Annotated in this window: 50 protein-coding genes, 1 tRNA gene and 1 pseudogene (2 of these 52 running past the window's edge); 15 read left to right on the forward strand and 37 right to left on the reverse strand. The window is 69.5% G+C overall.

The window, feature by feature from the left end:
- The 14 genes and pseudogenes from ACZ60M_RS02035 to ACZ60M_RS02100 form a co-directional block, all read right to left on the reverse strand.
- Positions 1-201, reverse strand: partial view of an NADH-quinone oxidoreductase subunit M gene (locus ACZ60M_RS02035; protein ID WP_465413763.1) — the beginning only. It extends 1,344 nt beyond the left edge of the window; only the first 201 of its 1,545 coding nucleotides appear in the window; it begins with the start codon at positions 199-201; its stop codon lies beyond the left edge, outside the window.
- Positions 198-2,099, reverse strand: a complete 1,902-nt coding sequence (gene nuoL, locus ACZ60M_RS02040) for an NADH-quinone oxidoreductase subunit L (protein WP_465413765.1) — start codon at positions 2,097-2,099, stop codon at positions 198-200. The genes ACZ60M_RS02035 and nuoL overlap by 4 nt, the downstream gene beginning before the upstream one ends.
- A 10-nt stretch (positions 2,100-2,109) precedes the next feature.
- Positions 2,110-2,409 (reverse strand): NADH-quinone oxidoreductase subunit NuoK, encoded by a 300-nt coding sequence (gene nuoK, locus ACZ60M_RS02045; protein ID WP_392967589.1) that lies wholly within the window; start codon positions 2,407-2,409, stop codon positions 2,110-2,112.
- Entirely contained in the window at positions 2,409-3,185 is a 777-nt protein-coding gene (locus tag ACZ60M_RS02050) for an NADH-quinone oxidoreductase subunit J (RefSeq protein WP_465413767.1), read from the reverse strand. The genes nuoK and ACZ60M_RS02050 overlap by 1 nt, the downstream gene beginning before the upstream one ends.
- Complete coding sequence (nuoI, locus tag ACZ60M_RS02055) at positions 3,182-3,748, reverse strand: NADH-quinone oxidoreductase subunit NuoI (protein WP_465413769.1); 567 nt, start codon at positions 3,746-3,748, stop codon at positions 3,182-3,184. Before nuoI ends, ACZ60M_RS02050 begins: the two co-directional genes overlap by 4 nt.
- Positions 3,749-5,038, reverse strand: a complete 1,290-nt coding sequence (gene nuoH, locus ACZ60M_RS02060) for an NADH-quinone oxidoreductase subunit NuoH (protein ID WP_465413771.1) — start codon at positions 5,036-5,038, stop codon at positions 3,749-3,751.
- Positions 5,038-7,482 (reverse strand): NADH-quinone oxidoreductase subunit G, encoded by a 2,445-nt coding sequence (locus tag ACZ60M_RS02065; protein ID WP_465413773.1) that lies wholly within the window; start codon positions 7,480-7,482, stop codon positions 5,038-5,040. The genes nuoH and ACZ60M_RS02065 overlap by 1 nt, the downstream gene beginning before the upstream one ends.
- Positions 7,483-7,484: 2 nt before the next feature.
- On the reverse strand, positions 7,485-8,735 hold the full coding sequence (gene nuoF / locus ACZ60M_RS02070; RefSeq protein ID WP_465413856.1) for an NADH-quinone oxidoreductase subunit NuoF: 1,251 nt from the start codon (positions 8,733-8,735) through the stop codon (positions 7,485-7,487).
- A gap of 98 nt (positions 8,736-8,833) precedes the next feature.
- Positions 8,834-9,511: pseudogene (gene nuoE, locus ACZ60M_RS02075) on the reverse strand (NADH-quinone oxidoreductase subunit NuoE); the annotation flags it as partial.
- Complete coding sequence (locus tag ACZ60M_RS02080; protein ID WP_465413858.1) at positions 9,508-10,869, reverse strand: NADH-quinone oxidoreductase subunit D; 1,362 nt, start codon at positions 10,867-10,869, stop codon at positions 9,508-9,510. The gene ACZ60M_RS02080 and the pseudogene nuoE, both read right to left, overlap by 4 nt.
- A 5-nt stretch (positions 10,870-10,874) precedes the next feature.
- Positions 10,875-11,516, reverse strand: a complete 642-nt coding sequence (locus ACZ60M_RS02085) for an NADH-quinone oxidoreductase subunit C (RefSeq protein ID WP_465413775.1) — start codon at positions 11,514-11,516, stop codon at positions 10,875-10,877.
- Positions 11,513-12,148 carry a NuoB/complex I 20 kDa subunit family protein gene (locus ACZ60M_RS02090; RefSeq protein WP_392967573.1) on the reverse strand — a complete coding sequence of 212 codons (636 nt, stop codon included), beginning with the start codon at positions 12,146-12,148 and terminating at the stop codon, positions 11,513-11,515. The genes ACZ60M_RS02085 and ACZ60M_RS02090 overlap by 4 nt, the downstream gene beginning before the upstream one ends.
- A 9-nt stretch (positions 12,149-12,157) precedes the next feature.
- Entirely contained in the window at positions 12,158-12,517 is a 360-nt protein-coding gene (locus ACZ60M_RS02095; protein ID WP_465413860.1) for an NADH-quinone oxidoreductase subunit A, read from the reverse strand.
- A 5-nt stretch (positions 12,518-12,522) separates the two neighbouring features.
- The gene (locus ACZ60M_RS02100; protein WP_465413777.1) at positions 12,523-13,809 is read right to left on the reverse strand and encodes a geranylgeranyl reductase family protein; all 1,287 of its coding nucleotides are present in this window, start codon (positions 13,807-13,809) and stop codon (positions 12,523-12,525) included.
- Between the two features lie 445 nt (positions 13,810-14,254).
- Here ACZ60M_RS02100 and wrbA point away from each other — a divergent pair, with 445 nt between their 5' ends.
- A complete protein-coding gene (gene wrbA, locus ACZ60M_RS02105; protein WP_465413779.1) occupies positions 14,255-14,872 on the forward strand; it encodes an NAD(P)H:quinone oxidoreductase in 618 nt (205 codons plus the stop codon).
- 70 nt (positions 14,873-14,942) lie between these two features.
- Here the strand turns inward: wrbA and ACZ60M_RS02110 are convergent, their stop codons facing one another.
- From ACZ60M_RS02110 to ACZ60M_RS02135, 6 genes are all read right to left on the reverse strand, one after another.
- On the reverse strand, positions 14,943-15,302 hold the full coding sequence (locus ACZ60M_RS02110) for a hypothetical protein (protein ID WP_465413781.1): 360 nt from the start codon (positions 15,300-15,302) through the stop codon (positions 14,943-14,945).
- A gap of 16 nt (positions 15,303-15,318) precedes the next feature.
- The gene (locus ACZ60M_RS02115) at positions 15,319-15,897 is read right to left on the reverse strand and encodes a hypothetical protein (RefSeq protein ID WP_465413783.1); all 579 of its coding nucleotides are present in this window, start codon (positions 15,895-15,897) and stop codon (positions 15,319-15,321) included.
- Complete coding sequence (locus ACZ60M_RS02120) at positions 15,894-16,547, reverse strand: hypothetical protein (protein ID WP_465413785.1); 654 nt, start codon at positions 16,545-16,547, stop codon at positions 15,894-15,896. Before ACZ60M_RS02120 ends, ACZ60M_RS02115 begins: the two co-directional genes overlap by 4 nt.
- Positions 16,548-16,556: 9 nt before the next feature.
- A complete protein-coding gene (locus tag ACZ60M_RS02125; RefSeq protein WP_465413787.1) occupies positions 16,557-18,344 on the reverse strand; it encodes an alpha/beta hydrolase in 1,788 nt (595 codons plus the stop codon).
- A 5-nt stretch (positions 18,345-18,349) separates the two neighbouring features.
- Positions 18,350-18,721, reverse strand: a complete 372-nt coding sequence (locus ACZ60M_RS02130; protein WP_465413789.1) for a hypothetical protein — start codon at positions 18,719-18,721, stop codon at positions 18,350-18,352.
- 139 nt (positions 18,722-18,860) lie between these two features.
- Entirely contained in the window at positions 18,861-19,319 is a 459-nt protein-coding gene (locus ACZ60M_RS02135; protein WP_465413791.1) for a MarR family winged helix-turn-helix transcriptional regulator, read from the reverse strand.
- 82 nt (positions 19,320-19,401) lie between these two features.
- Here ACZ60M_RS02135 and ACZ60M_RS02140 point away from each other — a divergent pair, with 82 nt between their 5' ends.
- Positions 19,402-20,277 (forward strand): dioxygenase family protein, encoded by an 876-nt coding sequence (locus ACZ60M_RS02140; protein WP_465413793.1) that lies wholly within the window; start codon positions 19,402-19,404, stop codon positions 20,275-20,277.
- 135 nt (positions 20,278-20,412) lie between these two features.
- On the opposite strand, the gene ACZ60M_RS02145 is transcribed toward ACZ60M_RS02140, so the two are convergent.
- The 4 genes from ACZ60M_RS02145 to ACZ60M_RS02160 form a co-directional block, all read right to left on the reverse strand.
- Positions 20,413-21,105, reverse strand: a complete 693-nt coding sequence (locus tag ACZ60M_RS02145) for a class I SAM-dependent methyltransferase (RefSeq protein WP_465413862.1) — start codon at positions 21,103-21,105, stop codon at positions 20,413-20,415.
- A 675-nt stretch (positions 21,106-21,780) separates the two neighbouring features.
- On the reverse strand, positions 21,781-23,019 hold the full coding sequence (locus ACZ60M_RS02150; protein WP_465413795.1) for an amidohydrolase family protein: 1,239 nt from the start codon (positions 23,017-23,019) through the stop codon (positions 21,781-21,783).
- A gap of 10 nt (positions 23,020-23,029) precedes the next feature.
- On the reverse strand, positions 23,030-24,127 hold the full coding sequence (locus ACZ60M_RS02155; protein WP_465413797.1) for an adenosine deaminase: 1,098 nt from the start codon (positions 24,125-24,127) through the stop codon (positions 23,030-23,032).
- Between the two features lie 36 nt (positions 24,128-24,163).
- A complete protein-coding gene (locus ACZ60M_RS02160) occupies positions 24,164-24,784 on the reverse strand; it encodes a DUF4272 domain-containing protein (protein ID WP_465413799.1) in 621 nt (206 codons plus the stop codon).
- A 481-nt stretch (positions 24,785-25,265) separates the two neighbouring features.
- Between ACZ60M_RS02160 and ACZ60M_RS02165 the strand changes: the two genes are divergently transcribed.
- Positions 25,266-26,726, forward strand: coding sequence for a protein kinase domain-containing protein (locus ACZ60M_RS02165; protein ID WP_465413801.1), 1,461 nt, complete (start codon positions 25,266-25,268; stop codon positions 26,724-26,726).
- Positions 26,723-27,424 carry a ComEA family DNA-binding protein gene (locus tag ACZ60M_RS02170; RefSeq protein WP_465413803.1) on the forward strand — a complete coding sequence of 234 codons (702 nt, stop codon included), beginning with the start codon at positions 26,723-26,725 and terminating at the stop codon, positions 27,422-27,424. The genes ACZ60M_RS02165 and ACZ60M_RS02170 overlap by 4 nt, the downstream gene beginning before the upstream one ends.
- A gap of 99 nt (positions 27,425-27,523) precedes the next feature.
- On the opposite strand, the gene ACZ60M_RS02175 is transcribed toward ACZ60M_RS02170, so the two are convergent.
- Complete coding sequence (locus ACZ60M_RS02175) at positions 27,524-28,243, reverse strand: hypothetical protein (RefSeq protein ID WP_465413805.1); 720 nt, start codon at positions 28,241-28,243, stop codon at positions 27,524-27,526.
- A 300-nt stretch (positions 28,244-28,543) separates the two neighbouring features.
- Complete coding sequence (locus ACZ60M_RS02180; protein ID WP_465413807.1) at positions 28,544-29,146, reverse strand: hypothetical protein; 603 nt, start codon at positions 29,144-29,146, stop codon at positions 28,544-28,546.
- Positions 29,147-29,276: 130 nt separating this feature from the next.
- On the opposite strand from ACZ60M_RS02180, the gene ACZ60M_RS02185 reads away from it, so the two are divergent.
- Both ACZ60M_RS02185 and ACZ60M_RS02190 read left to right on the forward strand, forming a co-directional pair.
- A complete protein-coding gene (locus ACZ60M_RS02185; protein WP_465413809.1) occupies positions 29,277-30,980 on the forward strand; it encodes an N-6 DNA methylase in 1,704 nt (567 codons plus the stop codon).
- Between the two features lie 84 nt (positions 30,981-31,064).
- The gene (locus ACZ60M_RS02190) at positions 31,065-31,946 is read left to right on the forward strand and encodes a hypothetical protein (protein ID WP_465413811.1); all 882 of its coding nucleotides are present in this window, start codon (positions 31,065-31,067) and stop codon (positions 31,944-31,946) included.
- Position 31,947: 1 nt separating this feature from the next.
- Here the strand turns inward: ACZ60M_RS02190 and ACZ60M_RS02195 are convergent.
- Positions 31,948-32,024, reverse strand: a tRNA-Thr gene (locus tag ACZ60M_RS02195).
- Between the two features lie 131 nt (positions 32,025-32,155).
- Here ACZ60M_RS02195 and ACZ60M_RS02200 point away from each other — a divergent pair.
- Positions 32,156-32,758, forward strand: a complete 603-nt coding sequence (locus ACZ60M_RS02200) for a hypothetical protein (RefSeq protein WP_465413813.1) — start codon at positions 32,156-32,158, stop codon at positions 32,756-32,758.
- Here the strand turns inward: ACZ60M_RS02200 and ACZ60M_RS02205 are convergent.
- The 3 genes from ACZ60M_RS02205 to cysS all read right to left on the reverse strand — a co-directional run bounded on the left by ACZ60M_RS02205 (position 32,755) and on the right by cysS (position 38,094).
- Positions 32,755-35,331: an Hsp70 family protein gene (locus ACZ60M_RS02205; protein ID WP_465413815.1), complete on the reverse strand. Its 2,577-nt coding sequence runs from the start codon at positions 35,329-35,331 to the stop codon at positions 32,755-32,757. The genes ACZ60M_RS02200 and ACZ60M_RS02205 overlap by 4 nt on opposite strands.
- A 293-nt stretch (positions 35,332-35,624) precedes the next feature.
- Positions 35,625-36,638, reverse strand: coding sequence for a 23S rRNA (guanosine(2251)-2'-O)-methyltransferase RlmB (gene rlmB / locus ACZ60M_RS02210; RefSeq protein ID WP_465413816.1), 1,014 nt, complete (start codon positions 36,636-36,638; stop codon positions 35,625-35,627).
- A gap of 58 nt (positions 36,639-36,696) precedes the next feature.
- Positions 36,697-38,094, reverse strand: a complete 1,398-nt coding sequence (gene cysS / locus ACZ60M_RS02215) for a cysteine--tRNA ligase (RefSeq protein WP_465413817.1) — start codon at positions 38,092-38,094, stop codon at positions 36,697-36,699.
- A gap of 229 nt (positions 38,095-38,323) precedes the next feature.
- Here cysS and ACZ60M_RS02220 point away from each other — a divergent pair, with 229 nt between their 5' ends.
- On the forward strand, positions 38,324-39,283 hold the full coding sequence (locus ACZ60M_RS02220; protein ID WP_465413819.1) for an ATP-binding cassette domain-containing protein: 960 nt from the start codon (positions 38,324-38,326) through the stop codon (positions 39,281-39,283).
- On the forward strand, positions 39,276-40,064 hold the full coding sequence (locus ACZ60M_RS02225; protein WP_465413821.1) for a hypothetical protein: 789 nt from the start codon (positions 39,276-39,278) through the stop codon (positions 40,062-40,064). The genes ACZ60M_RS02220 and ACZ60M_RS02225 overlap by 8 nt, the downstream gene beginning before the upstream one ends.
- Before the next feature lie 53 nt (positions 40,065-40,117).
- On the opposite strand, the gene ACZ60M_RS02230 is transcribed toward ACZ60M_RS02225, so the two are convergent.
- Both ACZ60M_RS02230 and ACZ60M_RS02235 read right to left on the reverse strand, forming a co-directional pair.
- Positions 40,118-41,185, reverse strand: a complete 1,068-nt coding sequence (locus ACZ60M_RS02230) for an aspartate-semialdehyde dehydrogenase (RefSeq protein WP_465413823.1) — start codon at positions 41,183-41,185, stop codon at positions 40,118-40,120.
- A 2-nt stretch (positions 41,186-41,187) separates the two neighbouring features.
- The gene (locus ACZ60M_RS02235; protein WP_465413825.1) at positions 41,188-42,453 is read right to left on the reverse strand and encodes an aspartate kinase; all 1,266 of its coding nucleotides are present in this window, start codon (positions 42,451-42,453) and stop codon (positions 41,188-41,190) included.
- 129 nt (positions 42,454-42,582) lie between these two features.
- Between ACZ60M_RS02235 and ACZ60M_RS02240 the strand changes: the two genes are divergently transcribed.
- The 3 genes from ACZ60M_RS02240 to leuA all read left to right on the forward strand — a co-directional run bounded on the left by ACZ60M_RS02240 (position 42,583) and on the right by leuA (position 45,973).
- Positions 42,583-43,326 (forward strand): hypothetical protein, encoded by a 744-nt coding sequence (locus ACZ60M_RS02240; protein ID WP_465413826.1) that lies wholly within the window; start codon positions 42,583-42,585, stop codon positions 43,324-43,326.
- A 142-nt stretch (positions 43,327-43,468) separates the two neighbouring features.
- Entirely contained in the window at positions 43,469-44,047 is a 579-nt protein-coding gene (locus ACZ60M_RS02245) for a nitroreductase family protein (protein WP_465413828.1), read from the forward strand.
- Between the two features lie 219 nt (positions 44,048-44,266).
- Positions 44,267-45,973, forward strand: a complete 1,707-nt coding sequence (leuA, locus tag ACZ60M_RS02250) for a 2-isopropylmalate synthase (RefSeq protein WP_465413829.1) — start codon at positions 44,267-44,269, stop codon at positions 45,971-45,973.
- A gap of 40 nt (positions 45,974-46,013) precedes the next feature.
- On the opposite strand, the gene ACZ60M_RS02255 is transcribed toward leuA, so the two are convergent.
- Complete coding sequence (locus ACZ60M_RS02255; protein ID WP_465413831.1) at positions 46,014-46,973, reverse strand: hypothetical protein; 960 nt, start codon at positions 46,971-46,973, stop codon at positions 46,014-46,016.
- Between the two features lie 139 nt (positions 46,974-47,112).
- Here ACZ60M_RS02255 and ACZ60M_RS02260 point away from each other — a divergent pair, with 139 nt between their 5' ends.
- Positions 47,113-48,303 (forward strand): pentapeptide repeat-containing protein, encoded by a 1,191-nt coding sequence (locus tag ACZ60M_RS02260; protein ID WP_465413833.1) that lies wholly within the window; start codon positions 47,113-47,115, stop codon positions 48,301-48,303.
- A gap of 32 nt (positions 48,304-48,335) precedes the next feature.
- On the opposite strand, the gene ACZ60M_RS02265 is transcribed toward ACZ60M_RS02260, so the two are convergent.
- The 4 genes from ACZ60M_RS02265 to ACZ60M_RS02280 form a co-directional block, all read right to left on the reverse strand.
- Positions 48,336-49,757, reverse strand: coding sequence for an ATP-binding protein (locus tag ACZ60M_RS02265; protein ID WP_465413835.1), 1,422 nt, complete (start codon positions 49,755-49,757; stop codon positions 48,336-48,338).
- 146 nt (positions 49,758-49,903) lie between these two features.
- A complete protein-coding gene (locus tag ACZ60M_RS02270) occupies positions 49,904-50,992 on the reverse strand; it encodes a hypothetical protein (RefSeq protein ID WP_465413837.1) in 1,089 nt (362 codons plus the stop codon).
- An 86-nt stretch (positions 50,993-51,078) separates the two neighbouring features.
- Positions 51,079-52,872, reverse strand: coding sequence for an ABC transporter ATP-binding protein (locus ACZ60M_RS02275; RefSeq protein WP_465413838.1), 1,794 nt, complete (start codon positions 52,870-52,872; stop codon positions 51,079-51,081).
- 10 nt (positions 52,873-52,882) lie between these two features.
- Complete coding sequence (locus tag ACZ60M_RS02280; RefSeq protein ID WP_465413840.1) at positions 52,883-54,748, reverse strand: ABC transporter ATP-binding protein; 1,866 nt, start codon at positions 54,746-54,748, stop codon at positions 52,883-52,885.
- Between the two features lie 170 nt (positions 54,749-54,918).
- Here ACZ60M_RS02280 and ACZ60M_RS02285 point away from each other — a divergent pair, with 170 nt between their 5' ends.
- Both ACZ60M_RS02285 and ACZ60M_RS02290 read left to right on the forward strand, forming a co-directional pair.
- Positions 54,919-56,703, forward strand: coding sequence for an ABC-F family ATP-binding cassette domain-containing protein (locus tag ACZ60M_RS02285; protein WP_465413842.1), 1,785 nt, complete (start codon positions 54,919-54,921; stop codon positions 56,701-56,703).
- A gap of 290 nt (positions 56,704-56,993) precedes the next feature.
- Positions 56,994-56,995, forward strand: partial view of a S8 family serine peptidase gene (locus tag ACZ60M_RS02290; RefSeq protein WP_465413843.1) — a 2-nt sliver only. It continues 1,564 nt past the right edge of the window; only 2 of the gene's 1,566 nt are visible here; its start codon straddles the right edge of the window (only 2 of its three bases are visible, at positions 56,994-56,995); its stop codon lies beyond the right edge, outside the window.

Genomic DNA, 56,995 nt, shown 5'->3' on the forward strand with positions numbered 1-56,995 from the left:
CTCCGTGAACTGGAGCCACGGCGCGCCCGCCGAGTAGTCGAAGCCGATCGCCACCAGAGCGGTGATGATCGCGACGACACCGGAGACCGCGAGCGCGGTCCAGCGGGCCGCGTCGGCGTTCTCGCGCCGGATCGACGCCACGACCACGGCCCCGATCAGGGGCACCGCGATCAGCGCCGAGAGCAACGGGAGTTCGTTCATTGGACGACCACCACCATGAGCGCGGCCACCACGATGACGGCGCCGGACAGAATGGACAGGGCATAGGTGCGCACGAAACCGGTCTGCACCACGAGCAGGCGGCGCGACGTGCCGCCGATCGCGGCCGACAGGCCGTTCACGGCGCCGTCGACGACCCGGCCGTCCATGGCGACCGAAGCGCTGGCGGCCAGGCGGCTCGGGCGTTCGAAGAGGCCGCGGTTGACGGCCTCGCCGCCGAGGTCGGCGCGGGCGACGCGCACCGGCCAGGCGGCGGCGCGCGGCACTTCGTCGGTGCCGTTGCGGAAGAGCAGCCAGCCGAGGCCGGCGCCCAGGACCACCACGATCGTGGTGGCGATGGTGACCTGCGCGTGGGTCAGGTGGCCGTGGACCTCGTGCGGCTCACCGAAGACCGGCACGAGCCAGTCGGCGACGCCGGTGGCCATGAGGCCGCCCGCGCCGAGCGAGCCGAGGGCCAAGAAGAGCAGCGGAATTGTCATGATCGCCGGGGACTCGTGCGGGTGCACGTCCTCGGTCCAGCGCTTGGGGCCGTGGAAGGTGAGCACGAACAGGCGGGTCATGTAGAACGCGGTGAGCGCGGCGCCCAGGAGCGCGGCGCCGCCGACGGCCCAGCCCTGCCAGCCTTCGCGGGCGAACGCGGAGGCGATGATCGGGTCCTTGGTCCAGAAGCCGGAGAACGGGAACAGGCCGATGATCGCGAGCCAACCGGCGGCGAACGTCGCGTACGTGACCGGCATGACCCGCCATAGGCCCCCGAAGCGGCGGATGTCGGTCTGGTCGTTCATGCCGTGCATGACCGAGCCGGAGCCGAGGAACAGCCCGGCCTTGAAGAAGCCGTGCGCCAGCAGGTGGATGATGCCGAGCGCGAACGCGCCGCCGCCGAGGCCGACCGCGAGGAACATGTACCCGATCTGGGAGACCGTGGACCAGGCGAGGACGCGCTTGATGTCGTCCTTCGCGCACCCGACGACCGCTCCGAAGAGGAGTGTCAGGGCGCCGACGATGACGACGGCGGTCTGGACGTCGGCGTTCAGGCTGAAGATGACGTGCGAGCGGGCGATGAGGTACACGCCCGCGGTGACCATGGTGGCCGCGTGGATGAGCGCCGACACCGGGGTCGGGCCCTCCATGGCGTCCGGGAGCCAGGTCTGGAACGGGAACTGGCCGGACTTGCCGCAGGCGGCCGCGAGGAGCAGCAGCCCGATGGCGAGGCTCGTCCCGGTGGAGAGCGAAGCGGCGCCGTTGAAGACGCCTTCGAAGTCGAGAGTGCCCAGCGCGCCGATCATGGTGAACATGGCGAGCAGGAACCCGACGTCGGCGACACGGTTTGTGAGGAACGCCTTCTTACCGGCGGTCGCGGCGGCGGGTTTCATCTGCCAGAACGCGATGAGGAGGTAGGAGGCGAGGCCCACGCCCTCCCAGCCGATGAAGGTCATGAAGTAGTTGCCGCCGAGCACGAGCACGAGCATCGCGGCGGCGAACAGGTTGAAGTAGGCGAAGAACTTCCGGCGCCCCGGGTCGTGCGACATGTAGCCGACCGCGTAGACGTGGATGAGGAAGCCGACGCCGGTGATGAGCAGGCAGAAGACCGCGCTCAACGGGTCGAACAGGAGGTTCGCCTCGACGTCCAGGCCCCCGACCGAGAGGATCGTGAACAGGTCGAGGTTCGCGCTCTTGTCGTCAAGGCCCGCAAGCGAGGAGAACATCGCGACGGCGAGCGCGAAGGCGCCGCCGATGGTGGCGACGCCGAGCCAGTGGCCCCACTTGTCGGTGCGGCGGCCCCCGAGCAGGAGCACCGCCGCGCCGAACGCGGGCAGGGCGATGAGCAGCCACGCCAGCGAGAGGAGCCCTTCGGCCGGGGCGTACGAGATTTCGTCCACTGTGTCCTCTCTAGGCCTTCAGCAGGTTGGCGTCGTCGACGGAGGCGGAGCGCCGGGACCGGTAGATCGCCATGATGATCGCCAGGCCGACGACGACTTCGGCGGCGGCCACGGCCATCACGAAGAACGCCATCACCTGCCCGTCGATGTTGCCGCTCGTGCGGGCGAACGTGACCAGGGTCAGGTTCCCGGCGTTGAGCATCAGCTCCACGCACATGAACACGACGATCGAGTTGCGGCGCACCAGGACGCCGACCGCGCCGATCGTGAACAGCGCGGCGGCCAGGATCAGGTAGTACTCGGGGCCCATCAGTCCCGCCCTTCCGTGTGCTTCGGGGCCGCCTCGGCGGCCGTGAGCTGGCGCGGCGGGACGTACTCGGACAGCGACGCGGGCTCGATCGAGCCGTCGGGCCGCAGCGCGGGCGTCGCGGTCGAGTCCGAGGTCGCGAACACGCCGGGGCCGGGCTTGGGGCCCGGGTAGTTGCCGGGGGCGAACCGCTCGCGGCTGTGCGCCTTCTGCCCGCGGTAGCCGCCCTTCTTGGCGACGTGCGCGAACATCAGGGCGCCGACGGCGGCGACGGTGAGCACGCCCGAGACGACCTCGAACGGGAACAGGTACGTCGAGAACAGCGCCTCGGCGATCGCTTCGACGTTCGACTGGGCGCCGGTGGCCCAGCGCGGGTCCGCGGCGATCGTCATGCCGGAGACCGCGCGCGCGAGGCCCGAGGCCAGGAGCGCCGCCAGGCCGATGCCGAGGACGACCGCGAAGAGCCGCTGCCCGCGCAGCGTCTCGAACATGGAGTCCTTCGAGTCGCGCCCGAACAGCATGAGCACGAACAGGAACAGCATCATGATCGCGCCCGTGTAGACCATGATCTGCACGAACCCGAGGAACGGGGCGGCCTGCATGATGTAGAAGACCGCCAGGCACATCATGGTGATCGCGAGCATCAGCGCCGCGTGGATCGCCGAGCGCGCCAGCACCAGGCCCATGGCCCCGCCCAGCGCGATCGGGGCGAGAATCCAGAAGAAGACCGATTCGCCGAAGGACGCATCCTGGGCGAGGGACTGCGCGAGGTCGATCACTGCTCACCCCTCCGGTTCTGCGCCAGCATCTCCGTGAGCGAGAACTCCGCGCCCTCGCTCGCGCCCGGGTTGACCGGGCCCGACTCGTAGTACGCCTTCTCGCTGTCGCCCAGGCGCATCGGGTGCGGCGGCTGCTCCATGCCCTCGATGAGCGGGGCGAGCAGCTCCTCCTTGGTGAAGATGAGGTCGCGGCGGTCGTCGCGGGCCAGCTCGTACTCGTTGCTCATCGTGAGCGAGCGCGTCGGGCAGGCCTCGATGCACAGGCCGCAGAAGATGCAGCGCGCGTAGTTGATCTGGTAGGTCTTGGCGTACCGCTCGCCGGGCGAGAACCGCTCGGCCTCGGTGTTCTCCGCGCCCTCGACGTAGATGGCGTCGGCCGGGCAGGCCCACGCGCACAGCTCGCAGCCGATGCACTTCTCCAGCCCGTCAGGGTGGCGGTTGAGCACGTGGCGGCCGTGGTACCTGGGCTGGAGCTTCGAAGGCTCCTCCGGGTAGTCCACAGTGACCTTCGGCTTGAACATGTGCGAGAAGGTGACGCCGAAGCCCTTTGCGAAACCGGACATCTACTCCTCCTCTCCCTTTGCAGCAGTGGTCTTGGCGGGTTCGAGCTCGGTGAGCGAACGCGGGCTCGGCGGGACGACGAGGTCCAGCGGCGGGACGGGGAACCCGCCCAGCCCGGCGTCCGGCTCGGCCGGCTCCTCGTACTGCTTCCGGTTGGGCCAGAAGAAGATCAGGGCCATCACGACGATCGCGGCGCCGCCCGCGAACGCGATCCGCGTGGGCAGCTCGTTCTCGGTGTCCAGGCCGATGTTCATGGCCGCCAGGACCATGAGCCAGACCAGGGAGATCGGGACGAGGACCTTCCAGCCCAGGCGCATGAACTGGTCGTAGCGCAGGCGCGGCAGCGTGCCGCGCAGCCACACATAGAAGAACAGGAACGCCAGGACCTTCCCGAAGAACCAGACGAGCGGCATGAACCCCTCGTTCGCGCCCGGCCACCACGAGTTCGGGAACGGCGCGGCCCAGCCGCCCAGGAAGAGCGTCACGCACAGGGCCGACATCGTGACCATGTTGACGTACTCCGCCAGGAAGAACGACGCGTACTTCAGCGACGAGTACTCGGTCGCGAAGCCCGCCACCAGCTCCGACTCCGCTTCCGGAAGGTCGAACGGGGCGCGGTTGGTCTCGCCGACCATCGCGATCACGAAGATCACGAAGCTCGGCGCGAGGATCAGGAAGTACCAGCCCGGCAGCGTGATCTCCGTGCCGCCGAAGTTCATCGCCAGGCCCTGCGCCTGCGCCTCCACGATGGCGCCCGTGGACATCAGCTGCGACTGGAAGAACACCGTGAGGACCGCCAGGCCCAGCGCGATCTCGTACGAGATGACCTGCGCCGCAGCGCGGAGCGCGCCCAGCAGCGAATAGGTGGAACCGGAGGACCAGCCCGCGAGGACGATGCCGTACACGCCGACCGCCGAGCACGCCAGGATCAGCAGCACGCTCACCTCGAAGTCGGTGAGCTGCAGCTCCGTCTCGATCCCGAAGACGTTCACCTCGGGCCCGAACGGGATCACCGCGAACGCCGTGAACGCGCACGCCACCGCGATGACCGGGGCCGCGATGAACACGACCTTGTCGGCGGTCCGCGGCATCACGTCCTCTTTGAACGCGAGCTTCAGGCCGTCCGCGAGCGACTGCAGGAGCCCGAAGGGCCCGTTGCGGTTCGGCCCCGGCCGCACCTGCATGATCGCCACCACGCGCCGCTCGTACCAGATGGTGAACAGCACCAGCAGCACGAGCACCACGAAGACGAGCACGCCCTTGACGAGCATGAGCCATACGGAATCGTTCATCACTTGACCGCCTCTACAGATTCGGCCTCAGCGGCCGGGCGAGGGACGTTCGGGTAGGCGCGGATCGTGACTACGTCGCCGGAACCGGCGCCCAGGTGGCGGTAGATCCCGCGACCGGGCGCGTTCTGCGGCAGCCAGACCACGCCCTCGGGCATGTCGGTGACCCGCAGCGGCAGGGTGATCCCGCCGATCGAGGTGGCCACGGTGACACCGTTGCCCTCGCTCGCGCCGATCGCCTTCGCCGTGGCGGCGCTCAACCGCACCACCGGGTCGGGCGCGCAGCCCGCGAGGTGCGGGTTGTTCTCCTGGAGGGAGCCGCCGTCGAGCAGCTGGCGCCAGGTCGCGAGGACTGCTTTCCCGTCCTCATGCGCGTGGGCGGGCTTGTCCGAGGCCCAGTCCGGGGCGGGCTGGCGCGTGATCGGGTCCGGGAGGCCCGCGAGTTCCGCACGGACCGTGCGGGTCTCAGCGGTCCCGAGCTCGATGCCCATGGCCGCCGCGAGCGTGTCGAGCACCGCGTGGTCCGACATGAGATCCGAAGGGATCACCGTGTCGAAGGTCCGCAGGCGCCCTTCCCAGTCGAAGTACGCGCCGGGCTTGCCCGTCACCGGGGCGACCGGCAGGATCACGTCCGCCACGCGGGTGACGGCCGAGTGCCGGATCTCAAGGGAGACCACGAAACGGGACGCGTACAGCGCCGCCTCGACGGCCGGGCCGTCAGCGAAGTCGTACGGGTCCACGCCGCCGATGAGCAGCGCGTCGAGCTCGCCGTCAGCGGCGGCCTGCAGGATGTCCCACGCGCCGCGGCCGTCATTGCCCGGCAGGGACTCGACACCCCAGTACGCGGCCAACTGCTCCCGGTCCGCCGCATAGGAGGCGAGACCGCCGCCCGGCAGAAGACCGGGGAGGCAACCGGACTCGACCGCGCCGCGGTCGCCCGCGCGCCGGGGAATCCACGCCAGCCGCGCGCCCGTGGCCTTCGCCAAGCGGACCGCCGCGGAGAACGCGCCCTCCACAGTCGCGAGGCGCTCGCCGAGGAGCACGACCGCGCCCTCTTCGCTGAGCGCGTCGCGCACGAAACCGCCGCGCTTCCAGCCGTCGAGGAGTTCGGCCTCCTCGCCCGGCAGGGCCTCGATCAGGTTCGCGTTCAGCTTCGCCGTGCCGCGCGTCGCGAACGGCGCGACCACGTGCACGCGCTGGCCGTGCTGGCGCACCGCTTTGCGCAGCCGCAGGAACGCGATCGGGCACTCCTCTTCGACCTCGAGGCCGACGGTGACGACCACGGGGGCCTTCTCCAGGTCCTCGTAGGTGACCGCGCCGCTGGAGGGGAAGACCCCGGCCACGGCGTGCGCCAGGAACTCCGACTCCTCAGTGGAGTGCGGGCGGGAGCGGAAGTCGATGTCGTTGGTGCCGAGGGCGACCCGCGCGAACTTCGCGTACGCGTACGAGTCCTCGACGGTGAGCCGCCCGCCCGGGAGGACGCCGACTCGGCCGGTGGCCTCCTTGAGCCCGGCGGCCGCGCGGCGCAGGGCCTCGGGCCAGGACGCCTCGCGCAGCGAGCCGTCCTCGTCGCGGACCAGGGGCTTCGTGATGCGGTCGGCCGCTTCGATATAGGAGGAGGCCCAGCGGCCCTTGTCGCAGTTCCACTCCTCGTTCACCGCCGGGTCCTCGCCCGCGAGGCGGCGCATCACCTTGCCTCGCCGGTGGTCCGAGCGCTGGGAGCATCCGGCCGAGCAGTGCTCGCACACGCTCGGGCTCGACACCAGGTCGAAAGGCCTTGAGCGGAAGCGGTACTGCGTGCCGGTGAGCGCGCCGACCGGGCAGATCTGGACGGTGTTGCCCGAGAAGTACGACTCGAACGGCTCGTCCTCGTACACGCCCACCTGCTCCAGAGCGGAGCGCTCCATGAGCTCGATGAACGGGTCGCCCGCGACCTGGTCGGAGAAGCGGGTGCAGCGCGCGCACAGCACGCAGCGCTCGCGGTCGAGCAGCACCTGCGAGGAGATCGGCAGCGCCTTCTTGTAGCGGCGCTTGTCCTTCGGCTCCATGCGCGTCTCGGTGCGGCCGGTGCTCATGGCCTGGTTCTGGAGCGGGCACTCGCCGCCCTTGTCGCAGACCGGGCAGTCCAGGGGGTGGTTGATCAGGAGGAACTCCATGATCCCCTCCTGGGCCTCCTTCGCGACCTCGCTGGTGTGCTGGGTCTTGACGACCATGCCCTCCATGGCGGTGGTCGTGCACGAGGCGGCGGGCTTGGGCATCCCGCGCCCGTTGCCCATGTCGGGGACGTCCACGAGGCACTGGCGGCAGGCCCCGGCGGGCTCGAGCAGCGGGTGGTCGCAGAAGCGGGGGATCTCGATGCCGAGCTGCTCGGCGGCCCGGATGATCAAGGTGCCCTTGGGGACCGTGACCTCGACGCCGTCGATGGTGAAGGTGACTTGATCGGTCATGTCTAGTGGGCTCCGATCTTCTCGGCATCGAACAGCGGGGTCTTGTGCCCTTCGATGTAGTCGAGGTAGTCCTGCCGGAAGTACTTCAGCGAGGACGTCACGCAGGACGTGGCGCCGTCGCCGAGGCCGCAGAAGGAGCGGCCGAGGAGGTTCTTGCACGCGCTCTCGAGGAGCTTGAGGTCGCCGAGGGAGCCCTGCCCGGAGAGGATGCGCTCGTAGACGCGCACCATCCAGTAGTTGCCCTCGCGGCACGGCGTGCACTTGCCGCAGGATTCGTGCGCGTAGAACTTGATCCAGCGCCAGCAGGCGACGACCGGGTCGTCCTGGTCGGAGAAGATCATGACCGCGGTGGTGCCGAGGATCGAGCCCGCTTTGGCGACGTTGTCGAAGTCGAGCGGGACGTCGATCGAGTCGGCCGAGAGCATCGGGGTCGAGGACCCGCCGGGGGTGAAGAACTTGAGCTCGTGGCCCTCTTCCATGCCCCCGGCGAGCTCGATGAGCTCGCGGAGCGTGGTGCCCATCGAGCACTCGTACTGGCCGGGGCGCTTGACGCGGCCCGACAGCGAGTAGATCATCGTGCCCGCGGCGTTCTCGGAACCGAGATCTTTCCACCACTGCGCGCCGCCGAGCACGATGTGCGGGACGGCGGCGATGGAGCCGACGTTGTTGATGCAGGTCGGCTTGTTGTAGAGCCCGTGCGTGGCGGGGAACGGCGGACGCAGGCGCGGTTGGCCGCGCTTGCCCTCCAACGAGTCCAGGAGCGCGGTCTCTTCGCCGCAGATGTAGGCGCCTGCGCCGGAGTGGATCACGACTTCCAGGTCGAACCCGGAGCCGAGGATGTCCTTGCCGAGGTACCCGGCTTCCTTGGCTTCCCGGACGGCGTTCCGCAGCCTTCGCGCCGCGTGGATCGCTTCCCCTCGCACGTAGACGAACGCGCGCGATGCCTTGATCGCGTAGGAGGCGATGACGATGCCCTCGATGAGCGAGTGCGGGTCGTTCATCATGAGCGGCAGGTCCTTGCAGGTGCCCGGCTCGCCTTCGTCGGCGTTGACGACCAGGTAGTGGTCCTGGCCGTCGTCGGGCACGAACTGCCACTTCATGCCGACGGGGAACCCGGCGCCGCCGCGTCCGCGGTGGCCGGAGTCCTTCATGAAGGAGATCAGGTCGCCCTCGGAGTACCTGAGGGCCTTGCGGAGCGCCTTGTAGCCGTCGAGCTGCTCGTAGACGTCGAGCTTCCACGCGCCCGGGGACATCCAGCGCTTGGTGACGACGGGCTTGAGCTTGTTGAGGGCGTCCTCGCGGGGCCGCCTGGGACCGGGCACGGTTACGCTCACTTCGCTTCCTCAGGTTCTTTGGCCAGCAACGGCGCTGCGGGATCGAACGCGGGAGCCGTGATGCCGGCTTCGGCCGCGAGGCGGGCCCCGGCGAGCGTGGCGTCGCCCTGGGCGGTGCCTTCGAGCCCGGCGGTGCGCTCCTCGTCGAACCCGGCCAGCTGCACCGAGATCTCCCGGAGGGTGCACAGCGGCGCGCCCCGGGTGGGGATCGGGCGGCGGCCTTCCTTGAGCTCGCGCACGAGGTCGAGGGATGCGGCCTCGTCCATCCGATCGAAGAACTCGTAGTTCACCGTCACCACGGGCGCGTAGTCGCAAGCCGCGAGGCACTCGGCGTGCTCCAGCGTGATCTTGCCGTCCACAGTGGTCTCATCGTGGCCGACGTCGAGTTCGTCGCTGAGCGCGTCGAAGACCTTCTGCCCGCCCTTGGCCTGGCACAAGGTGTTGGTGCACACCGAGACGAGCCAGTCGCCGGCCGGTTCGCGCTTGTACATGGTGTAGAAGGTCGAGACCGCCTGCACCTGGGCCTTGGTGAGGTTCAGGATCTCGGCGCAGAACGCGATCCCGTCGTCCGAGACGTAGCCGTCGTGCGACTGCACCAGGTGCAGCAGCGGCAGGAGCGCCGAGCGCTCGCGGCCCTCGGGGTAGCGGACGAGGATGGCCTCGGCCTGCTCGCGGATCTTCTCCGGGTAGTTCACCTGTCGCAACCTCCCATGACCGGGTCGAGCGAGGCCCCGCCCGCGATGACGTCCGCGAGCAGGCCGCCTTCGGCGAGCGCGGGGATCGACTGCAGGTTGATGAAGGAGGGCTCTCGCATGTGGACGCGGAACGGCCTCGTGCCGCCGTCGGAGACGGCGTGGATGCCGAGCTCCCCGCGTGGGGCCTCGATGGCGGTGTACACCTGCCCGGCCGGGACCCGGAAGCCCTCGGTGACGAGCTTGAAGTGGTGGATCAGCGCCTCCATCGACTGGCTCATGATGTGCCGGATGTGGTTGAGGCTGTTGCCCATGCCGTCGCTGCCGAGGGCGAGCTGGGCGGGCCAGGCGATCTTCTTGTCCTCGACCATGACCGGGCCGGGCTCGAGCTTGTCGAGGCCCTGGCTGATGATCTTGAGGCTCTCGCGGATCTCCTCGAGGCGGACCACGTACCGGGCCCAGGCGTCGGCGCCGTTGTGGGTCGGCACCTCGAAGTCGTACTCCTCGTAGCCGCAGTACGGCATGGTCTTGCGCAGGTCCCAGCCGAGCCCGGCGGAGCGGAGCACGGGGCCGGTGACGCCGAGGGCGAGGCAGCCGGAGACGTCGAGGTAGCCGACGCCCTGGGTGCGCTCCTGCCAGATGGCGTTGCCGGTGAGCAGGCCCTCGTAGTCGTCGAGGCCCTGCGGCATGTAGTCGACGAACTCGCGGATCATCTTGACGCCGTCGCGCGGGAGGTCCTGGGCGACGCCGCCGGGGCGGACGTACGCCATGTTCATGCGCAGGCCGCACACGGCCTCGAAGATGTCGAGGATCTTCTCGCGGTCGCGGAAGCCGTAGATCATCATCGAGAGCGCGCCGAGCTCCATGCCGGTGGTCGCGAGGGCCACCAGGTGGGAGCTGATGCGGTTGAGCTCCATCATGATCACGCGGATCACGTCGGCGCGCCTCGGCACGGTGATGCCCAGCAGCTTCTCCACCGCGAGGCAGTACGCGGTCTCGTTGAAGATCGGCGCGAGGTAGTCGGCGCGGGTCACGAAGGTCGTGCCCTGGGTCCAGTTGCGGTACTCGAGGTTCTTCTCGATGCCGGTGTGGAGGTAGCCGACGATGGGCCGCACGGAGCGGACGGTCTCGCCTTCGAGCTCGCAGACCAGGCGGAGCACGCCGTGCGTGGACGGGTGCTGCGGGCCGAGGTTGACGATGAGCCGCTCTTCGCTGACCGGGTCGACCGAGGCGACGAGCTCGTCCCAGTCCCCGCCGGTGACGGTGTAGACGCGACCTTCGGTGGTGTCCCGTTCGGCCGCATAGGCATCGGTGGCCCCCTCGGCGCCCGCTTGCGAAGCCGTAAATCCAGTGGAGTCCATTTTGGTCACTTGTAGGCCCTCCGTTCGTCCGGCGGCGGGATGTGCGCGCCCTTGTATTCGACGGCGATGCCCCCGAGCGGGTAGTCCTTCCGCTGCGGGAAGCCCTCCCAGTCGTCGGGCATGAGGATGCGGGTGAGGTGCGGGTGGCCCTCGAACACGACGCCGAACATGTCGTACGTCTCCCGCTCCTGCCAGTCGGCGGTCGGGTAGACGGCGGTCACCGAGGCCACCGTGGGGTTCTCAAGGCCCACAGCGGTTTCGAGCCGGACCCGGCGCCGGTAGGTCATCGACGTCAGGTGGTAGGTGACGTGGAGCCGGTTGCGCTGGTCCGGGTAGTCCACACCGGACACCGAGTTGCAGAGCTCGAAGCGCAGGCTCTCGTCGTCGCGCATCGTCTGGCAGACGTCGGCGACGCGGTCGGGCGCGACGTGGATGGTGAGTTCGCCCCGGTCGACGATCACCGCGCGGGTGATGGCGTCGCCGAGCGCTTCACGAAGGGCCGTAACGACCTCGTCGAAGTACTCGCCGAGCGGTTCGGGCGTCGAGACGAGCTCCCCCGCGCTCGGCTGGGCCTGCACGAGGCCGCCGAACCCTGAGGTGTCGCCGGTGCCGCTCACGCCGAACAGGCCGTGCTGCTCATCGGTCATCGCTTCGCCACCGCCTTCCGGATGCGCAGCTGCTCTTCCGTCCCGGCTTCCACGGCCTCGGTCCACTCCTTCTTGCGCTGCTTATTGAAGCGGTACGAGGAGGGCATCGCGCCGGGCTTGACCACGGGCTCGGGGAGGTCGGCGAGGGCCTGGCGGCGCTTCTCGCCGAGCGGCTCGGCCTGGACCTTCTCGTGGAGCTTGAGGATCGCGTCGAGCAGCATCTCCGGGCGCGGGGGGCAGCCGGGGAGGTACATGTCGACGGGCACGACGTGGTCGACGCCCTGCACGATCGCGTAGTTGTTGAACATGCCGCCGGAGGTGGCGCACACGCCCATCGAGAGGACCCACTTCGGTTCGGGCATCTGGTCGTAGATCTGGCGCAGGACGGGGGCCATCTTCTGGCTCACGCGTCCGGCCACGATCATCAGGTCCGCCTGGCGCGGGGAGGCCCGGAAGACCTCCATGCCGAAGCGGCCCGTGTCGTAGCGGGCCGCGCCCGTGGCCATCATCTCGATGGCGCAGCAGGCGAGCCCGAACGTGGCGGGCCACATCGAAGCCCTGCGGGTCCAGTTCACCAGGGCCTCAACGGAGGTGAGGATGATGCCCTGCGGGAGTTTCTCTTCTACACCCATTTCGGAACCTCAGTCCCAGTCCAGTCCGCCGCGACGCCATTCGTAGGCGTAGGCGACGAACAGCGCGGCGATGAACATGAGGACGGCCCAGAACCCGAAGATCCCGAGGACGTCGTGGTGGACCGCCCACGGCACGAGGAAGATGATCTCGATGTCGAAGACGATGAACAGCATCGCGGTGAGGTAGAACTTCACCGGGAACTTCGTGGGCCCCGAGGTCGTGGGGGCCGGTTCGATGCCGCATTCGTAAGGGTCGTACTTGGCGCGGTTCTTCCGGTGCGGGCCGGTGATGCGCGAGGCGACCACCGAGACGATGCCGAACCCGGCGCCGATCGCGAACATGATGACGACCGGTACGTAGACTTCCATCCCCATTAGACCCTCCTTCCGAGGCTCGGTGTGACGACGCGCATCCCGTTGACGATCCGGTCGGCGGTGTCGCGCCCGGGTCGGTCGGTGAGGTTCGCCAGCAGTTTCAAAACAACGCGCATGAGCGCGGGACGCTTCAGGCCGTGCTCGGTGCACAGCTTCATGACCGCGGGCTTGCCGATGAGGTGCGAGAAGATGCCGCCCATGCGGTAGTAGGAGCCCCAGAGGTCGTCCATCTTGTCGGCGTAGGTGCGCAGGACGGCTTCGCGGCGCGGCACACTGGGCGCCCGGAACGCCTCGGCGACAACGGCACCGGCGACCTCCCCGGCCTCGATCGCGTACGCGATGCCCTCGCCGTTGAAGGGGTTGACCATGCCGCCGGAGTCGCCGACGAGCATGAGGCCGCGGCTGTAGTGCGGGGTCCGGTTGAAGCCCATGGGAAGCGCGGCGCCGCGCACGGGGCCGTCGGCGTTCGCCTCGTCGGCGAGGCCCCACTCCTCGGGGGTGTTCGCGAGCCAGTCGCGAAGCAGCGCACGGTAGTCGGTCTTGCCGTACCCCTCGGAGGAGTTGAGCACCCCGAGGCCGACGTTGACCCGCCCGTCGCCGAGCCCGAAGATCCAGCCGTAGCCGGGCTGCAGGACATCCGGCTCGGCGGCGGTCCGCAAGGCCAGCCAGGACTCGAGGTAGTCGTCGTCGTGCTTGGTGGGCGACTTGTAGTACTGCCGCACGGCCACGCCCATCGGGCGCTTCTCGTCCCGCTTCAGACCCAGCGCCAGCGCAAGCCGCCCGGAAACGCCATCTGCTGCGATGACCAGGGGCGCACGGTAGGTGACCTGCTCGCCGTCCTTGACCGCGGTGACGCCGCAGACGCGTCCGGCGGGGTCGAAGACCGGCGCGGTGACCTTGACGCCGCACTGGAGCGAGGCCCCGGCGGCGACGGCGCGGTCGGCGAGGATCTGGTCGAAGTCGAGGCGGGTGCGGGTGAGGCCGTAGTCCGGGAAGTCCTGGAGCGCAGGCCAGTCGAGTTCGATGGCGATGTCGTCGGCGACGACGCGGAGGCCGCGGTTGCGAATCCAGCCGGCGGACTCGGAGGTGTCGACGCCCATCTTGAGCAGCTGCGCGACGGCGCGGGGGGTGAGGCCGTCGCCGCAGACCTTCTCGCGGGGGAAGTGCGTCTTCTCCAGGAGGAGCACGTCGAGTCCCCGGGAGGCCAGGTGGTAGGCCGCGGCTGAACCACCGGGTCCCGCGCCGACGACGATGACGTCGGCCTCCGGGGGTGCGTGAGTGGTCACGGGCGTCCTCTCAGGCGAACGGGGCGGTGATCCTTGTAACGACCACCAAGCTTGTGAAGATCTTCACAAGCGTTTGCCGCAAGTCTAGAACTCCGCTATCTACGCCCAGTCACTTAGGTCCGCCTAAGTTGTCATTATTCGAGGTCACGAGGCATACAGGCGTACCTGAACCAGAGTTGCGGGAGCGAGGGGAGCGCCTGGGGTGACACACGAATGGAGAGTGATAAAGCCGACAGTCGAATACCCTTGCAACACGTATCCCCTTGAAACACTCTCGTAACAAGCGCCGTGGACGAGATCGCCGTCCCTATAAGGGTTTTCGGCGGGCGAGGCAACGTGGCCAGCGACACATCGTTCAAATTTGAATCTTCGGCGAGTGAGCCGTATGGTCGATGAGTAATTCAAATCTGAACTACTTAGCTCGCTCTCTGGAAGAGGTAGGAACATGTCCGAGCCTGTCAAGGTCACCGTGGCCTTCTACTCCGCCACCGGCAACGTCACCGGTCTGGCCCGCGCCATCGCTGCTGCCGCCGAGAAGGCCGGCGCCGAAGTGCGCCTGCGCCGTGTGGCCGAGCTGGCCCCGCAGGCCGCGATCGACTCGAACCCGGCCTGGGCCGAGAACGTCAAGAACTCCGCCGACATCGCCGAGGTCACCCCGGACGACGTCGACTGGGCCGACGCGGTCTTCCTCGGCTCCCCCACCCGCTTCGGCAACGTCGCGTCGCAGCTGAAGCAGTTCATCGACACCCTCGGCGGCCTCTGGTTCCAGGGCAAGCTCGCGGGCAAGGTCTACTCCGGCTTCGCCGCGGCCTCCGGCAAGCACGGCGGCAACGAGTCCACGCTGCTCGCGCTGTACAACTCGTTCCACCACTTCGGCGGCATCGTCGTGGCCCCCGGCTACGCCAACGAGACGCTGTTCGCCAACGCCTCGCCTTACGGTGTCTCCCACTGGAACGGCTCGGACATCGACGAGACCACGCTCGCCGCTGCCGCCGCCCAGGCCGAGCGCGTCGTCGAGACCGCCGCGGCCCTCAAGGCCGGCCGCGCCGCCCTCGCCGCCTAACCAGCAAGACCGAAGCGCCCGTCGAGTTCCCTAACGGCATCAGGGAACCCGGCGGGCGCTTCGCCGTGTCTCAGTCGATCCGGCACCACAGCCGTGACTTCGGCAGGAGCAGGAACGGCAGCACCAGCACCGCCGGGACGGCCATACACGTCGCATACGCCCACACGGCCGCCAAGTCGAGAGGCTGGGCGAGGATCAGCACCGGCAGCACGAGGCAGTGCGCGACCAGGTCCACCACCCACATCACGCGCGACCCGAACGAGATCCCAACGGACAGCAGCAGCTCGACGAAGCCGATCACCATGAGCGGCCAGCCCGCGGCGCCCATGTCGCCGAAGTCCTGCACCTCCCCCATCGAAATCAGCATCGCCGCGATGGCGAAGCAGTACAGGGGCGGAATGATCGCCGCGACGACAACCGTCCAAGGCACTCGCGCCGGTCGGCTCTTATCCGTCATATCCGGCTTCCGGGACGCTGTCGTGGTCGGGCGCTACGCCTCCGAGGGGTTCGGGGGCCGTGAAGTCCGGGTCTGCTTCGACGCATTCGGGTCCGCCGCCGAGGGAGGCGTCGATGACGACTTGGCCGAGGACCCGGTAGTAGAGGCCGACGCCGTCGTCGCGGACCGCGCTCACCCTCGAGACCGCGCCGTCGCTGTCGCGGTCGAGCTCGACCTCGTGGCCCTCGGCCTTCCAGAACTCGGCCAGCGCCTCCGGGTAGGCCTCCCGCACGAGCGGTTCCTCCCAGCTCGCTTCGGGGAACACGTACTGGAGGTGGACGGTGTCGTGCCCCTCCATCACCTCGTTGCGGTCCACCCCGTAGCGGCAGTCCTCGAGCGTGACTGACCGCGACTGGAACCCGGGGAAGCCTTCCAGTTCCGCGATCGACTCGGCGAGGAAGCCCTCCATCTCGGCCAGCGCCTCGGTGTCGGTGTAGTCCTCGTTCACGTCCGGGCCGGTGCAGGCCGAAGCGGCGCAGGCGAACGCGAGCACCGCGGCGGCCGACAGGACGCGGTTCGCAAGCCTCACAGCGCGTCCTCGTAGGAGTCGGGCGAGTCGAACGGGTCGACCGCTTCGGGGTCGGCGGGGATGCCGTCGGGGAAGTACTTGCCGACCTTGTCGTACCGGCCGCCGGGCCGCACGCCGCCCGTCGGCGGGACGTACCCGATCTCCTCGTGCGCGCTCGCCGTCGCCGGCCCCGACTGGATGCGCAGCACCGTGTACCCGGAAGCCCAGTACCAGAGGGCGATGCCGTCCGGCCTGACAGCGACGAGGCTGCGGTCGGTGCGGTCGGGCTTCACCTTCTCGGCGTCGCGGGTGATGTTGTAGCCCAGCGAGGTCCAGTGCTCGCGGAGCACGTCGACGTAGGTGTCCCGGACCAGCGGCGTGGCGGAGTCCGGCAGCGAGAACACGTAGGTGATCTCAACGATCGTGAACCCGGGGACGTCGATCCCGTCGTGCGTCGGCGGCAGCTCCGACCAGATGCGCTCCCTGAACCCGGGGAAGTCCGGGAGGGCCGCGACGGCGTCGGCGGCGGCGGCCTCCATCGGCGCGTAGGCCTCGGCCTGCGTGTACTGCGGTTCAGGCGGGTTGTCCATGAATTTCTCCACGATCGAGCGGGCCAGGGCGGCGAGCAGGGCGAGGGTGCGCCGCGAGCCGGGGCGGGACGGGTTCGGCATGCGCCCGGGTCATCGCTGACCGGTGGCGATGTCGGCGAGGGTCTCGCGTCCGGCCATGTTGGTGTCGTCCCAGTAGGTGCTGTGGTTGTTGGCGTTCCACGCGCCGGTGTCGCTGTGGAACGTGTTGCCGCCGAAGTCGTCGCCCGTGGGGTTGGCGCCGTGGAGGAAGTCCGGCGAGAGCTGGATCGGGTCGAGCGAGTTCGTGGTGGCCCAGACGTTGTCCTCGTCGACGCCGAGCGCGCTCGCGGTGTCCGTGCCGACGCCCGGGGAGGCGACGAAGACGATGTTGTCGGCGTCGACCCCGTCCTGGATGGCGGCGTGCCCGATCACGGTGGTGCCGTAAGAGTGTCCGGTGAGCGTGTGGTTGGCGTTCTCCTGCCCGGTGGCGCTCAGGCCCTGGGTGAAGTTCTCGAGGTCCTCGCTCGCGCCGTCGGCCCAGCGCTCCTGCATGGCCTCGGGCACGATCGTGTCGGGGGCGTCGTAGCCGAGCCACATGACCGTCGCGTTCGACGAGCCGGGTGAAGCGAGCTGCGCGTCGCCCTGCATGGTCTCGGCTCGGTTGATGAGGCCGTCGACGTCGGTCAGGTTCGACGTGGTGCCGGGGACCAGGGTGTTGACGTTGTCGGCCGTGTCGGGGTTGCCGACCGAGACGATCGCGCGGCCGCTGTCCTGGGTGCCGAAGCCGAGCAGGTAGTACGGCTGCTTCGGTTCGGGGCCCTCGGCGAGCGCGGGCGTGCCGTCGTCGTTGGTGATGCGGTCCTGGAGGTTCGCGAGGTCGGAGCGGTCGCCTTTGAGGCCGTCCAGTTCCTCTTTCGCTTTCTCATACTCGTCGGACTCGGGGTCCATGCCTTGCAGCGCTTGCTCTTTCGCGGCGATCTGGGTGTCGAGTCCGTCGATGTCGCGGTCCAGGAGGGTGCGGTTGGCGGTGTCTCTGCTCTCGGTCGGGATGCCGTCGACCGGGCCGACCCATTCGGGGTGCTCCTCGACGAGGGCCTGGCGCTCGGATTCGCTGAGGCCCTCCCACCACTGGTTGACCTGCTCGGGCGACATGCCGGAGGTGCCCTCGGCGATCGCCTTGGCCTCGTTGGCGACTTCCTCGGAGACGCTCTCCTTGTAGTCGTCGACGAGGTCGTCGTAGGTCGCGCCGAGATGGGGCGGGAGCTCCGTCGGGTTCTCGGACATCTCCGAAAGAGCAGCGGCCGCTTCGTCGTCGGCGTCGTGGGCGCGGGACATGACGGCGCGGAGCCAGTCCTGGTACTGCCCGGCGAGGCCGATCGCGGTGCCGTAGATGTCGACGGAGTCGAACAGGACCTTGAGGGTGTCCCAGTCCCAGAAGCCGTCCGGTTTCTTGACGCCGCACATGTCGCACAGCCACTGCGGCGGGTCCAGGGAGAGGATCGCCCGGTGGAGGTCCCCGGAGAGGTTGACGTCGTACTCGCTTTGGGGCCCTTCGATCTCGAAGTCGTGCTGCTCGATGAGCGGGACGAGCTCCTTGAGCTCGTTCTGCTCCTTCTCGAACGCGTCGGCGGCCTCGAAGAGGGTGGTGGCGATGCGGGTGCTCGCGTAGTCGGAGAGGTCGTCCTCGTACCGGTCGGCGGTCATACCGATCTGGTCGCGCACCTGCGTGGCGGTGTCGGACTCGTAGTTCTCGATGCTGAGGTGGCCCTCGATGACGTCGGTGCGCAGCCGCTCGGTGTGGGCGAGCTGCTGGTCGACGTAGGTCTTCCAGGAGTCGCCGAGGGAGCGGACGGCGCCGCAGTCGAGGTCGCGGAGGTCTTCCCAGGTCATTTCGCTCATGGGCCCTACCAGTCCGGCCGGGAGGACGCGTTCGCGTTGGCGCGCTCGGGGTAGAGGTCGCCTGCGACGGACGCGAAGGTGCCGGCGTTGTAGTCGTCGACCTCGACGGCTTCCTCGGCGCAGACGGCGAGGTACTCGCCGGTGTTGCCCAGGAGGCTGCAGAAGCCCGCCGCGCGCTGGCCCTGCCACCATTCGCCTGCGGCTTCGAGGGCGGGGCCGAGCGCGGTGGCGGCGTCCTTGAGGGGCCCGGCGGTCTCGGCGTTGGTGGTGGCGATCGCGGAGGCCTGGGTGTCGACCTCTTCTTCGATCTCGAAGAGGATCTCGACGGATTTGCGGACCTCTTCGGGGTCCATGGCGAAGACGTCAGCGCCTGCCATGGGCGGCTTTCGGGTACGGCAGAGTCAGGTGGGGCGCAGGGGGCATGGTTCGAGTCCTCGGAGGTTAGGAACGAATCTTTCGTTCACTATAAGTGGCGAGGACCACTCAGGCCAGATGCAACGGCGAGGGGTTGCCCTGTCAGCCCTGGATGCGGGCGAGGACCCGCTTGGCGAGGTCGCCGAGCTGGCGCATCTCGGCGTCGTCGAGCTCGTCGAAGACGAGGTCGCGGACGCGCCTGACGTGGCCGGGCGCGGCCTGGGCGAGGCGTTCGCGCCCGGCGGGGGTGAGGCGGGCGAGGGTGGAGCGGCCGTCGTCGGGGCAGGCGAAGCGCTCGATGAGGCCTTCGCTCTCGAGGCGGCGGGCGACGTGGGAGAGGCGCGAGAGGGAGCCGTTGCAGAGGAACGCGAGGTCGCTCATGCGCATCTCGCCGGATTCGGCGTGCTCGAGGCCGACGAGGACGCAGTACTCGAAGTGGTTGAGGTCGGCGTCGTGCCGCAGCTGCACTTCGAGGGCTCCGGGGAGCCGCATGACCACGCCGATGAGCGCCAGCCAGGTCGTCATCTCCGCTTCGTCGAGCCAGGGCGCTTCATCACTCATGCAACAAGCTTAACTGGACTACTTGATACATCAAGAATCCCGCGCTAGATTTATTGAAGGTTCAATGAAACGGGAGTTACTGATGACCACGGCGATGAGCGCCGACCGGCCCGGCGCCGCGTTCGACGCCTTCCTGGAGACCACCGCGCCCGCCGCCGCCGACCGCCGCGACTGGACGCCCGAGGACGGCGCGCTGCCCGCGCTGTACCTGAGCCACGGCGCGCCGCCGCTGTTCGACGAGGCCGCATGGATGAAGCAGCTCTTCGGCTGGGCGCAGGGCCTGCCGAAACCCAAGGGCATCCTCATCGTCTCCGCCCACTGGGAATCCGCGCCGCTCATGATCTCCAGCCCGGCCGCCGGGACGCCGCTGGTCTACGACTTCGGGGGCTTCCCCGAGCGGTACTTCAAGATGCGGTACGAGACCCCGGACGCGACCGCGATGGCGCGCCGGATCGCCGCCGCCATGCCGGATACCGAACCGCTGCACCAGCACACGAGCCGCGGGCTCGACCACGGCGCGTGGGTGCCGCTCAAGGTCATGTACCCCGACGCGGACGTCCCGGTGCTGCAGATGTCGATCCCGACGCACGACCCGGAGCGGCTCATGGCGATCGGCGCGCGGCTGCGGCCGCTGCGCGAAGAGGGGTACCTCGTGGTCGGCTCGGGGTTCATGACGCACGGGCTGCCGTTCGTGGACTTCCACCACCCCGAGAACGTCCCCGGCTGGTCGGCCGAGTTCGACGTCTGGGCCTCGGAGGCCTTGGCGCGCGGCGACATCGACGAGCTGGCGCGCTACCGCTCGCAGGCGCCCGGGATGCCGTACGCGCACCCCACTGTGGACCACTACGTGCCGCTGTTCGTGACCTACGGGGCCGCGAGCGAGCAGGAGCAGGCGGCGACCACCGTCATCGACGGGTACTGGTTCGGCCTGTCGAAACGCTCGTTCCAACTGAACTAAGCAGTCTTGAGCCCGGCCACGGGGCGGGCTCGGAAGCCGCGGGCAGGTGATCGTCATAAATCCCCGCCCGCACGCGCCGTCCGCGCCGCCCCCACCCGGCGGCCGGGCGGCGCTCCTTCTTATTTACTGCGCTTCCTACTTAAAACCGCGGTGCATGGCGACGGCGCCGCCGGCGAGGTTGCGCCAGGCGACCTTCCGGAAGCCCGCCTTGACGATGCGGTCGGCGAACTCGGCCTGGTCGGGCCAGGCCATCGTCGACTCCGAGAGGTACTGGTACGCCTCGGGGTCGGAGGCCACGCGGGAGGCGACCTTCGGGAGGACGTGCTTGACGAAGACGCCGTGGGCCTTGCGGTAGGGCTTCCAGACCGGCTTGGAGACCTCGCACAGGACCATGCGGCCGCCGGGGGCCAGGACGCGGCGGATCTCGGTGAGGCACGCGTCGAGGTCGACGACGTTGCGGATGAAGAAGGAGCCGGTGACGGCGTTGAACGCGTCGTCGGCGAACGGCAGGCGCAGCGCGTCGGCGTTCACCAGCGGGACCTGCCGGTCCTGGTGGTGCTTGAGCATCTCGAGCGAGAAGTCGACGCCGAGGACGTCCGCACCGGACTTGGCGAGCTCGGCGGTGGAGACGCCGGTGCCCGCGCCGAGGTCGAGGCAGCGCTCGCCCGGCTGGAGGCTCAGGGCCTCGCGGACGGCCTTGCGCCACCGCTTGTCCTGCCCGGCGACCATCACGGTGTTGGTGCGGTCGTACCCCGGCGCGACCCGATCGAACATCGCGGCGATGCGGCCGGGTTCTTTACGCGGGGTATTCGCTTCGTTCGACTCCATCACGAACACAGCCTTGCACACGGGAAACAGAAAATCCGCCGGAGCCCTGTCGGTGTGGGCCCCGGCGGATCAAGGGGTTATATCGGGCGCGCGCGGGGTAACGCGGCGCGGGCGGCCATGAGGGAGCAGGGTACGGCCGCGCGCTCGCCCGGAAGGGAGTCTGGGGAGTGAACCTGGGGCGCAACGGAAGACGCGGGGCGGTTCGCGGGTGTGCGGTGCATCGTCGCCTCCTCGTCGTCTTCGGTCCGATAGCGCTTCCTCGGTGAGGAGACCGGCTGGGATGACGCTGAGAGATCCCCCGAGTGCGGTCTGCGCTACAGCACCACATTGACGCATGGAAGCTGTGATGTCGATCTATGAAACCGAACCGTTATCCCGTGTAACCCATCCGATAGCAACGGGGTGCCGGTTGTCACAGGGAGCGACGCACTCGTATGCGTTCGTCGGAAAACCGCAGGTTGCACCGGTTTCGGTATCAGTGTCCGAGATAAAAAAATCGGCGGGGCGCGCGTGCGCGCCCCGCCTTCTCCAGGGGATACACAGAGAGGCGGACCTCTCCGGTGCAGAAAGTCGTTCAGCCCGCGTTCAGGCCTCATTCAGCATTGCGGACGCAGCGCCGATCGACAAGCGCCGAGATCGAAGCGTTATTCAGGGTCTTCCGGCCAATGGGACGGGCTACCGCTGAATGAGACGGCCCTTGAGCACCGTCGCGGTGCACTTCCCGGCCGCGCCGTTCACCAGCGCCGCGTACGGGTCGCCCTCGGTGTCGACGTCGAACACGGCCAGGTCGGCGCGGTTGCCCACCTTGATAGCGCCGATGTCGTCTCGCCCGAGCGCCTTCGCGCCGCCTTCAGTCGCGGCGCGGACGAGCCACTCGTTGAGCCCTTCGCCGCCGTCCCCTTGCGCCAGCGCCAGTTTCCGCAGCAGCGGCCACTCGGCGGCGACGTCGAGGTCAGGGCTGGACGCGCGCGAGTCGGTGCCGATCGCGACCGTGTTCCCTTCCGCGCGGTACGCCGCGACGGGCGGCTCACCCGCTTCCAAGCGGGCGTTCGAGCGCGCGCACAACGCGACAGCCGTGCCCAGGGTCCGCAGCAGTTCGCGGTCGGCCTTGTCGAGGTGGACGCCGTGCGCCACATGGGAATCGGCGCCGAGCCAGCCGACCTTCTCCATCTGCGCGGCCGGGGAGTGCCCCGCGCCGCCGTCGGCGATCTCCAGCTCCAGCCCGGCCTTGCGGTTCATGAACGCGAACGGGCCCGAGCCGCGCCGCACGAACATGTCCTCGTGCATGGTCTCGGCCAGGTGCGGGTGGAGGCGGATGTCGAGGGTCCGCGCGAGCTCCGCGAGGCTCTTGCCGACCTCGGTGCCCAGCGTGTACAGCGTGTGCGGGCTGATTCCGACCGCCACGTCAGAGTTGTTCACCGCGCGGGAGTCGGTGACGACCTCGCGCCACGCGGCCCGGCGGGCCTCCCAGCCCGTGCCGTCGATGAAGCAGGCCTCCCAGTACGCGACACCCGCGAGGTCGGAGGCGAACAGCGGCCCGAAACCCGCTGCGGGCGTGACGATGTCGGCCACCGCGGTCACGCCGTGCGCGACCGACTCGTCGATACCGGCCTGCACCGAGGCCTTCCAGGCCTCGTCCGCCGTCGCGGGGTTGCGGCGCGCGAAGTCCTGGATCCACTCGAAGAACTCCTTCTCGTTGCCGTACATGTCGGCGAACGCGGAGTAGCACAAGTGCGTGTGGGCGTTGACGAGCCCGGGGGTGAGCACGCCCTCGAAGGCGGTGGTCGACTCGGCCTCGGGGGCGTCGGCGGCGGGGCCGACGTAGGCGATCCGCCCGTCGTCGACCCCGACCGCGCCCTCGCGGACCGGCTCGTCCGCGATCGGGACGACGACAGGAGCGGTGTAAACGTGCATGCACCCGAGCTTACTCAGCGTCGGCGGACTCCAGCGCGGCGTACGCGGGCCGGATGACCTCCTCGATCACGCGGCGGCGCTCCGGGTGGTGCAGGAACGAGGCCTTCATCGCGTTCTCCGTGCAGCGCTTGACCTCAGCCCAGCCCCAGCCGAACGTCTCGGAGAGGATCTGGAACTCGCGGGAGGTGCTGGTGCGGCTCTGGAGGCGGTTGTCGTTGTTCACCGTGACCCGGAATCCGAGGTCGTACAGGGCCTTGATCGGGTGCGTCTCAATGGATTCGGCGCCCTCGGTCTGCAGGTTCGACGACGGCGCGACCTCGAGCGCGATACGGCGGTCGCGGATGTAGTGCGCCAGGTCCGAGAGCTTCGCCTCGTCGCCGGAGAGGTCGATGTCCTTGATCAGCTGGACGCCGTGGCCGATGCGGTTCGCGCCGCACACCGCGACCGCGCCCCAGATCGACTCGGGGCCGCTGGACTCGCCCGCGTGGATCGTGAACGGCATGTTCTCCCGGCGCAGGTAGTCGAACGCCTCGACGTGACGCTCGGCGGGGTTGCCGATCTCGCCGCCCGCGATGTCGTACCCGACGACGCCCTTGTCGCGGAAGGCGACCGCGAGCTTCGCGATCTCCAGGGTCCGGTCGGCGTGGCGCATCCCGCACAGGAGCGTGCGCACGGTGATCGGGTTCCCGGCCGCGGCGGCGAGGCGCTGGCCCTCCTCGAACCCGGCGAGGGTGGCTTCGACGACCTCTTCGAGGGCGAGCCCTGAGAGGAGCTGCTGCTCGGGGGCGTAGCGGAGTTCGGCGTAGACGACGCCGTCGGCGGCGAGGTCCTGGGCGGCCTCGGAGGCGACGCGGAAGCAGTCGTCGGCGCGCTGCATGACGGCGACGGTGTGCGCGAAGGTCTCGAGGTAGCGCTCGAGGGTGCCGGAGTCGGCGGCGTCGAAGAACCAGTTCTTCAGGGCCTCGGGCTCGTTCGCGGGGAGCGTGTGGCCGATCTCGTCGGCGATCTCGATGATCGTCTGGGGGCGCAGGCCGCCGTCGAGGTGCTCGTGGAGCACGGCCTTGGGGGCCTGGCGGATCGCGTCAATGCTCAGTGGCGTCGAATTCATCCCATGAATATAGTCAGCCGCTTACGCGGGTCTGCCTCACAGCCGCACTTCGTCCCAGTGGACGGGCCGCTCGTCGGCGAAGACCACGGCCCACTCCAGGGCCCAGCGGCGGTGCCACACGAGGTTGTCGTCGACGCCGCGCGGCGGGGCCTGCCCGGCGCGGCGGGCCTGGTCGCAGACCCAGTCGAGGCAGTAGTAGAGGTCGAGCATCTCGGCGATCACGGCCGGGTCGCGCGTCGGGGTGAGCTGGCGGTCCCGCCAGACCCCGAAGGACTCCGGGCGCCGCAGGTCGGGCAGGAGCTCGGGGAGCTCCTCGCTGCACGGCACCGCCGGGTCCAGGTGGTCGACGAGACCCAGCAGCCACGAGACGGTGTAGAGGCTCTCGAGCTGGTCGGCGTAGCGCGCGCGTTCGCCTCGGCCGCAGGCGATGAAGCCCCATTCGTCCGGGGAGAGGTGGTCGAGGACGTGCGCGTCGAGGAGCCAGCGCATCGCCAGTTCCTCGGGCATGTCGAAGACGCGGGCCTGGACGATGTTGAGGATCGCGGCGCGGGCCTCGACGTGGCCGCGGGGCCGCATGCGCGGGAGCTGCCCGGCGGGGAAGGGGAGGGGGAACTGCGCGGGGGGCGCCGGTATGCCGAGCGCGCTGAAACCGTCCACTGTGCGCAGTCGAACGCTTCGCTGGTCTGAGATCGCCGTCGGCATAGGGCTCCCTACCACTTGGGGTTCACCGGAGGGGGTGAGTGCGCGTTCACTAGGAAGGGTGATTGTGAAGAACTGTAGCGTCCACCACAGCTCCGAGTCAACGCGGGCGCAGGAAATCTTTAAGGTTCTATCTACGTGTTACGCAGGTGTTTCACTCCTACCGCGCGTGAGTCGCAAGTGTCCCCGGGGACGAATCGAACCCACCGGTAACCGCGCGCGTTCGACACCCTTCGACAGCGAACGCACCGGCCCGGCATGATCGGGCGAGAGGGCGCCAACTCCGGCCATACCGTGAGTCGGATCACCGAAGCGCCCGGGCAACCGGCGGCCGCGCGGCGGCGTCTCCCCAGCGGTACACCTCGACCCGGAGACCGGACCCTCACCTCCCCGAGGGTCCGGTCTTCGCTTTCCGGGACACGCCGGGCATGCTTGTACCGTGAGCACTCCCCAGGTCTTCGGCGACCGGTACCGGCTCGTCCGGCCCGTCGGCGCCGGCGGCATGGGCCGCGTCTGGCAGGGCCTCGACCTGCACCTCGAACGCGAAGTCGCCGTCAAAGTGGTCAAACCCGACCTCCTTGACAGGCCCCAGAAGCACGAGGCCGCCGCCCGCTTCCGCCGCGAAGCCCGCGTCACCGCCCAGATCCAGCACCCCGGCGTCCCCGCCATCTTCGACGCCGGGCTCGACGACGCCACCGGCGAGCTCTACCTCGTCATGGCCTACCTGCCCGGCCTCAACCTGCGCGACCTCCTCGACGAGACCGGCGCGCTCCCCGGCGACTGGACCCTCGCCATCGGCGCGCAGCTCGCGTCCGTGCTCGCCGCCGCCCACGCCCGGCAGGTCGTACACCGGGACCTCAAGCCCGCCAACATCATCGTCGGCCCCGAAGGCCTCGTCCACGTCGTCGACTTCGGCATCGCCGCCGTCCTCGAACCCGACGCCTCGCGGCTCACCATGACCGGCGACAAGCCCGGGACCCTCAACTACATGGCCCCCGAGCAGATCCGCGCCCAGCCCGCCGGGCCCGCCGCCGACCTCTACGCCCTCGGCGCGCTGCTCTACGAGATGGCCACGGGCGAACGGCTCTTCGCCGACCGCGGCTCCGCCTACGAGGTGCAGACCGCCCACCTCAAGGAGCTCCCCGACCCCGTCCGACGCCGCCGCCCCGACCTCCCTGCCGAACTCGACGGCCTCGTCTCGCGGCTCCTCTCCAAAGAACCGGCCGAACGCGGCTCCGACGCCGCCGCCGTGCACCTGCGCCTCGCCGCGCTCCTCGCCGCCGCGCCCGCCTCCCTTGCGCCCGTGCACGACTGCGGCGACCCGACCTGGCCGTTCCGGGCCCCGCTCGCCCCCGCGCACGTCGCGGCGCTCGCCGCCTCGCAGGGCGCCAACGCGGCCGCGCCGGACCGGCGCGAGCGCATTGCCGAAGCCGACCGGGCCTTCGGCGCGGGCGACTACAACGGCGCTTTGAGCGCGTTCCGGGCGCTCGCCAAGGACTTCGAGAGCCCCGACCCCGCCCTCGCCCTCCACTGCCAGATGCGCGCGGCGCAATGCCTTGCGGCCCTTGGGAACGCCGCGAGCGCCCTCACCGGGCTCACGCGCGTCATCGAACGGCAGCGGCGACTGGAGGGCGAACGGGCCCGCTCCACGCTGCGGTCGCGCCGGGTGGCGGCCGACCTGCTCGCGGTCCTGGGCCGGGTCCCCGACGCGCACCGCGAACTGTCCACTGTGGTTCATGAGATGGCCGCGGCGCTCGGCCCTGCCGATGCCGATACGATCGAAGCCGAACGGCTGCTGCGGACCTGGTCCACCGCGCCTCAGGGCCTTCCGGCCGGGCCCGGGGCGGGTCCCGTGTGGCCCGTGCCGCCCCCCGCCACGCCTGGGAGTCCTCCTCGATGACCGCCCTCGGTCCGTATGCCCCGCCCGCCGCCGACGTCAAGACCCGCCGCCTCGCCCTGATCGGCTCCTACCTCTGGGCGTTCGCGCCCCTGCTCACCTGCGGGTACGCCGCGCCGATCATGTTCGGCCTGGCGCTCGGCAGGCGCCGCGACAACCTGACGCTGTGGGCGCTGGTCACGCACTCGGTGCTGATCCTCCTCAGCTGCTTTGCCGTGTTCGGCTCCCCCGACCCGATCCCGACGTGGGCCCTCACGCTGTTCGGCACGTCGATGGCCTTGTGCACGTTGGGTTCCACTGCGCACTTGCTGGTGATCCGTGCGGCCGTATGGGCGCCGCCCGCGCGACTGCAGGTGCCGGTGGCGCGGCTGTCCAGCATGGAGGTCGTGGACCGGGCGCGGCGCCTGCGCGACCAGGCCCGCCGCACGGCCGAAGCCGATCCCATGCTGGCCAAGCGGCTCGGCATCGGGCGCCCCGACCTGCCGCGCCAGTTCGACGACGGCGGCCTGGTCGACCTGAACCACGCCCCGCTGCGGGTGCTCATGTCCCTGCCCGGCGTCACCGAGCGCAGCGCGCGGCAGATCCAGGACTGGGTCGAGCAGTCGGGGCCGTTCGGCAGCCTCGGCGAGGTGATGCTCGTGATCGAGATCAGCCCGACGTTCGAGCACCACCTGCGCGAGTACTGCGTCTTCATTCCGTAAGCGGAGCAAGCGAAAAGGCCCCGAGACCAGGTCTCGGGGCCTTGCTGCTTCTCGCGCGCTACGAGAGCGCGCTAGTCCCGGCCGGAGCCGGGCGGGGTCCTACTCGAGGCAGAACACCGAAGCGGTGCGGCCGAACTGGTCCTCGGCCGGGTAGTACGAGGAGCCGGTGCACTCCATGGCGAGGGCGTCGACGTCGGCGGTCGTCCACTCGGCCTGCGGGATGTCGATGACGCTGGTGATCGCGGCGTCGCCCGCGGCGCAGTCGATGGTGCCGAAGTTCCACTGCGCGGTGGCGGTCAGGGTGCACTCGCCCGCGTTGGCGGGAACGACCGGGGTGACGCCCTCAGAGCTGGGGATGCCGTTGGCCTCGACGCAGAAGACGTAGTCGACCGCGTACGTGGTCTGGTCGTAGATCATGGACCAGTCGGTCCAGGTCGCGCCCGGGATCTGCGCGCCCACGGTCTCGCCGCACAGGTCGTAGATCGGCTGGGGGTCCTCGACGCCGGTGCCGTCCGCGGTGGCGGTGACGGCCGGGTCGGCCTCGATCGCGGTGATGGTCCAGAACGCGGCCGGGTCGGAGCAGTCGACGGCGAAGACGGACGGGTCGGCGCTGATCATCTCTTCGGGGAGGCAGTCGCCGGCCTTGGCTTCCGCCACAGCGTCGACCTGGTCGGAGCTGACCTCGGTGTCGCTGCCGGAGTCGGAGGCGGCCTCTTCGAGGATGCCGCAGCCGGAGAGGGCGACGCTGCCCGCGAGGGCGACGCCGCCGACGGCGAGGAGTCGACGGATGGGACCGAAGGTCTCGGAGTTGAGGTTCATGAGCTGCTTTCTGTGGGTCACCGCCGATCGGGTGGGGCGGTGCTAGGGAATTCAGCGCGACGATATGGGAGAGACTCAACTACTGAGACGGCAGGGACCGCTACGACGCCGCTCGCCACGCGCTTGACCTGGTATTTCTCGTTGTTCACTCAGTGACCGTCCAGCATCCATGGCGAGGATCACAATGGTTGCAATTGGGTCAAGCCGCAAGGAAACCCAACTGTTTCGTCAGATCCCTTGTGGCGCAAAGGAGGACGCGGGTTCCGCCCAATGGTCGCCGCGCCCTCCGGCCTGCGGGCCTCAGCCGATCTCGACGAAGTACTGGGTGCCGTCGAGGCTGAGGATGTCCTCGAAGTAGAGGAGGTACTGGTCGGCTCCCGCCGGGACCTCGACGCAGGCCGAGCCCGTGGAGGTGCCGCCGCCGGAGACGTCGGGGACGAGGGTGATCTGGTTCTCGACCGTGTTCATGCACTCGATGCTGTCGTAGAAGGTGCCGTCGGCCCAGACGCCGAAGGTCACGTCGAACCACAGCGAGCCGGTCTCGGTGCCGTTGTAGGTGCCGTCGAGGGTGACGAGGCTCTGCTGGAAGCCGTCGGCGGGGGCGGTGTTGTACTCGTCGGCCGCGAGGATCGCGTCGGTCGCGTCGAGGGTGGCCTCGGAGGCGGTGACGGACCAGTCGCCGATCTCCAGAGTGGACCTGGCGGCGAGCGGGGACTCGGGGCTGGTGCCTTCGCCGCCCGCGGGGGCCTCTTCATCGGCCGCCGCGTCGGCCTCAGCGGCGTTGGAGGTGTCACCCGAGCCCGTGTCCTCGGTGCCGCAGGCGGAGAGGGCCGCGAGGGCGATGAGGCCGGCGCCGGAGGCGGCGAGGAGGCGCTTCGAGATCTCGGGGAATTCGATGTTCATGATCAACCTTCTGTGGAGTGGTGTTCGTAGTTCAGATCTTGTGAACTCACTTCACGAGATTAGTAGACTGTGTCGAGCCTCCGCAACGCGGGGTGGGTTACGATTCGATAAATCCAGACAGGGGAGCCCCATGACCACCCGTGACGCCGGTTCCGGCGAGACCATCACGCTGACCGACCTCGCCCGACTCGCGGGCGTCGGCCGCAACGCCGTCAGCAACTGGCGCCGCCGCGAGACCGACTTCCCCGCGCCCGTCGACGAATCGGCCCGGCGCTCGCGGTTCTCGCTGCACGAGCTGGAGCAGTGGGCCGAGCGGCACGGCCGGGCACTGCACGTCACCGGCGCCGACCGGCTCTGGTTCGCCCTCGCCGGGTCCCACCCCACCGCGGAGGCCACGCTCGGCGCGGTCGCGGCCGCCTTCGGCGGCGACGGCGATCCCGCGATCGCCAAGGAGCTCAAGGACTTGCGGCGCGAGACGCCCGCCTCGGCGCTCTTCGAGTTCTTCATCGAACGCGCCCGCGAGGCCGCCGGGACCGGCGTGCCGCCGGGGATCGCACCGCTGGCCGACATCGCCGCCGTCGTCGCCGAGAACATCGCGAACCCCTCGGTCCACGACCCGGCCTGCGACGAAGGCGACCTCCTCGCCGAGACGGCCCGCCGCACCGGCCCGTGCCGAATCCTCAGTGGACAAGACCTGTCCGCACCGCGGGCGGCAATCGCCGGACAGCGCCTGCGCCTCCTCGACGAGCAGGCCGAAGTGACTGCGCGAGTGGGTGACTCGCTCCTCCACCCCGTCCCGGCCGAACGGTACGACCTGGTGGTGTGCGACCCGCCGTTCAACGTCAAGGACGGCGGCGTGAACCAGTACGTCATCGGCGACGACCCGCGCCTGGCGTACGGGACGCCGCCGCGCACTGAGCCCGAGCTCGCGTGGGCCCTGCACTGCGTGGCGCTCCTCGCGCCCGGCGGCCATGCCGTCGTGCGCATGCCCGCGCAGGTCGCGCACCGCCGTACCGGGCGGCGCATCCGCTCGGAACTGCTCCGGTGGGGGGCGCTGCGGGCGGTCGTCGACCACCCGGAGGCCAAGGCGCACATCTGGATTCTCACGCCGCGCGGCGAGACGACGCAGCTGCTGGTCTCGGGCGGCGGGGACTTCGCCGAGGCGTGGCGGTCGTTCACCGCCGTGCCCGACGCGCCGCTCGCGACGGCCGATTCGACCACGGTGCCGCTCATGCGCCTGTGGGACGAGGACGTCGACATCTCCCCCGCCGTGTACCTCGCGAGTGCCGCGGCGGACGCCGCGAGCCTCGCGGAGGCCGTCTCGGGCCTGGGCGGGAGGCTGGACGAGCTCGCGCGGCATCCGTTGCCGCGCTTCGGGACCGGCACGGAGGAGAGCGCCCCGGAGACGAGCCTGGCGGACCTCGAACGGGACGGGCACCTCGTGATCGTCCCAGGGGGTGAAGGCGGCGACGCCCGGTGCGTGATCGTCGACCCGGTAGGGGAACCGCAGGTGCGCCTGGGCTCGCGCAGCGAAGCCACTGAGACACAGTGGACGGTGAGTTGCGAACCCACAGTCGATCTCGGCTGGATCGCCGCCGCGCTGACCGCACGCCTCCCGACCGCGACCAAGCGCACGGCGACCGGAGCGAAGCGCCGCCTGCTCTCGGTGAAGATCCCGCGCCTGACCCTCGCCGACCAGGCCCGCCGCGGCGCGGCCTACACCGCCCTCGAAGACCTCCGGTCGGCCCTGGCCCGGGCCGAAGCGGAAGCGGAAGCCCTCGCGGCCGAGGCCGCGGCGGGCCTGGTCGCGGGCACGGCGACCGTGGAGGACTGACATACGGGCGCTCGTGCGGGTGGTGCTGACGCGCGGGAGGTCCTAACGTCGGAAGTGTCCCCGTCGCCCGTCGAAAGCCGCAGCATGGACCACGCCGAACCGCCCGAACCCGAGCCGTCGGCACCGGCTCCGAAACCCCGCACGCCCGCCACGGTCATGACCGCGATCGTGCTGCTGTGGGCGCTCACCGCCGCAGCCGCCTGGGTCGCCCTCATCGCGGCCGTGGCGACCAGCTTCGAGGTGAGCGTCCGCTACGCAGGCCCTTGGAGCCCACTGGAATTCGTCGAACCGGCCCTCATCGCCGCCATCGCGGTCCTCTGCGGACTCCTCGCGCTCAAACTCCGCAGCGGCCGCGACTGGGCCCGCCGCGTCGTCGTCATCGCGGCCGCGATCGCCCTCGCCGCCGCGATCCTCGCCGGAGCCCCGCTCAACGCCGGAACCGGCGCCGCGGGCACCCTCCTGTTCGCCGCGCTCCTCGTCCTCCTGCTCCTGCGCCCCGCCCGCGACTGGTGCGACTGCGACGCACGCCGCCACAGCCCCAAAGCCGACAGCGCCGCACGGCCACCGCACCAGGTCGTCGCCTCGCTCCTCATCCTCTGGACCGCCGCCGCCACCGCCCTCTACCTCGGCTCAGGAACGGTCCTCGCACTCGCGGGCGACGACGCGGACCTCTCAGCGGAAAGCACGGCGTGGACGGCCGGACTGGTCATCGCCCTCGCGATCGTCCACGCCGCCTTGAACATCGGATTCTCATACCACCGCAACTGGGCCCGCTGGGCCACCCTCGCCCTCGTCGCGGCCTACGCCCTCTGGCTGGTCATCGCCGCAGCCCTCGACCTCATCGAGGACGGCACCGGCCCCTGGCTGGTGCTCGCACTGCTCTGCCTGATCCCGCTCGCCCTAGTCGGCTCGCTGGCGGGCTCGGACGCCCGCGAATGGTGCCGCCCCGAGGCGACCCAGAAGTAAATGGAGCCGGTGACAGGACTCGAACCCGCAACCTGCTGATTACAAATCAGCTGCTCTGCCAATTAAAGCTACACCGGCTGGTCACGCCGCTTCAGCAGCGCGACGGGACGATTCTATCCGACCCTGGCGCGAACGGCGTCGTGGCCCGAAGCGGCCCGGCGGCGCGGGTTTGTAGCGGGATTGTGGCGGAGGGTTGCGAGACTGGGGGTATGGAAGCTGATGCGGTGAGTGCGAGGACGAACGTCGAGCGGTACGGGCCTGCCGCTTCGATCGCGATGTGGGCGGCGGCGCCGGTGGTATGGCTGGTGGCCTTTTTCGTGTGGCTGTTCTCGGAGCCCGTCGAGCCCGGGAGGACGGTGTGGCTGGTCGTGATGCTGGCGGCGCCCGCGCCGTGGCTGCTGTGGGCGTCGTGGCGGATGCCGAGGCCGCGGCTCGACACGTACCTGGCCGAGGGCGGGGCGCTGGTGACCGGGCTGATCTCGCTGTACGTCACGGTGCTCGCGTACATGCTCGGCAACGACGGCCCTGCGCCGGTCGCGTTCATGCTCATCTACTTCGCGGCCGCGGCGGTGTTCGCCGCCGCCGCGTGGCCGCTGCCGGGGCGGCGGATCGCGTACGGGGCGGCCGCGCTCGCCTGCGTGATCCTCGGGATCGGGCTGCGCGTGCTCTACTCCGACACCTCGTACTACCCCGGGATCGACTTCATCACCAAGGACGAGCTGTTCGCCTGGACGTTCCTGGGGCTGCCCGCGCTCGGCGCGCTGCTGCAGGTCCTGTGGTGGCTGCGCCGCCGCAGCGGCTCGGCCGCCTAGGCGTCCCTGAACGAGAAGACCTGCGTGCCTTCGACAGTGAAGCAGGCGAGGCGGGTCTCGGTGGCGTCGCACGCGTAGACCTCGAGGTCGGTGCGCAGCGAGGTGCGGGTGCCGTCGCGGCCGAGGCCGATGACGTTGCCGGTGGCGGTGCTGAAGCCGGACGCGGCGGGCCAGGTGAGGGCGCTGCCGCCGTCGACGGCGGTGAAGTCCTGGTCGTCGACGTCGTTGTCGACCGTGTCGAAGCCCTTGTCGTAGATCTGGGTGCGCACGTTGTCGCCTTCGTAGTGCTCGACCATGAGGCGGTCGCCGAGCGGCTCGATGTGGCGGTACTCGCGGTCGTCGAAGGTGTGGACGATCTTCTTCCTGTCGGCGTCGTAGACCTGCCAGGTGTAGACGTCGGTCGCGGCCTCGACGGGTTCGCGCACGCACACGCGCGCTTCGCCGCAGGCCTTGAGGAGGTCGGGCGCGGGCGTGTCCGAGTCGACGGACTCCTCGTCCACTCGGGACAGTCCGTCGTCCATGTCGTAGACGTTGAGGCCGTAGCCGGTCTCCTTGTCGGCGGCCACGTACAAGAGGTTGTCCCAGCCGAAGTACAGGTCCTCGGCGGTCTCGACCTCCTTCTCGGCCACCAGTCCCCCGGTCTCGAGCTCGTAGACGTGGGCGACGTTGTCGCTCGTGACGGCCCAGACGCGGCCGTTGCCGTTGGCGCGCAGCGCGGGCGATCCGAGGTCGTCGGGGGTGCCGACGAGGTCCCAGGCGGCGAGGGCGGTCCCCTCCTCGACGTTCCCGACCTCCCAGGTCGCGGCCTTCTTGCCGGTGGCGTCGTACACGTCGAAGACGTTGCCGCCGAGCTGGGCGATCACGAGCTGGTCGCCCGAGCGGGCGGCCAGGAGGCCGGGGCTGGTGGCGGTGTTGCGCACTTCCCCTGAGTCCCAGTCGAGGAAGCGGAACTCGAACGCGTCGTCGGCCTCGATCCACTGCGGGAAGGCGATGAGCTCGCCCGAGACGTAGTACTCGTCTTCCCAGCCGTCACCGGGGAAGACCGCGTCATCACTCCACAATGCCTCGCCGGTGGTGTTGTCGACGGCGCGCACGTGGAGTTCCTGGCCCGTGGTGTGGGTCGAGGCGGTGGTGTAGAAGAACACCGTGCGGTCCTCCCAGGAGCGCACCTGGAAGACCCCGTCGTCGGTCTCGGCCGCGTACGGGACGGCGTCGCCGACGGGGGCGAGCTCCTCGTCGAACGGCTGCTGCTTGTACGGGTTGGTGAGCCAGAACCAGCCGATCGGCAGCACGATCGCGAGGACCGCGACGGCGGCCGCGATGGCGATCCACTTCGGAGGGATCTTCCGCTTGGGCTTGTCGGGTTCGCCGCGGCGCAGGGTGATCGTCTCGTCGGTGCCCGGCGTGACCGGCGGCAGGCTGCCCGAACCGGTCAGGTGCGGGGCCGTCGGGTGCTGCGGCGGGGTCGGGGGGATCTGGGCCGGGGGCGTGACGGGCGCGGGGCTCGCGAACGCCAGGGCCGCGCCCTCGCTGACGGGCAGTTCGGGCTGCTCCAGGACCGTGGGCGCGATGCCGAGTCCTTCGTGGAGCATCTTGGACACCATGGGCATCCGGCTGGAGCCGCCCACGAGGAACAGGCCCGCGAGGTGCTCGGGGCGGCGGCCCGTGAGGCCGAAGACGCGCTGGGTCTCGGCGACGGCGCGGGCCAGGAGCGGGCGGGAGATCTGGTCGAGCTCGCCGCGCGTGAGGTGCAGGGACTGGGCCATGTCGGGCACGGTCACGGGCGCGACGGAGGAGCGCGACAGCATCTCCTTGGCGGCGCGCACCTCTTCCCACAGTTCGCGGCGGTTGCGCATTTCCGAAGCGCCGCTGGGGTTCTCGAGGCGCTTCCAGATGTCGGGCTCGCGCTGCTTCACCGTGTCGCCGATGTGGGCGACGAGCGCGGCGTCGAAGTCGAGGCCGCCGAGGTCGGGCAGGCCGCCGTCGGCGAGGACGCCGAAGGAGCCGTCCTGGCGGCGTTCGAGGACGGCGATGTCGAGGGTGCCGCCGCCGAAGTCGAAGACCGCGAGGGCCTGGCCCGGGCGCAGCGGGTGGGACAGGCGCGACGTGTAGTAATGCGCCGCCGCAACGGGTTCGGTGAGGATCTTGACGGGCCGGTACCCGGCTTTCGCGGCCGCGTCGTGCAGCGTGGCGCGGCGCTGCTCGCTCCAGGCGGCCGGGCAGGTGAGGACCGTGTTCGGCAGGTGCCCTACGGATTCGACGGCGGTGCGGGCGACCCGGCCGAGGATCGCGGCGAGCGCGGCGGCGACGGGGACCTCGCGGTCGCCGAGGAGGAGCGTGCCGTCGCCGATGCGCTGCTTGGGGTTCGGCTCGAACCGCTCGGGGGCGGTGAGCGCGAGCCGTTCGGCGTCGCGTCCGGTGTGGATGGTGCCGCCGGGGTCGAGGAACACGGCCGAGGGCATCACCGGGGAGCCGTCGAACAGCAGCGGCCGGGTGCGGCCGTCGGGCCAGACCAGCATCGCCACGGTGTGGGAGGTGCCGAGGTCGACGCTCAGGAGGTATTCAGCCGGCATGTGGTCGCAGCTCCTGGGGGCGGTAGGGGATGCAGGGTCGTTCCAGGTTAGTCCGACGCGGCGAATCGCGCGGTCACGGGATGACCGTTTGTGGTCGGCGGGACCGGTGTCCGGCGGGCACGGCGAACACCGGTCGTCTGGCGGATTTCGAGCCCGGCCTCGGCGAAGCTTGCGAGCCGTAGATTGGCACAGTCAACAACCCTGCATCGGGGGTACGACAATTCCAGGCCGCCGATGCCCGCGCGTGAGGCGGGACACAGGGGCCCTTTCCGGGCGAGGCGTAGCGGCGCTGCCTAGCGGCGCTGGCGCTGGACCTCGGCGAGCGCGATCGAGGCGGCGACGGAGGCGTTGAGCGACTCCACCTCGCCGGAGATCGGGATGCCCGCGCGGTGGTCGCAGGTCTCGGCGACGAGCCGGGAGACGCCCTTGCCTTCGTCGCCGACGACGATGAGCAGCGGGTCGTTCGCGACCGGCAGGTCGAAGACGTCGACATCGCCGCCGCCGTCGAGGGCGACGGTCATGAACCCGGCCTGCTGGCAGGCCTGGATCGTGCGGGTGAGGTTGACGACCTTGGCGACGGGCAGGCGGGCGGCGGCCCCGGCGCTGGTGCGCCAGGCGACGGCCGTCACGGAGGCGGCGCGCTTGGACGGGATGATGAGCCCGTGCCCGCCGAACGCGGCGGCGGAGCGGATGATCGCGCCGAGGTTGCGCGGGTCGGTGACGCCGTCGAGCGCGACCAGGAGCGGCGCGGTGCCCGAGGTCTGGCTGATACGCAGCAGGTCCTCGAACTCCGAGTACTGGTACGGCTCGATCTGGAGGCCGATGCCCTGGTGGAGGGCGTTGTTGGTGCGGCGGTCGAGGTCGCGGCGGGCGAGTTCCTTGATGGGGAGGTCGCGGTTCCCGGCCAGGCGCACGGACTCGGCGACGCGGTCGTCGAGCTCGGTGCCGAACGCCACGTAGAGCGCGGTCGCGGGCACTTTCGCGCGCAGGGCCTCCAGGACGGGGTTGCGGCCGAGGATGAGTTCGGGCTCGTCGTCGCGGCGGCGGGTCTGGGCGCGGTTGGTCGGGCGGGCCTTGCCGATGTTGGTGGTGCGGCCCTCGGAAGCGGCCTTGGCACGCTCCTTGGACTGCTTCCACTGGGTCTTGCGGGGCTTGTCGTCGCCCTGGTACTCCTTGTGCCAGGGGCGGTCCTCGGCCTTGAGGGTGCGGCCGTGCCCGGCCAGGCCCTTCTTGCCGCCGCCGGAGCCGATCTTCGGCCCTGCTTTGGAGGTCTTGCGGCGGTTCGGGTGTCCACCCTTGGTGCTCATCGGTCTCGGTTCCCCAGGTCTCGGTCGTGGTCGGCGGCTTCGCCTCGATGCGGACGCGCTAGTTCACTGTCCACACGGGACCGCGAGGGGTGTCCTTGACGGTGATGCCGGCATCGCTGAGTTCGTCGCGGATGCGGTCGGCAGCCGCGTAGTCCTTGCGGGCCCTGGCCTCGGCGCGCTGTTCGAGCGCGAGCTTCACCAGCGCGTCGACCGCGCCGGTCAGCTTCGCGTCCCCCGGGTCGTCCCAGTGCGGGTCGAGCGGGTCGAGGCCGAGCTGGTCGAGCATAGCTCGCACACCGCCCGCGATGCTGGTCGCGGCCGTGTCGTTCCCCGCGTCAAGGGCGGCGTTGCCCTCGCGCGCCATGTCGTGGATCGCGGCGATGGCCGCGGGTGTGTTCAAGTCGTCATCCATGGCGACGAGGAATTCGGAGCACATGACGCCGCCGATGGTGGCCTCGGTGCCGAGGGACTCGGCGGCGCGGTGCACGAAGTTCGACAGGCGGTCCCAGGCGGCCCGGGCCTCGCCGAGGGCGTCCTCGGAGAAGTCGACGGCGGACCGGTAGTGGACGCTCGTGAGGTAGTAGCGGATGGCGGCGGCGCTGAAGCCCTTCTCGTTGAGGGCCGCGATGGACAGCGTGTTGCCCAGGGACTTCGACATCTTGGTGCCCGCGAGGTTGAGCATGCCGTTGTGCACCCAGTACTTGGCGAACGGGAGCCCCGCGGCGGTCGACTGGGCGAGCTCGTTCTCGTGGTGGGGGAACATGATGTCGGTGCCGCCGCCGTGGATGTCGAAGCCGTCGCCGAGGTAGCGGCGGGCCATCGCGGAGCACTCGATGTGCCAGCCGGGGCGGCCGGGGCCCCACGGGGAGGTCCAGGCGGCGTCCTCGGGCTCGCCGGGCTTGTGGGCCTTCCAGAGGCCGAAGTCGCGGGAGTCGCGCTTCGCGCCCGGCTCGGGGCTGGAGAGCATGTCCTCGGGGCGGCGGTGGGAGAGGCTGCCGTACTCGGGCCAGGAGGAGACGTCGAACCAGACGTCGCCCGCGCCGGTGACGTACGCGTGCCCGCGCTCGATGAGCTCGGAGATGAGGTCGATCATCTGGGTGATGTGCCCGGTCGCGCGCGGCTCGTACGTGGGCGGCTCGGCGCCGAGGGCCGCGTAGGCGTTGGCGAGGACCACTTCGTTCGCGTAGGCGATGGACCACCACGGGCGGCCCTGCTCCTCGCCGCGGACGAGGATCTTGTCGTCGATGTCGGTGACGTTGCGCACGTAGGTGACCTTGTAGCCGCTGCGGCGCAGCCACCGGATGAGCACGTCGTAGGAGACGCCGGAGCGGAGGTGCCCGATGTGCGGGGGGCCTTGCACGGTGAGGCCGCACAGGTACACGCCGACTTCGCCGGGCTTCCGGGGCTGGAAGTCGAGGACGGATCGGGTGCCGGTGTCGTACAGTCGCAGGCTCACCCGACAAGTCTAAACAACGCGGGCGCCGCTCTAGCGCGCCTGGGCCCGTGTGTCAACCCCGTGTGAACGGGAGTTCGGGGGCAGGGGCGGCGGGTAGTACCCCGGTACTGCCCGGCCCGGGGGGCTCCTCCTCGGGCATGAGCCGGAAATCCGTCCGGAAGCAGACGCGCTGCGGGCGCTGCCCGCTTAGGCTGATCCCGTCCCCACCCCCTAACGATCGGAGCCACATGTGATCACCGCGAAGGGCCTGTTCAAGCGCTATCGCAAGACCGTGGCCGTCAACCAGCTCTCCTTCGAGGTGCGGCCGGGCGTCGTCACCGGTTTCCTGGGGCCCAACGGCTCCGGGAAGTCGACGACGATGCGCCTGATGCTCGGCCTCGACCACGGCGAGGGCGAGACCCTCTTCGACGGCGAGTCGTTCACCGACATCCGCCGCCCCATGAACAAGGTCGGCACCCTCCTGGAGGCGAAGCCGTTCCACCCGACCCGTTCGGCCCGCAACCACCTGCGGATGCTCGCCAGCGCCAACGGCGTCGGCGACAAGCGGGTGGACGAAGTGATGGAGCTGGTCGGCCTCGGTTCGGTGAAGCGGAAGAAGCCGAAGGGCTACTCGCTGGGCATGGCGCAGCGGCTCGGGCTCGCGCAGGCGCTGCTGGGCGACCCGGGGATTCTGCTGCTGGACGAGCCGACGAACGGCCTCGACCCTCACGGCATCCACTGGATGCGCGACATGCTGAAGCACCTGGCTTCGCAGGGCCGCACGATCTTCGTGTCGAGCCACCTCTTGTCGGAGATGCAGTTGATGGCCGACGAGCTGGTGGTGATCGGCCGGGGCACGATGATCTTCAACGGCGACGTGGACCGGTTCGTGCGCGAGTTCACGCAGTCAACGGTGATCGTCCGCAGTCCGAGCGCGGAGGGGTTCACGACCGCGCTCGAAGGCGCGGGTGCCCAAGTCGCCCAAGGCAAGGACGGCGAGCTCGTGGTCTCCGGCATGGAGATCGGCGCGGTCGGGCACCTGGCGTTCACATCGAACGTCGAGCTGTCGGAGCTTTCGACGCGCTCCGCCTCGCTCGAGGAGGCGTTCATGTCCGCGACGGGCTCGTCCGAGGAGTTCGTCGCCGCCGAGCCGCTGGGCGGCCCGGTCCAGTCCCCTGCTACCCAGACCGGCGGTGCCGACAATGCTTGACGCCCTTCGTTACGAGTGGACGCGCCTGACGACGCTCCGGTCCACGTACTGGCTGGCCGGTATCGGCGTGCTTGCGGCGCTGGCGATTCCGGTGATCGCGGGGATCGCGGTGTCGGACCAGCCGCTGGACCAGGTGACGGCGGCGGCCGGGTTGAACGGCGGTGCCGCGTTCGGCATCCCGTTCCTGGCGGTGTTCATGGCGATCATCGGGATCTTCGCGACCGGTCACGAGTACCGGCACGGGACGATCCAGCCGACGCTGACGGCGTTCCCGCAGCGGTCGCGGTTGATCGCGGCGAAGATCCTGGTCGTGTCGGCGGTGACGGTGGCGGTGACGGTGTTCTCGCTGGCGTTGAACGCGTTGACGCTCTTGATCTTCTGGGGCGATGTGCCGGGCCTGTTCGAGGACCCGCTGCGGTCGGCGCTGATCGGGTACATCGTGTACACGCTGATCTACACGCTGTCGGGCCTCGGCCTGGGGCTGCTGTTCCGGGGCGTGCCGTCGGCGCTGGTGGTGATCTTCTTGGCGCCGTTGATCATCGAGAACCTGATCTTCGGCCTGTCGTTCCTGCCCGCGGCGGACTGGCTGGTGCCGGTGGTGAAGTTCCTGCCGTTCTCGTCGGGTGCGCGGCTGATGGCGGTGGACTTGACGGCGATGACGGGTCCGGGGATGCCGGACTTCGACTACTTCGGCCGCTGGGGTTCTGGTGCGGTGTTCGCGGTGTTCGCTGCGGTGATCATCGCGGCGGCGTGGACGCTGTTCAAGAAGCGCGACGCGTAGAAGCGAGAAGAGCGGCCCGGGGCGGAAAGCCCCGGGCCGCTCTTTGCTGTGTCTTACGCGTTCGCTTCGAGTTCGCGGCGCACGAGGTCCGCGGTCTCGATCGAGTTGAGGGCCGCGCCCTTCATGAGGTTGTCGGCGACGACGAAGAACTCGAGGGAGTTCGGGAAGTCGATCGACTGGCGGATGCGCCCGATCTGGGTGCCGCCCTTGCCGACCGAGTCGATCGGCATGGGGAACACCATGTTCGCCGGGTCGTCGACGAGGTCGACGCCGTCGGCGGCGGCGAGCACGCGGTGCGCCTCAGCGACGGAGACTTCGCGTTCGAACGTGGCGTGCACGACCTGCGAGTGGCCGACGGCCACGGGTACGCGCACGCAGGTCGAGGCGACCTTGAGGTCGGGCAGGCCGAGGATCTTGCGGGACTCGTTGCGGACCTTCAGCTCCTCGGAGGTCCAGCCGTCTTCCTTCCAGCCGCCGACCTTCGGGACGACGTTGAGGGCGAGCGGCGCGCCGAACGGCGCGTTGAAGTCCTCGCCGAGGACGGCGCGGACGTCGCCGAGCTCGGTCCCGATCTTGTCGGCCCCGGCGAGCTTCTGGATCTGCGCGTACAGCGCCTCCAGGCCTTCCTTGCCGGAACCGGACGCGGCCTGGTAGGACGCAACGGACATCGAGACGAGCCCGAAGGCCTCGTTCAGGGCCGCGAGCGACGGGATGAGCGCGAGCGTCGTGCAGTTGGCGTTCGCGATGATGCCCTTGGGGCGCACGGCGGCGGCCTCGGGGTTCGCTTCGCGGCACACGAGCGGCACGTCCGGGTCCATGCGGAAGTACGCGGACTTGTCGATGACGACGACGCCCTTCGCGGCGGCGACGGGCACCCATTCGGCGCTGACCTCGTCGGGCAGGTCGAAGTGGGCGATGTCGATGCCGTCGAACACGTCGGCGCTGAGCGCCTGCACGGTGATCTCCTCGTCCCCGACGGTGAGGACCTTCCCGGCCGAGCGGGCCGAGGCGATGAGGCGGATCTCGCCCCAGTTGCCGCGCTCTTCGTTGATGAGGCGGCGCATGATCGATCCGACGACGCCGGTGGCGCCGACGATCGCGACGTTCAGCTTGCGAGACATGCCTATCGCCCCGATCCGGCGTAGACGACGGCCTCTTCGGCGCCGCCGAGCTCGAACTTGTCGTGGACCGCGCGCACCGCCGCGTCGAGGTCGGTGTCGCGGCAGACCACACTGATGCGGATCTCCGAGGTCGAGATGATCTCGATGTTCACGCCCGCGTCGGCCAGCGCCTGGCAGAAGTTCGCGGTCACGCCCGGGTGCGAGCGCATCCCGGCGCCGATGAGCGAGATCTTGCCGATGTTCTCGTCGTAGATGAGCTTCGCGAACCCGATGGACGCCTGGTGCTTCTTGAGCGCTTCGGTCGCCTTCGGCCCGGCCTCCTTGGGGAGGGTGAACGAGATGTCGGTGTGGCCGTTCCCGGCGGTCGACACGTTCTGCACGATCATGTCGATGTCGATCTCGGCGTCGGCGATCACCTGGAAGATCGAGGCCGCGGCGCCGGGCTTGTCCGGGACGCTGGTGACGGTGATCTTGGCCTCGGAGCGGTCGTGCGCGACGCCGCTGATGAGTGCTTGCTCCACGGGCAGCTCCTCCATGTAACCCGACACCATCGTGCCGGTCTTGGTCGAGTACGACGAACGGACGTGCAGCGGGAGCCCGTAGCGACGGGCGTACTCCACGGCGCGCAGGTGCAGGATCTTGGCGCCTGAGGCGGCCATCTCCAGCATCTCCTCGAACGTGATCGCATCGAGCTTCTTCGCGTTCGGGACGATGCGCGGGTCGGCGGTGAAGACGCCGTCGACGTCGGAGTAGATCTCGCAGACGTCCGCTTCCAGTGCTGCGGCGAGTGCGACGGCGGTGGTGTCCGAGCCGCCGCGGCCGAGCGTGGTGATGTCCTTGGTGTCCTGGCTGACGCCCTGGAACCCGGCGACGATCGTGATGAAGCCCTCGTCGAGCGAGGAGCGGATGCGTCCGGGCGTGACGTCGATGATGCGGGCCGCGCCGTGGGCGGTGGTGGTGATCATCCCGGCCTGGGAGCCGGTGAAGGACCGGGCCTGGAAGCCGAGGTTGTTGATCGCCATCGCCAGGAGCGCCATGGAGATGCGCTCGCCGGCGGTCAGCAGCATGTCGAGTTCCCGGGGCTCGGGTACCGGCGATACCTGGGCCGCGAGGTCCAGGAGCTCGTCGGTGGTGTCACCCATGGCGGAGACGACGACGACCACGTCGTCGCCGCGCTTTCGCGTCGCGACCACTCGTTCGGCGACGCGCTTGACGCGTTCGGCATTCTCCACCGATGAACCGCCGTACTTCTGCACGACTAGCGCCACGGATTTCACCTCACTCGCTCGTGTCTCAGGTCACTCGACGCCGCCCGGTCGGGGGCGGCCACCTCACCTTAGCTGCGCTTACCGGTGTGTCGCCAGGTCGTTCTGGGTGGTGGGACAGAGAATCGGGCGGTGGCATGGAAACGGACGGGCAAGACGGTGGCGGTGCTCACTCTCGCCGCGGTGCTGGCGGGCTGCGGGACGGCCACGGCCGTCGACCCGCCCGAGGAGGCGCCGCGCCGGCCCAGCGCGCGCGCCACCCTGATCGGGCGCGCGAGCCTCGCCCTGGACCGGACGTTCACCGCCGAGTACGAGTGGTCGGAGGGCGGCACCGTCACGGTGTGGGCCGCCGAGGACGGGACGTGGCGGGTCGACGTCCCCAGCTGGGCGCACGGCGGCACGGTCGACGTGTCGGTGGCGTGGACGACCGGCGGGTTCTTCCAGTGCGCGGCGGGCCGGTGCGTGCGGATCGCCGGGATCACCGGCGAGATCCCCAAGGAGTACGACCCGAAGGTGCAGCTGCCGTTCATCGAGTGGCTGCCCAGGCTGCTCGACCGGCACCTGCCGTTCGCGATCGCTCAGGACGGCGACTGCTTCACGCTCACCCCGAACACGGTGGTCGTGGACCCGCCGATCCCGCCGGGCGAGTGGTGCCTCGACGACACCGGGACGATCCAGTCGGTCCAGTCCAGCCCGTTCGGGACCCTCGAACTCGCCGCCGCGCCCGCCGAGGCGGTCGCCACGGTGGAACTCCCCGGGGAGCTCAGCGACGCCGAGCCGATGAGCCGCAAAGCGCCCCCCGAGCCGACCCCGACACCGGACCCGTCCGCCACACCGGTCCCTGCGCCGACGCCCTCACCCACGCCCGCGGAGTGAAACGAGAGTAAGGAAGGCGACACGAGCAGGCGTCCCACTCCCTGACCGTGGCACCATGAACGGTGGCGAGCGACGACGCCGCTACGCGACGGCACCCCTGGTGCCGCGACCGACAGCGAGACCCGCAACCGGAGGAACGCGCATGACCGCACCTATCGACCGCCACGCCCAGACCGCGGTCCCGATCCACCCGCTGCTCGCCGCCCGCCACTCCACGCGCGCCTTCGCCCCCGGCAACGACCTCACCGAAGCCCAGGTCACCGCCCTCCTCGAAGCGGCCCGCTGGGCCCCCAGCGCCGGGAACACCCAGCCGTGGCGGTTCCTCCTCGCCCGCCGCGACACCGGCGAGTTCAAGCGCGTCCTCGAGACCCTGAACCCCGGCAACCGCGACTGGGCCGCCAGCGCCTCCGCGCTGCTCGTGGCCGTCCGCACCGACGCCAACGCCAAGGGCCCGCTCTCGCACGCCGCCTACGACCTCGGGCAGGCCGTCGCGCACCTGACGTTCCAGGCCGCCGCCGAAGGCCTCACCGTCCGCCAGATGGGCGGCTTCGACGCGGCCGCGCTGGCCGCCGAGTTCGAGCTGGACGCGCCGCTCGTGCCGACCACCGTGGTCGCGATCGGCCTGCCGGGCGACCCGGCCGACCTGGACGAGTCCCTCGCGGGCCCCGACCGGACCGTGCGCGCCCGCATCAGCGTCGACGACCTGCTCATCCACCCGTAGAGCAGCGCTGGTTTCCAGGAGCACCGTCCCAGTATGCGGGCGTCGAAGTCGACCGGAGTCACCGCATCGGTGTACGCTCTCGGGGTCATGCGGTACTCAATGCTCCTTAGCTGCCGCGGCGGGGCCAACTAGGTCGGCTCCTCGTCGCGGGTTTTGGCATGCCGGCTGGCTCAGGCAATCAACGGCTCAGACCACCAGCGACATCTCACAGGAGCATCCGTGACTTCCTCTTCCTTCGCAGACCGCGCCAAGCGCTACCAGCCTTACCACTCGCAGTTCAAGGTCGACCTGCCCGACCGCACGTGGCCGGACAAGATCACCGAGACCTCGCCGATCTGGTGCGCGGTCGACCTGCGCGACGGCAACCAGGCGCTGATCGACCCCATGACCCCCGACCGCAAGAAGAAGATGTTCCAGCTGCTGGTCGACATGGGCTACAAGGAGATCGAGGTCGGCTTCCCCTCCGCGTCGCAGACCGACTTCGACTTCGTACGGCAGCTGATCGAGCAGGACCTCATCCCCGACGACGTCACCATCCAGGTCCTGACCCAGTGCCGCGAGCACCTGATCGAGCGGACCTTCGAGAGCCTGCGCGGCGCCAAGCAGGCCATCGTCCACTTCTACAACTCGACGTCGACGCTGCAGCGCCGCGTCGTGTTCGGCCTGGACAAGGACGGCATCACCGACATCGCCACGCAGGGCGCGCGGCTGTGCCTGAAGTACCAGGAGATCCACACCCCCGACACGGCGATCCGCTACGAGTACTCCCCCGAGTCCTACACCGGCACCGAACTGGACTACGCGGTCGAGGTGTGCGCCAAGGTCGCCGAGGTCATCCAGCCCACCCCCGAGTGGCCGCTGATCGTCAACCTGCCCGCCACCGTCGAGATGGCCACCCCGAACGTGTACGCCGACTCGATCGAGTGGATGCACCGCAACCTGCCGAACCGCGAGTCCCTGATCCTCTCGGTCCACCCCCACAACGACCGCGGCACCGGCGTCGCCGCCGCCGAACTGGCCGTCCAGGCCGGGGCCGACCGCGTCGAGGGCTGCCTGTTCGGCAACGGCGAGCGCACCGGCAACGTGTGCCTGGTGACCCTGGGCCTGAACCTGTTCAGCCAGGGCGTCGACCCGGGCATCGACTTCTCCAACATCGACGAGATCAAGCGCGCCGTCGAGTACTGCAACCAGCTGCCGGTCCACGAGCGGCACCCGTACGCCGGGGACCTGGTCTACACGGCGTTCTCCGGTTCGCACCAGGACGCCATCAAGAAGGGCTTCACGCACCTGGAGGCCGACGCCGCGGCCGCGGGCGTCCCCGTCGACGAGTTCACTTGGGGCGTACCGTACCTGCCGATCGACCCGAAGGACGTCGGCCGCAACTACGAGGCCGTCATCCGCGTCAACTCGCAGTCCGGCAAGGGCGGCGTCGCCTACGTCATGCAGAGCGAGTACGGCTTCGACCTGCCGCGCCGCATGCAGATCGAGTTCTCCGGCGCGATCCAGCGCCACACCGACGCCTCCGGCAAGGAGGTCTCGACGCAGGAGATCCACGAGATCTTCCGCCGCGAGTACCACCCCGAGTACCAGCCCGGGCCGCGCCTGGTCGTCGAGGACCACTCGACGGTCTACACCGGAGAGACGCTGACCCTGGAGGCCTCGATCGTCCTGGACGGCACCGAGCAGAAGGTCTCCGGCACCGGCAACGGCCCGCTCTCGGCCTTCACCGACGCCCTGGCCTCGGTCGGCGTCAACGTCGAGGTCCTGGACTACACCGAGCACGCCCTGTCGGCGGGCCAGCACGCACAGGCCGCGTCCTATGTCGAGTGTGCGATCGACGGCCGCACCGTCTGGGGCGCAGGCGTCCACCCGAACATCGTCCTGGCGACGATGCGCGCGGTAGCGAGCGCGTACAACCGCGCTTAAGCAGGCATGCAGGGCCGCAGACGGTTTCGTCTGCGGCCCTTTACTTCGACCTGCAGGCCCGGAGCAGGACCGACATCATCACCAGGCCAGCAGCCATCGAAACCCCGTGCTCGACACCCGCGACGACCGGCAGCTTCAACGGCTCGAGATCGGTGATCGGCAGCAGGACCCAGAGGATTCGCCAAGCGTTCCAAGCGAACAGCGAACCCGACGCCACGAACCCGAGGGTCATCGGCAGCCACATCGGCAGGCGCCCCCGGCCCAGCACGCCGACGCTCCACATACCGAGCACCGCCCAGGCCGCGCTCACGCCGACCAGCAGCCGCGAGTCGAGGTTCCACAAGTCGAGCGCGTCGGGGTTGAGCCCGAGCGTTCCGCCTGCGGCCCAATAGGTCCACAACACGACCGGACCCGCAGTCGCCGCCAGCGCGAACCCCAGCCGGGTCCCCGAAGCGGCCCCCGCATCGCCCGACCGCCCCGTGAACGCGGCGGGCCAGCGCTCCCGCATGTAGATCGGCACCGCGACCATCAACCCGATCGCCATGCCCGTGAACCCGATCCCGATCAGGGCCAGGTCCCAGGCCGGGAACGGCTCCGTGACCGGGTCGCCGCCGGAGTCGCCGCCAGCCGCGCCCAGCAGCGCGGACAGCACCGAGTACGGCAGCAGCGAGACCAGGAACCCGCTTGCGCCCCAAGCGAAGAGGATCACGATCCACGCCGGGACGCGCTTGCCCCACTCCTGCGCCAACGCCAACCCGAGGGCCACCCCTAGCCCGGCCATCCCGATGGTCACCACGTTCAGCGCGATCCACTCCGGCAGGTTCGAGCCGAACTCCTGCGGCACCGCCCCGATGAACGCCCCGATCACCCACACGATCTTGACCACCAGGTACAGGGACATCGTCCCGGCCGCCCCGAACCCAGCGATGCGCCGGACCCGGACCCAACCCGGCGAGAGCGGCCGGTCCTCGACCGTTGCGATTTGCTGCTTGTAGCTCATACCAACGAGTCTCATCCCGCCAGAGCAACAAGACCTCACCCGCGGGCGGCGTCGCCCTCCCCCGAGCGGGTGAACGCCGCAGTAGTACAGCCCGGTCGCGAGTAGCACTGATCGGCAAGAACTCTGGTACAACAAATCCATGGCCAACCCCCTCGCCCGCCTCCGTGATGCCCTGGGCGCGTTGATACGCCGCCCCCGCAAGATGCGCGACACCGCGCGCCGCACGATGTCGCTTCCGATCCATGTGCTGCTCATGGTGCTCGCCGCTCTCGGCGTGCTGGCGGTCCTGCTCTGGCTGCTCACCTACGACCGGACCTCGCCGCTCAGCGCCGCGCCCACCGACCAGACGATTCTGGAGGTCATCCGGCTTGCCTTCTACGCGGTGGCCGGGATCGGCGGCGTGATCGCCTTGACTGTGGCCTACCGGAAGCAGCGGCTCAGCGAGGCCGAGGTGACCCGCGAGGACGCGAAGCTCTTCAACGAGCGCTTCGCTGCAGCGGCCGAGCAGCTCTCCTCTGAACGCGCCGCCAACCGGCTCGCCGGGGTCTACGCGATGGCCGCTCTCGCCGACGAATGGGATGCCGGGCGGCAGACCTGCGTCAACGTCCTGTGCGCATACCTTCGGATGCCTTACAAGCCGCCGCCGGCGCGCACCGAACGCGACCAGGCAGCCGTGCCGGACCAGTTCCGGCCTGCGATGGAAGAACGGCTCGTCCGGCATACGGTCGCCGACGTCATCGGAGAACGCCTCCGGATGGACTTCACTCCCGGACGGACCTGGCACGACTGCGATTTCGTGTTCACCGGCGCAACGCTCGACGGCGGCGATTTCAGCGGTGCGGACTTCGCGGGCACGGTCTCGTTCGCCTCCGCCCGATTCCCTTCCGGCTCACTGGATTTCACCAACGCCCGGTTCCGGCACAGTGTCAACTTCAGACGGGCGACCTTCTCCGGCGCGAACCTCAACTTCACCGGAGCACAGTTCGGCTGGTCAGCGATGTTCGCCGAAATCGAAGTCTCGGACGGATTCCTGGACTTCCGGACGGCCGGTTTCTTCACCGATGCCACCTGGTTCTTCCGGTCGAAGCTTTCCGGCGGCTGGGTCCTCTTCGACGGCTGCACGTTCGACAATCATCTAGGCGACTACGGGGCAGCCCTGAAGTTTGCCGATGTCGAGTTCAACGGCGCCGAAGTCTCGTTTCGTCTCTTGGAGTTGCACGGAGGGGCACTCGACTTCACCACGGCCGCAGACTGGTCCCATCCGCCGGTTTTCGATCCCTTCCCTGACGGACCACCGGACAGCCTGCGCCTCCCGGACACTGCGTCCTGACCCGGCCTTAGACCAGCGCCGCGCAGCCCGATTCAGCGCCAAGCGGGCATGAGGTCTTCTGGCGAGAACACTTTGATCCCCTTGGCCGTACTGCCCGCCCGGGACACGGCAATGAGCGGTGTGGACTCGTCAGCGCCGGGCAGTTGTGACCGATGGATGATCAGGCGGTCGTGTTCACGGCTATCGAAAGGTTTGTTCTCGTGCCATTTGATGGAGCCGACGAGTCTGATCTGTTTCGCCACCGGGGCGCGGTCGGCTCCGACGATGTCGATCTCGGGGTCGTTGGTGCGGGTCCAGTAGCTTCCGATGTAGTCGCAGTCTTCGAGGATCGGTTCGTCCGCGAGGCGCCAGAGCGCATCTCTGATCACTGGTTCGACAGCGCGGCCGCGCCACGAGGTCCAGCTGGAACGTATGGCTTTCAATACCCGGCTGCCTCGCCCGCGTTCGATCAGGGTCATGCCAGGTTCAATGAATGAAAGCCACAGCCGCAGATACGGATCGGTGATCCGATACCTGGTGAGCCTGCTCGGGTTGGTGGAGACTGGGAGCTCCGCCGCGACTATGCCGCGTTGCACCAGTTGTTCCAGAGATCGCGTCAGTGGAGCGGGTTGCAAACCCCCGGCGGTTCTGCCGATGGTGGTGAAGGTGCGCTCTCCGTGGCCGATGGCGCTGAGTACCCGGCGGGCCTGAATCTCGGAGGGAAACTCGGCAGCCATCGAACGTTCTGCGCTGACCAGCAGTGGCGAGGTCGGATCGTTCAGCGATTGTTCGAGGAACTCCCAGATTCCGGCTCCGCGCTCCCACGAACCGAGAATCAGCGGCAGACCACCGGTCACCAGGTGGGCATCGATCGCCTCGGCCGGCGGCAGGCCGGTCATGTTTGCGATGTCGGTCGGCGTAAGCGGCCCGACGACCATTTCAGTTCCCCGCTGATAGAACGGTCGTTCATAGGAGTTCAGCTTCTCCATCATCGCCATATCCGAACCGACGAGGATGAGCAGCACGGGGAGCTTTGACAGGTAGCGGTCGAAGTACTTCTGGAGACCTCCTTCGAAGCTCGGATCCTCTCTTACGAGGTAGGGCACCTCGTCAAGCACCACGATGCTGGGGCGATCGTCAGGAACGGCCTCGGCGAGCATGGCCAGCGCCGCTCCCCAAGTCTGCGGTGCATCGAGCTCGGCGAAGCCACTTGCTCCGGGAAGGGAGGATGCGGCCAACTCCGAGGCGAACGCTGCAAGGTCCGTCTCGCGAGAGTTGCCCCCAGCAGTGAAATAGACGTGCGGCACGGCTCGTTGACTGATGAACTCCTCGACCAGGCGTGACTTGCCGACCCGGCGCCGCCCGCGGATCAGCAGCGCGCAACCGGGCCTGCCAAACCGGCCCCCGTCTTCCACGCGATCGAGAAAGGTGCCAAGTCGGTCGAGCTCGGCACGGCGGCCTACGAATCCCGACATCGCGACTCCTACCATTCGTGTTAGTAACATCGATGATAGTACCATCATTGGTAGTGACAATTACTCGGATTTGATCTCTTGCAAAATCCTTACCGGAATCCACGGATGACTCGCGCAGGTCCCCGTCACCGGTCACCACCTACTGCTCAGGCCTTCAGCATCTTCTGGATCAGGGGCGGTGGCTCCCGCATCGCGCTGCACTCGGAGAGGGGCGGCAGGTGCCTCAGCGCGACCGACGCCGAGTGCGCCCAGTACGCCGCCAGACCAGCGAGCACGAGCATCAACGGGTCCTGGTACAGCAGCGTGGTCCAGAGGCCCGCTAGGGCCGCCATCCCGTATCCCGCGAACGCGCACACGAACACCCACACCGGCGCCCGGTGGTACCGCTTCGAGCGGGCGTTCAGTTCCGCTACCCCGGACAGGTTGAGCAGCAGGAGCAGCAGACCGACACCTGCGGCACCGGCGCCCCCTGTTGCGACCCAGCGGAATTCGACGGGGATCAGCGTGAGCACGAGCGCCGCCAGCCCGGCCCAGTACAGGCCCAGCAGCAAGCCGTTGACCAAGGACATCACCTGAACGCCGCGGCGGAGCATCTTGAACTCGATCCGGTGCGGGCAGTAGGGCTGCAGCAGCGCCTGGATCGCGGGCGCGTGCCAAGGATGGGCCTGGCAGGTGTCCCGCGGGTAGAGCATTCTGCGGAACGCGACGAGTTGCCACACGACCCAGGTGTACGGCAACGCGATCAGGGCAAGGAGTGCGTGATGGCTGTCGATGACCGCCATCGTCAGGCCCAAGCCGAGGAGCAGGACCGCGTATCCGGCCGCGGCGATCCCGACGACGAGGTCCTTCGGGCGGTGCAGCCGCTGCCACGCCGCCACCAGCGCCACGATGCTGACCGCTTGCAGCACAAGCCCGCACAACATGGCGAGCCCTGCGAGGGCGGCCAGTTCGTCACCTTGGTCGGCACCTTCGGCAAGGCCTGCGAGCCCGGCCATCAGGCCGACCGCGACGACCACCCAGCCCGACCAGACGGCCACGACGCTCAGCGCCCGCATGAAGCGGCCTTTCGCATTCAGGTCGGCGAACCGCACCCAGTGGGGGCACTTGTGGCGTTCGGTCTTCGTCAGGACCGGCTCGGCCCAGCCGTCGTCAGCGGCCTCGGGGGCGGCATCGGGGGCGGCCTCGACGGTGATCTGGGGGTCGCTCGGCAGGGGTTGCGGGGGTTCGTATGACATTGTGGGGCTTTCGGTCGGGCAAAGGGCGAGGTCCCGGCCGTGTTCGGCGGGGACCTCGCGAATTGTAGGGAACGTGCGGGCTTCGGTCAGCGGTAGGCGGCGCTCTGCAGGGAGTACAGCTCGGCGTAGGCGCCTTGGCGGGCCATGAGTTCGTCGTGGGTGCCTGATTCGGCGACGCGGCCTTCCTCGAGGACGATGATGAGGTCGGCCATCGAGACCGTCGAGAACCTGTGGGAGACAAGCACGGTCACGGTGCCGCGCTGGCGGCCCGCGTGGACTTCCTCGGCGAAGCGCTCGAAGAGGGCGTGCTCGGTCTGGGGGTCGAGGGCGGCGGTGGGTTCGTCGAAGAGGACGAGGAGCGGTTCTTTCCGCATGCGGCCGCGGCCGATCGCGAGTTTCTGCCATTGGCCGCCGGAGAGGTCGGTGCCGTCGTCCCAGCGGGCGCCGAGGCGGGTGTCGAGCCCGGCGGGGAGGTCGTCGAGGACGTCTTCTGCTCCGGAGCGGGTCATGGCGGCGCGGACGGTGTCGTCGTCGTAGCCGCCGCCGAGGTCGCCGATGCCGATGGTCTCGCGGGCGGTGAACTCGAATCGGGTGAAGTCCTGGAACGTGGCGCCGATGCGTTCGCGCCAGGCGTCCACTGCAAAATCGCGGAGGGCGTGGTCGTCGACATTGATCTGACCGGAAGTCGGCTGGTAGAAACCGGACAGGAGCTTGACGAGGGTGGTCTTGCCCGCGCCGTTCTCGCCGACGAGGGCGACCACTTTCCCTGCGGGGAGGTGGAGGCTGACGTCGTCGAGGGACTTGCGCTCGGACTCCGGGTAGGAGAAGGAGACGCCGTCGAGGGTGATGCCGCCGGTGAGGCGCTCGGGGACCGGGGCGGGCTCGACGGGGCCGCTGGTCGCTTCGGCGTACTCGCGCAGCATGATCAGGCGTTCGCCGAGTTTGGCGAGGCGGGTGAGCCACAGGGTCTCGGAGGCGACGTTCGCCCCGGCCCCGGCGACCATGCCGATGAGGCCGACGAGGAGGACGACGTCGCCAGCGGTCGCCTGGCCGCGGATCGACAGGTAGAGGATGATGCCGATCCCGGCGGCCATGCCGACCGCGGAGAGGAGGCCTTCGCCGGTGGCGATCCGGGCCGCCTTCCACTGGCCTCGGTTGCGTTCGGCGACAACGGCGGCGCCGGTCTCGTGGTGTCGTGCGGCGACGGCCGCCGCGGAGCCGAAGACGCGCAGCTCCTTGCCGGATTCGGCGAGGGTCGCGACCTCGAAGAGGTGGCGGCGGCGGCGCTCGGGTTCGGCGGTGGCGGTGTGGGCCTTCTCCTCCTGCATGCCGGCCCGGTTGGCGATCGACATGGCGGCCAGGGAGAACAGCGGGAAGACGAGCAGCAGCGGGTGGACGGAGAAGAGGAGCACCCCGCCGACGAGGATGGTGACCAGGCCGCGCGTCCACTGGGCGAGCCGGATGGCGCTGCTGGCGAGCAGCCACGTGTCCTCGCGGATGCGGTGCACCTCGTCGAGGAACTCGGGCCGCTCGTGGTGGTCGAGTCCGGGTGGGTTGCCCATGAGCGCCATGAGCTCCCGGTCGGAGGCGCGCTGGGTGTGCTCCAGGACGAGGAACACGAGTTTGACGTAGGCGAACACGACGGCCCAGATCAGGGCGGCGCCGACGCCGAGTCCGGCCGCGGCGAGCCACGCCGCTCGCTCGTCCCCGGTCTGGACGGCGTCGATGAAGACCTTCGTCAAGTAGACGAGCAGGGGCATGAGGACCGCTTGGACGACGCCGAGGACGAGCTGGGCGGTGATCGCCTTCGGGTGCGACCGGTAGCCGACGGCGATGCCGGTCTTGAAGCCGCGCAAGCGGTTCAGGATCTTCTGCTTCATGCGAGGGCTCCTAGGCGTGCGGGGTGCGGGCGAGGCGGGCGGCTTGGAGGGTGAAGGCTTCGGCGTACCGGCCGCCGAGGGCCATGAGCTCGTCGTGGGAGCCGTCTTCGATGACGCGGCCGCCGTCGAGGACGACGATGCGGTCGGCGCGGCGCACCGTGGAGAAGCGGTGCGAGATGACGATCGTGGTGAGTCCGGCGGTGATGTCGAGGAACTGCTCGTAGAGCTCGGCTTCGGCGCGCACGTCGAGCGCGGCGGCGGGCTCGTCGAGGATGAGGATCTTCGCGCCGGCCTGGACGGCGAAGAGCGCGCGGGCCAGGGCGATCCGCTGCCATTGGCCGCCGGAGAGGTCGGTGCCGCCGCCGTACTCGCTCGACAGGACCGTCTCGAGTCCGTCGGGGAGCGACTCGATGAGTTCGCGGATGCCCATGGGCTCGCACGCCTTCCAGATCAGGTCGGTGTCGTCCGCGAGGTGCGGGGCGCCGAGGGCGATGTTCTCGCGCACGGTGAGCTGGTAGCGGGTGAAGTCCTGGAAGAGCGCGGACAGGTGCGTGCGCCAGGCGGCCGGGTCGACCCCGGCGAGGTCGGTGCCGTCCACGGTGATCCGTCCGCCGGTGGGCTCGTAGAACCCGGACAGGAGCTTCACGAGGCTGGTCTTGCCGGCGCCGTTGTGCCCCACGACCGCAAGGGAAGTGCCGGCTTCGATCTCCAGGTCCAGGCCTTCGATCACTGGGCGGCTGGCCCCGGGGTATGAGAAGGCGACGTCCTCGAAGCGCACCGAGCGCTCGGGCGCGGCGGCGGGGAGTTCGGCGGTGACGGTCCGCTCCTCGGCGGCGAGCCCGGTTTCGAGGGCGAGGATCTTGGGGACGGGCAGCGCGCCGAGCGCGACGAACGCGGCCATGTCGTCGAAGGCCGAGGAGTTGAGCATGCTGGTGAGGGCCACGAGGTAGACGGAGAGGGCGGCGAATCCGACGGCGCCGTCGAGGCCGTCCCGGGCGAGCAGCATCGCTGTGGCGGTGGTGAGCACGAGCAGGCCGCCGATGACGCCGACGGCGGCGCGCGCCCTGATGCGCTGGTGCCGGTCGGCGAATGCCATGCGCGCGTTCCACTGCCGGTCGTAGCGGTCGAGCAGCCAGCCCATGAGGCCCCAGACGCGGATCTCCTTGGCGGGCTCGGCGGACATGGCGAGGTCGCGCGCGTACTCGTTCTCGCGCTTCTCGGTCGAGTTGGAGTACGCGGAGCGGCCGACGCGCGTGTACTCGTTCTGCATGACGATGAAGATGACGGGCCAGGCGACGAGCCAGGCGAGGCCGATCCAGATGTTGAAGAAGCACAGGACGATCGAGGCCCCGGCGGCGGCGAGGAACTCGGGGGCGATGGCCGCGAGGCCGCGGACGGCGCGTTCGGGCCGCATGTAGTCGGCGCCGAGCTGGCGGGCGATGCGCAGGAGCGCGAGGACGCGGTCGTCTTCGAGGTGGGCGATCCCGGCGGGGCGGGCGACGGCGGCGACGAGGCGGTTCTGGAGGAGCAGTTCGAGTTCGCGGCCGAGGTTGAAGGCGTTGGCGCGGTGGAAGTTGTCGACGACGCGGCCGAGGAGGAGCGCGGCGGTGCCCGCAGCAAGGAGGGCGTACGCGTACCGGGCCTCGGGCGAGCCGGGCCCGGCTTCGGCGGCGGCGGGGACGGCGCCGATGAGGAGGCCGGTGGCGACGGTCATCGTCAGCGGGAGGGCGGCGACGAGGACGGTGGTCGCGGCGAAGAGCGCGGTGCGGGGGCGGCTGATCTGGGGAAGGAGGCGCGCGACGGCGGCGAGGGCCCGGGCGGGGGCGAAGCGGGGCTCCGCCGCCGCGACCGCGGACGGGGTACTCGGGGGTGCCATATGAATCCCATCATGATGTCATGTTGACTTTGTTGTGACACCATAGCGAAGTCGACGAGCGTTGGCAAGTGCTGTCATCAAGGTGCGGAACGGTTCGGCAGCGGCGGGCGCGTCACCGCCGGGGCCTGCACCTGGGCATCCGGCGCGGGCCGCCGGTACTGTTGTCCCTCGTGTCAGCGCCCAATCTCGTCAACCTCGAAACCGTCTCCAAGGCCTACCCCGACCAGGTCATCCTCGACGCGGTCTCCCTCGGCATCGCCGCAGGTCAGCGCGTCGGCGTCGTCGGCCGCAACGGCGACGGGAAGTCGACGCTGCTGCGCCTCATCGCCCGTGCCGACGAACCCGACTCCGGCCGCGTCGTCCACACCGGCGGCACCCGCATCGCCGTCCTCGGCCAGACCGACAGCCTGAAGGACGACGCCACCGTCCGCGCCGAGCTGTTCGGCGGCATGGACGCGCACGAGTGGGCCTCCGACCCGCGCGTCCGCGAGATCCTCACCGGCCTCTTCGGCGGCCTCGACGCGCCCGTCCTCCCCGACGGCCTCGAGTCCCGCATCGGCGTGCTCTCCGGCGGCGAGCGCCGCCGCGTCGACCTCGCCCGCGTCATGTCCGAGGACGCCGACCTGCTGCTCCTCGACGAGCCCACGAACCACCTCGACATCGAGGGCATCGCCTGGCTCGCCAGGTACCTGAACTCGACGCGGGCCGCGATCATCACCGTCACCCACGACCGGTGGTTCCTCGACGAGATCTGCGACCGCATCTGGGACGTCCAGCGCGGCAACGTGTACGAGTACGACGGCGGCTACTCGGCGTACGTCCTGGCCCGCGCCGAACGCGAACGCCAGGAGAGCGTCACCGAGGAGAAGCGCCAGAACCTCATGCGCAAGGAGCTGGCGTGGCTGCGCCGGGGCGCCAAGGCGCGCACCGGGAAGGCGAAGTACCGCGTCGACGCCGCGAACGAGCTCATCGCGAACGAGCCGCCGCCGCGCGACACCGCCGAGCTCGTGAGCTTCGCGACCGGGCGCCTGGGCAAGACCGTGTTCGAGGCCGAGAACGTCACCGTCCGCGCCGGGGAGCAGACGCTCCTTGAAGGCCTGGACTGGATTCTCGGTCCTGGCAAGCGGATCGGGCTGCTCGGCGTCAACGGCGCGGGCAAGACCTCGCTGCTGCGCACCCTCGCGAACGCGCTCGACGACGTGCAGCCCGCAGCGGGCCGCGTCAAGGTCGGCCGCACGGTGAAGCTCGCGTGGCTCACCCAGCACATGGAGGACCTGGACGGGTCCTGGCGCGTGCTCGAGGCGATCGAGAACGTCGCCAAGCGGGTCCAGATGGGCAAGAAGGAGATGTCGGCCGGGCAGCTCGCCGAGCGGCTCGGGTTCGTCGGCGGGCGCCAGCGCACCTTCGTGCGCGACCTCTCCGGCGGGCAGCGGCGGCGCCTGCAGCTCGCGCGGCTGCTCATGGCCGAGCCGAACGTGCTGTTCCTCGACGAGCCCACGAACGACCTCGACATCGAGACCCTGACGCAGCTCGAGGACCTCCTCGACGACTGGGCGGGGACGATGGTCGTGGTCAGCCACGACCGGTACTTCACCGAGCGGGTCTCGGACGAGACGTGGGCGCTGCTGGGCGACCGGCGGCTGCGGCACCTGCCGCGCGGGATCGAGGAGTACCTGGAGCGCCGCGCCGACAAGTCGGCTGCGCCGCAGGCGAAGTCTGTGAACACTTCGAGTACCGCGAAATCTGGGGCGGCCGACGACCGGGCCGTGCAGAAGGAGCTGTCGAAGCTCGAGCGGCGCCTGGCGAAGGTCGAGGAGAAGATCGCGGGCCTGTACGCCGACATGGCCGAGCACGCGACCGACCCGGGGAAGCTCGGGGAGCTGCAGGACCAGGTCACGGCGTTCGAGACCGAGCGCGACGGCATCGAGGAGCGCTGGATGGAGCTCGCCGGTTAGCCAAGGGCCGCTTGGGTTCGCGCGCGCCCGCGCGCGGCCCGGCGGGTCGCGGTCCGATAACGGAGCCGACTAGTCTATCGGGTCCGAACGCTCCCATACCGGTTGGTAACCAACTCGTCATTCACTGATTTATGGGTCTCTTCCAGGGTCTTCACTTTCTGTTGTGATTTCCCTAACCTCGGTTTGAAAGCCCGAAAGGACCGGTTCCACCGAACCGTGCCCTACGGGCGGTGCGCCCCTATCGATCCCTTGCGCACCAACCCGTCTGAACCGAGAGGGAGTACCCCCCTAT

Source organism: Glycomyces sp. NPDC050141 (genome assembly GCF_055586545.1).

Bases quoted from the DNA above. Each gene is read 5' to 3' on its own strand.
- ACZ60M_RS02265 (WP_465413835.1), bottom strand. From the start codon at position 49,757: ATGTCGGGATTCGTAGGCCGCCGTGCCGAGCTCGACCGACTTGGCACC.
- ACZ60M_RS02170 (WP_465413803.1), top strand. From the start codon at position 26,723: ATGACCGCCCTCGGTCCGTATGCCCCGCCCGCCGCCGACGTCAAGACC.
- ACZ60M_RS02140 (WP_465413793.1), top strand. From the start codon at position 19,402: ATGACCACGGCGATGAGCGCCGACCGGCCCGGCGCCGCGTTCGACGCC.
- ACZ60M_RS02080 (WP_465413858.1), bottom strand. From the start codon at position 10,869: ATGGACTCCACTGGATTTACGGCTTCGCAAGCGGGCGCCGAGGGGGCC.
- ACZ60M_RS02200 (WP_465413813.1), top strand. From the start codon at position 32,156: ATGGAAGCTGATGCGGTGAGTGCGAGGACGAACGTCGAGCGGTACGGG.
- ACZ60M_RS02280 (WP_465413840.1), bottom strand. From the start codon at position 54,748: ATGGCACCCCCGAGTACCCCGTCCGCGGTCGCGGCGGCGGAGCCCCGC.
- ACZ60M_RS02190 (WP_465413811.1), top strand. From the start codon at position 31,065: ATGGACCACGCCGAACCGCCCGAACCCGAGCCGTCGGCACCGGCTCCG.
- ACZ60M_RS02260 (WP_465413833.1), top strand. From the start codon at position 47,113: ATGGCCAACCCCCTCGCCCGCCTCCGTGATGCCCTGGGCGCGTTGATA.
- ACZ60M_RS02120 (WP_465413785.1), bottom strand. From the start codon at position 16,547: ATGCCGAACCCGTCCCGCCCCGGCTCGCGGCGCACCCTCGCCCTGCTC.
- ACZ60M_RS02135 (WP_465413791.1), bottom strand. From the start codon at position 19,319: ATGAGTGATGAAGCGCCCTGGCTCGACGAAGCGGAGATGACGACCTGG.
- wrbA (WP_465413779.1), top strand. From the start codon at position 14,255: ATGTCCGAGCCTGTCAAGGTCACCGTGGCCTTCTACTCCGCCACCGGC.
- ACZ60M_RS02185 (WP_465413809.1), top strand. From the start codon at position 29,277: ATGACCACCCGTGACGCCGGTTCCGGCGAGACCATCACGCTGACCGAC.
- ACZ60M_RS02180 (WP_465413807.1), bottom strand. From the start codon at position 29,146: ATGAACATCGAATTCCCCGAGATCTCGAAGCGCCTCCTCGCCGCCTCC.
- ACZ60M_RS02065 (WP_465413773.1), bottom strand. From the start codon at position 7,482: ATGACCGATCAAGTCACCTTCACCATCGACGGCGTCGAGGTCACGGTC.
- nuoK (WP_392967589.1), bottom strand. From the start codon at position 2,409: ATGGGCCCCGAGTACTACCTGATCCTGGCCGCCGCGCTGTTCACGATC.
- ACZ60M_RS02095 (WP_465413860.1), bottom strand. From the start codon at position 12,517: ATGGAAGTCTACGTACCGGTCGTCATCATGTTCGCGATCGGCGCCGGG.
- ACZ60M_RS02130 (WP_465413789.1), bottom strand. From the start codon at position 18,721: ATGGCAGGCGCTGACGTCTTCGCCATGGACCCCGAAGAGGTCCGCAAA.
- ACZ60M_RS02225 (WP_465413821.1), top strand. From the start codon at position 39,276: ATGCTTGACGCCCTTCGTTACGAGTGGACGCGCCTGACGACGCTCCGG.
- ACZ60M_RS02150 (WP_465413795.1), bottom strand. From the start codon at position 23,019: ATGCACGTTTACACCGCTCCTGTCGTCGTCCCGATCGCGGACGAGCCG.
- ACZ60M_RS02125 (WP_465413787.1), bottom strand. From the start codon at position 18,344: ATGAGCGAAATGACCTGGGAAGACCTCCGCGACCTCGACTGCGGCGCC.
- ACZ60M_RS02090 (WP_392967573.1), bottom strand. From the start codon at position 12,148: ATGGGTGTAGAAGAGAAACTCCCGCAGGGCATCATCCTCACCTCCGTT.
- ACZ60M_RS02145 (WP_465413862.1), bottom strand. From the start codon at position 21,105: ATGGAGTCGAACGAAGCGAATACCCCGCGTAAAGAACCCGGCCGCATC.
- ACZ60M_RS02085 (WP_465413775.1), bottom strand. From the start codon at position 11,516: ATGACCGATGAGCAGCACGGCCTGTTCGGCGTGAGCGGCACCGGCGAC.
- nuoH (WP_465413771.1), bottom strand. From the start codon at position 5,038: ATGAACGATTCCGTATGGCTCATGCTCGTCAAGGGCGTGCTCGTCTTC.
- ACZ60M_RS02275 (WP_465413838.1), bottom strand. From the start codon at position 52,872: ATGAAGCAGAAGATCCTGAACCGCTTGCGCGGCTTCAAGACCGGCATC.
- ACZ60M_RS02270 (WP_465413837.1), bottom strand. From the start codon at position 50,992: ATGTCATACGAACCCCCGCAACCCCTGCCGAGCGACCCCCAGATCACC.
- rlmB (WP_465413816.1), bottom strand. From the start codon at position 36,638: ATGAGCACCAAGGGTGGACACCCGAACCGCCGCAAGACCTCCAAAGCA.
- ACZ60M_RS02255 (WP_465413831.1), bottom strand. From the start codon at position 46,973: ATGAGCTACAAGCAGCAAATCGCAACGGTCGAGGACCGGCCGCTCTCG.
- ACZ60M_RS02205 (WP_465413815.1), bottom strand. From the start codon at position 35,331: ATGCCGGCTGAATACCTCCTGAGCGTCGACCTCGGCACCTCCCACACC.
- ACZ60M_RS02155 (WP_465413797.1), bottom strand. From the start codon at position 24,127: ATGAATTCGACGCCACTGAGCATTGACGCGATCCGCCAGGCCCCCAAG.
- nuoF (WP_465413856.1), bottom strand. From the start codon at position 8,735: ATGTCCCCGGGCGCGTGGAAGCTCGACGTCTACGAGCAGCTCGACGGC.
- nuoI (WP_465413769.1), bottom strand. From the start codon at position 3,748: ATGTCCGGTTTCGCAAAGGGCTTCGGCGTCACCTTCTCGCACATGTTC.
- ACZ60M_RS02175 (WP_465413805.1), bottom strand. From the start codon at position 28,243: ATGAACCTCAACTCCGAGACCTTCGGTCCCATCCGTCGACTCCTCGCC.
- ACZ60M_RS02230 (WP_465413823.1), bottom strand. From the start codon at position 41,185: ATGTCTCGCAAGCTGAACGTCGCGATCGTCGGCGCCACCGGCGTCGTC.
- ACZ60M_RS02245 (WP_465413828.1), top strand. From the start codon at position 43,469: ATGACCGCACCTATCGACCGCCACGCCCAGACCGCGGTCCCGATCCAC.